This window comes from Salinibacillus kushneri (assembly GCF_900111405.1).
GTDB classification, from domain to species: domain Bacteria; phylum Bacillota; class Bacilli; order Bacillales; family Alkalibacillaceae; genus Salinibacillus; species Salinibacillus kushneri.
This window is the reverse complement of sequence record NZ_FOHJ01000011.1, coordinates 1-57,671: the sequence shown is the minus strand read 5'-3', so window position 1 is coordinate 57,671 and position 57,671 is coordinate 1. Positions and strand designations below refer to the sequence as shown.

The 57,671-nt window shown below is 36.7% G+C and carries 61 protein-coding genes and 2 pseudogenes (1 of these 63 running past the window's edge); 43 read left to right on the top strand and 20 right to left on the bottom strand.

Annotated features, from left to right (window positions below):
- The 3 genes and pseudogenes from BMX63_RS14340 to BMX63_RS14330 form a co-directional block, all read left to right on the top strand.
- Positions 1–234, top strand: partial view of an MFS transporter gene (locus BMX63_RS14340; protein WP_093136888.1) — the final stretch only. Its footprint begins 1,002 nt before the window's first position; 234 of the gene's 1,236 nt are visible here — the last part of the coding sequence; its start codon lies off the left edge, out of view; its stop codon occupies positions 232–234.
- 572 nt (positions 235–806) lie between these two features.
- On the top strand, positions 807–1,235 hold the full coding sequence (locus tag BMX63_RS14335) for a DUF4181 domain-containing protein (RefSeq protein ID WP_093136887.1): 429 nt from the start codon (positions 807–809) through the stop codon (positions 1,233–1,235).
- 111 nt (positions 1,236–1,346) lie between these two features.
- A pseudogene (locus BMX63_RS14330) lies at positions 1,347–2,197 on the top strand (alpha/beta fold hydrolase).
- Positions 2,198–2,473: 276 nt separating this feature from the next.
- Here the strand turns inward: BMX63_RS14330 and BMX63_RS14325 are convergent.
- Positions 2,474–3,790: a SpoIID/LytB domain-containing protein gene (locus BMX63_RS14325; protein ID WP_245732842.1), complete on the bottom strand. Its 1,317-nt coding sequence runs from the start codon at positions 3,788–3,790 to the stop codon at positions 2,474–2,476.
- 108 nt (positions 3,791–3,898) lie between these two features.
- On the opposite strand from BMX63_RS14325, the gene BMX63_RS14320 reads away from it, so the two are divergent.
- From BMX63_RS14320 to BMX63_RS14290, 7 genes are all read left to right on the top strand, one after another.
- A complete protein-coding gene (locus BMX63_RS14320; protein ID WP_177167329.1) occupies positions 3,899–5,710 on the top strand; it encodes a MotA/TolQ/ExbB proton channel family protein in 1,812 nt (603 codons plus the stop codon).
- The gene (locus BMX63_RS14315; protein ID WP_093136883.1) at positions 5,707–6,426 is read left to right on the top strand and encodes an OmpA family protein; all 720 of its coding nucleotides are present in this window, start codon (positions 5,707–5,709) and stop codon (positions 6,424–6,426) included. Before BMX63_RS14320 ends, BMX63_RS14315 begins: the two co-directional genes overlap by 4 nt.
- A gap of 243 nt (positions 6,427–6,669) precedes the next feature.
- Positions 6,670–7,755 carry an AI-2E family transporter gene (locus tag BMX63_RS14310; RefSeq protein ID WP_093136882.1) on the top strand — a complete coding sequence of 362 codons (1,086 nt, stop codon included), beginning with the start codon at positions 6,670–6,672 and terminating at the stop codon, positions 7,753–7,755.
- Between the two features lie 559 nt (positions 7,756–8,314).
- Positions 8,315–9,439 (top strand): CapA family protein, encoded by a 1,125-nt coding sequence (locus BMX63_RS14305; RefSeq protein WP_093136880.1) that lies wholly within the window; start codon positions 8,315–8,317, stop codon positions 9,437–9,439.
- Positions 9,440–9,633: 194 nt separating this feature from the next.
- Positions 9,634–10,368 (top strand): YwaF family protein, encoded by a 735-nt coding sequence (locus tag BMX63_RS14300; protein WP_093136879.1) that lies wholly within the window; start codon positions 9,634–9,636, stop codon positions 10,366–10,368.
- Positions 10,369–10,405: 37 nt separating this feature from the next.
- The gene (locus BMX63_RS14295; protein WP_220083836.1) at positions 10,406–10,576 is read left to right on the top strand and encodes a hypothetical protein; all 171 of its coding nucleotides are present in this window, start codon (positions 10,406–10,408) and stop codon (positions 10,574–10,576) included.
- 129 nt (positions 10,577–10,705) lie between these two features.
- Positions 10,706–11,284: a hypothetical protein gene (locus tag BMX63_RS14290; RefSeq protein ID WP_093136876.1), complete on the top strand. Its 579-nt coding sequence runs from the start codon at positions 10,706–10,708 to the stop codon at positions 11,282–11,284.
- A gap of 159 nt (positions 11,285–11,443) precedes the next feature.
- Here BMX63_RS14290 and BMX63_RS14285 read toward each other — a convergent pair whose 3' ends face one another.
- A complete protein-coding gene (locus BMX63_RS14285) occupies positions 11,444–12,013 on the bottom strand; it encodes an FAD-dependent oxidoreductase (RefSeq protein WP_093136953.1) in 570 nt (189 codons plus the stop codon).
- Positions 12,014–12,235: 222 nt separating this feature from the next.
- Between BMX63_RS14285 and BMX63_RS14280 the strand changes: the two genes are divergently transcribed.
- The 3 genes from BMX63_RS14280 to BMX63_RS14270 all read left to right on the top strand — a co-directional run bounded on the left by BMX63_RS14280 (position 12,236) and on the right by BMX63_RS14270 (position 16,252).
- Positions 12,236–12,655, top strand: coding sequence for a YwpF-like family protein (locus BMX63_RS14280; RefSeq protein WP_093136874.1), 420 nt, complete (start codon positions 12,236–12,238; stop codon positions 12,653–12,655).
- 246 nt (positions 12,656–12,901) lie between these two features.
- Entirely contained in the window at positions 12,902–14,266 is a 1,365-nt protein-coding gene (locus BMX63_RS14275) for a TrkH family potassium uptake protein (protein WP_093136873.1), read from the top strand.
- Positions 14,267–14,293: 27 nt separating this feature from the next.
- Entirely contained in the window at positions 14,294–16,252 is a 1,959-nt protein-coding gene (locus BMX63_RS14270) for a sensor domain-containing protein (protein WP_093136871.1), read from the top strand.
- A gap of 93 nt (positions 16,253–16,345) precedes the next feature.
- Here BMX63_RS14270 and BMX63_RS14265 read toward each other — a convergent pair whose 3' ends face one another.
- The 3 genes from BMX63_RS14265 to BMX63_RS14255 form a co-directional block, all read right to left on the bottom strand.
- Positions 16,346–17,224 (bottom strand): putative RNA methyltransferase, encoded by an 879-nt coding sequence (locus tag BMX63_RS14265; protein ID WP_093136870.1) that lies wholly within the window; start codon positions 17,222–17,224, stop codon positions 16,346–16,348.
- Positions 17,225–17,302: 78 nt separating this feature from the next.
- Positions 17,303–18,517 carry a S1C family serine protease gene (locus BMX63_RS14260; protein WP_093136868.1) on the bottom strand — a complete coding sequence of 405 codons (1,215 nt, stop codon included), beginning with the start codon at positions 18,515–18,517 and terminating at the stop codon, positions 17,303–17,305.
- 15 nt (positions 18,518–18,532) lie between these two features.
- On the bottom strand, positions 18,533–19,690 hold the full coding sequence (locus BMX63_RS14255) for an FxLYD domain-containing protein (RefSeq protein WP_093136866.1): 1,158 nt from the start codon (positions 19,688–19,690) through the stop codon (positions 18,533–18,535).
- A 706-nt stretch (positions 19,691–20,396) separates the two neighbouring features.
- Between BMX63_RS14255 and BMX63_RS14250 the strand changes: the two genes are divergently transcribed.
- From BMX63_RS14250 to BMX63_RS14240, 3 genes are all read left to right on the top strand, one after another.
- The gene (locus BMX63_RS14250; protein WP_093136864.1) at positions 20,397–20,615 is read left to right on the top strand and encodes a DUF1659 domain-containing protein; all 219 of its coding nucleotides are present in this window, start codon (positions 20,397–20,399) and stop codon (positions 20,613–20,615) included.
- 37 nt (positions 20,616–20,652) lie between these two features.
- Complete coding sequence (locus BMX63_RS14245) at positions 20,653–20,868, top strand: DUF2922 domain-containing protein (RefSeq protein WP_093136862.1); 216 nt, start codon at positions 20,653–20,655, stop codon at positions 20,866–20,868.
- An 81-nt stretch (positions 20,869–20,949) separates the two neighbouring features.
- Positions 20,950–21,084, top strand: coding sequence for a YvrJ family protein (locus tag BMX63_RS14240; protein ID WP_093136952.1), 135 nt, complete (start codon positions 20,950–20,952; stop codon positions 21,082–21,084).
- A gap of 327 nt (positions 21,085–21,411) precedes the next feature.
- On the opposite strand, the gene lepB is transcribed toward BMX63_RS14240, so the two are convergent.
- On the bottom strand, positions 21,412–21,921 hold the full coding sequence (gene lepB, locus BMX63_RS14235; RefSeq protein ID WP_093136860.1) for a signal peptidase I: 510 nt from the start codon (positions 21,919–21,921) through the stop codon (positions 21,412–21,414).
- Positions 21,922–22,231: 310 nt separating this feature from the next.
- Between lepB and BMX63_RS14230 the strand changes: the two genes are divergently transcribed.
- A complete protein-coding gene (locus tag BMX63_RS14230) occupies positions 22,232–22,432 on the top strand; it encodes an aspartyl-phosphate phosphatase Spo0E family protein (RefSeq protein WP_093136859.1) in 201 nt (66 codons plus the stop codon).
- Positions 22,433–22,506: 74 nt separating this feature from the next.
- Positions 22,507–22,683, top strand: coding sequence for an aspartyl-phosphate phosphatase Spo0E family protein (locus BMX63_RS14225; protein WP_093136857.1), 177 nt, complete (start codon positions 22,507–22,509; stop codon positions 22,681–22,683).
- Positions 22,684–22,778: 95 nt separating this feature from the next.
- On the opposite strand, the gene BMX63_RS14220 is transcribed toward BMX63_RS14225, so the two are convergent.
- Complete coding sequence (locus BMX63_RS14220; RefSeq protein WP_093136856.1) at positions 22,779–23,924, bottom strand: aminotransferase A; 1,146 nt, start codon at positions 23,922–23,924, stop codon at positions 22,779–22,781.
- Positions 23,925–24,036: 112 nt separating this feature from the next.
- Between BMX63_RS14220 and BMX63_RS14215 the strand changes: the two genes are divergently transcribed.
- Together BMX63_RS14215 and BMX63_RS18305 are read left to right on the top strand one after the other, a co-directional pair.
- Positions 24,037–24,225 carry an FbpB family small basic protein gene (locus BMX63_RS14215; RefSeq protein ID WP_093136854.1) on the top strand — a complete coding sequence of 63 codons (189 nt, stop codon included), beginning with the start codon at positions 24,037–24,039 and terminating at the stop codon, positions 24,223–24,225.
- Between the two features lie 156 nt (positions 24,226–24,381).
- Entirely contained in the window at positions 24,382–24,522 is a 141-nt protein-coding gene (locus tag BMX63_RS18305; protein WP_220083835.1) for a hypothetical protein, read from the top strand.
- Here BMX63_RS18305 and BMX63_RS14205 read toward each other — a convergent pair.
- The gene (locus BMX63_RS14205; protein ID WP_093136851.1) at positions 24,519–25,421 is read right to left on the bottom strand and encodes a DMT family transporter; all 903 of its coding nucleotides are present in this window, start codon (positions 25,419–25,421) and stop codon (positions 24,519–24,521) included. The genes BMX63_RS18305 and BMX63_RS14205 overlap by 4 nt on opposite strands.
- A 231-nt stretch (positions 25,422–25,652) precedes the next feature.
- On the opposite strand from BMX63_RS14205, the gene BMX63_RS14200 reads away from it, so the two are divergent.
- The 3 genes from BMX63_RS14200 to BMX63_RS14190 all read left to right on the top strand — a co-directional run bounded on the left by BMX63_RS14200 (position 25,653) and on the right by BMX63_RS14190 (position 26,787).
- Positions 25,653–26,048, top strand: a complete 396-nt coding sequence (locus BMX63_RS14200; RefSeq protein ID WP_093136849.1) for a hypothetical protein — start codon at positions 25,653–25,655, stop codon at positions 26,046–26,048.
- Positions 26,049–26,232: 184 nt separating this feature from the next.
- Entirely contained in the window at positions 26,233–26,433 is a 201-nt protein-coding gene (locus tag BMX63_RS14195) for a PLDc N-terminal domain-containing protein (protein ID WP_245732841.1), read from the top strand.
- Between the two features lie 39 nt (positions 26,434–26,472).
- Positions 26,473–26,787 carry a YbjQ family protein gene (locus BMX63_RS14190; protein WP_093136845.1) on the top strand — a complete coding sequence of 105 codons (315 nt, stop codon included), beginning with the start codon at positions 26,473–26,475 and terminating at the stop codon, positions 26,785–26,787.
- 73 nt (positions 26,788–26,860) lie between these two features.
- On the opposite strand, the gene BMX63_RS14185 is transcribed toward BMX63_RS14190, so the two are convergent.
- The 4 genes from BMX63_RS14185 to trhA form a co-directional block, all read right to left on the bottom strand.
- The gene (locus tag BMX63_RS14185) at positions 26,861–27,334 is read right to left on the bottom strand and encodes a YkyB family protein (RefSeq protein ID WP_093136844.1); all 474 of its coding nucleotides are present in this window, start codon (positions 27,332–27,334) and stop codon (positions 26,861–26,863) included.
- 88 nt (positions 27,335–27,422) lie between these two features.
- Entirely contained in the window at positions 27,423–28,022 is a 600-nt protein-coding gene (locus tag BMX63_RS14180) for an SCO family protein (RefSeq protein WP_093136842.1), read from the bottom strand.
- 98 nt (positions 28,023–28,120) lie between these two features.
- Entirely contained in the window at positions 28,121–29,002 is an 882-nt protein-coding gene (locus tag BMX63_RS14175) for a metallophosphoesterase (RefSeq protein ID WP_245732840.1), read from the bottom strand.
- Positions 29,003–29,196: 194 nt separating this feature from the next.
- Positions 29,197–29,829: a PAQR family membrane homeostasis protein TrhA gene (gene trhA / locus BMX63_RS14170; protein ID WP_342733203.1), complete on the bottom strand. Its 633-nt coding sequence runs from the start codon at positions 29,827–29,829 to the stop codon at positions 29,197–29,199.
- A 186-nt stretch (positions 29,830–30,015) separates the two neighbouring features.
- Here trhA and BMX63_RS14165 point away from each other — a divergent pair, with 186 nt between their 5' ends.
- The 6 genes from BMX63_RS14165 to BMX63_RS14140 all read left to right on the top strand — a co-directional run bounded on the left by BMX63_RS14165 (position 30,016) and on the right by BMX63_RS14140 (position 34,255).
- Positions 30,016–30,240: a hypothetical protein gene (locus BMX63_RS14165; protein ID WP_093136839.1), complete on the top strand. Its 225-nt coding sequence runs from the start codon at positions 30,016–30,018 to the stop codon at positions 30,238–30,240.
- Between the two features lie 296 nt (positions 30,241–30,536).
- The gene (cbpB, locus tag BMX63_RS14160) at positions 30,537–30,995 is read left to right on the top strand and encodes a cyclic-di-AMP-binding protein CbpB (protein ID WP_093136838.1); all 459 of its coding nucleotides are present in this window, start codon (positions 30,537–30,539) and stop codon (positions 30,993–30,995) included.
- Between the two features lie 220 nt (positions 30,996–31,215).
- Complete coding sequence (dapD, locus tag BMX63_RS14155; protein WP_177167326.1) at positions 31,216–31,935, top strand: 2,3,4,5-tetrahydropyridine-2,6-dicarboxylate N-acetyltransferase; 720 nt, start codon at positions 31,216–31,218, stop codon at positions 31,933–31,935.
- Positions 31,936–31,994: 59 nt separating this feature from the next.
- Positions 31,995–33,113: an N-acetyldiaminopimelate deacetylase gene (locus BMX63_RS14150; protein WP_093136836.1), complete on the top strand. Its 1,119-nt coding sequence runs from the start codon at positions 31,995–31,997 to the stop codon at positions 33,111–33,113.
- Positions 33,114–33,254: 141 nt separating this feature from the next.
- On the top strand, positions 33,255–33,509 hold the full coding sequence (locus BMX63_RS14145; protein WP_093136834.1) for a YkuS family protein: 255 nt from the start codon (positions 33,255–33,257) through the stop codon (positions 33,507–33,509).
- A gap of 242 nt (positions 33,510–33,751) precedes the next feature.
- Positions 33,752–34,255: a GNAT family N-acetyltransferase gene (locus BMX63_RS14140; RefSeq protein WP_093136833.1), complete on the top strand. Its 504-nt coding sequence runs from the start codon at positions 33,752–33,754 to the stop codon at positions 34,253–34,255.
- A 257-nt stretch (positions 34,256–34,512) separates the two neighbouring features.
- On the opposite strand, the gene map is transcribed toward BMX63_RS14140, so the two are convergent.
- Together map and BMX63_RS14130 are read right to left on the bottom strand one after the other, a co-directional pair.
- Positions 34,513–35,262 (bottom strand): type I methionyl aminopeptidase, encoded by a 750-nt coding sequence (gene map, locus BMX63_RS14135; protein ID WP_093136831.1) that lies wholly within the window; start codon positions 35,260–35,262, stop codon positions 34,513–34,515.
- Between the two features lie 77 nt (positions 35,263–35,339).
- A complete protein-coding gene (locus BMX63_RS14130; RefSeq protein ID WP_093136830.1) occupies positions 35,340–36,167 on the bottom strand; it encodes a mechanosensitive ion channel family protein in 828 nt (275 codons plus the stop codon).
- A 201-nt stretch (positions 36,168–36,368) separates the two neighbouring features.
- On the opposite strand from BMX63_RS14130, the gene BMX63_RS14125 reads away from it, so the two are divergent.
- The 5 genes from BMX63_RS14125 (at position 36,369) to BMX63_RS14105 (ending at position 42,236) form a co-directional block, all read left to right on the top strand.
- Entirely contained in the window at positions 36,369–36,917 is a 549-nt protein-coding gene (locus tag BMX63_RS14125; protein WP_093136947.1) for a peroxiredoxin, read from the top strand.
- A gap of 97 nt (positions 36,918–37,014) precedes the next feature.
- Positions 37,015–37,461, top strand: coding sequence for a TlpA family protein disulfide reductase (locus BMX63_RS14120; protein ID WP_093136828.1), 447 nt, complete (start codon positions 37,015–37,017; stop codon positions 37,459–37,461).
- Positions 37,462–37,604: 143 nt separating this feature from the next.
- Positions 37,605–38,228, top strand: a complete 624-nt coding sequence (locus tag BMX63_RS14115) for a spore coat protein (protein ID WP_093136945.1) — start codon at positions 37,605–37,607, stop codon at positions 38,226–38,228.
- A gap of 415 nt (positions 38,229–38,643) precedes the next feature.
- A complete protein-coding gene (locus tag BMX63_RS14110) occupies positions 38,644–40,398 on the top strand; it encodes an ABC transporter ATP-binding protein (protein ID WP_093136827.1) in 1,755 nt (584 codons plus the stop codon).
- Positions 40,399–40,409: 11 nt separating this feature from the next.
- Positions 40,410–42,236, top strand: a complete 1,827-nt coding sequence (locus tag BMX63_RS14105; protein ID WP_093136825.1) for an ABC transporter ATP-binding protein — start codon at positions 40,410–40,412, stop codon at positions 42,234–42,236.
- A 44-nt stretch (positions 42,237–42,280) separates the two neighbouring features.
- On the opposite strand, the gene BMX63_RS14100 is transcribed toward BMX63_RS14105, so the two are convergent.
- The gene (locus tag BMX63_RS14100; RefSeq protein WP_093136824.1) at positions 42,281–42,760 is read right to left on the bottom strand and encodes a divergent PAP2 family protein; all 480 of its coding nucleotides are present in this window, start codon (positions 42,758–42,760) and stop codon (positions 42,281–42,283) included.
- 170 nt (positions 42,761–42,930) lie between these two features.
- Here BMX63_RS14100 and BMX63_RS14095 point away from each other — a divergent pair, with 170 nt between their 5' ends.
- Positions 42,931–43,602: a potassium channel family protein gene (locus BMX63_RS14095; protein ID WP_093136822.1), complete on the top strand. Its 672-nt coding sequence runs from the start codon at positions 42,931–42,933 to the stop codon at positions 43,600–43,602.
- A 305-nt stretch (positions 43,603–43,907) separates the two neighbouring features.
- On the opposite strand, the gene rnjA is transcribed toward BMX63_RS14095, so the two are convergent.
- The 3 genes from rnjA to def all read right to left on the bottom strand — a co-directional run bounded on the left by rnjA (position 43,908) and on the right by def (position 46,776).
- Positions 43,908–45,575 carry a ribonuclease J1 gene (gene rnjA / locus BMX63_RS14090; RefSeq protein WP_093136821.1) on the bottom strand — a complete coding sequence of 556 codons (1,668 nt, stop codon included), beginning with the start codon at positions 45,573–45,575 and terminating at the stop codon, positions 43,908–43,910.
- Positions 45,576–45,785 carry a DNA-dependent RNA polymerase subunit epsilon gene (locus BMX63_RS14085; RefSeq protein WP_093136819.1) on the bottom strand — a complete coding sequence of 70 codons (210 nt, stop codon included), beginning with the start codon at positions 45,783–45,785 and terminating at the stop codon, positions 45,576–45,578.
- A 433-nt stretch (positions 45,786–46,218) separates the two neighbouring features.
- Positions 46,219–46,776 carry a peptide deformylase gene (def, locus tag BMX63_RS14080; protein ID WP_093136817.1) on the bottom strand — a complete coding sequence of 186 codons (558 nt, stop codon included), beginning with the start codon at positions 46,774–46,776 and terminating at the stop codon, positions 46,219–46,221.
- 164 nt (positions 46,777–46,940) lie between these two features.
- On the opposite strand from def, the gene BMX63_RS14075 reads away from it, so the two are divergent.
- From BMX63_RS14075 to lpdA, 5 genes are all read left to right on the top strand, one after another.
- The gene (locus BMX63_RS14075) at positions 46,941–47,717 is read left to right on the top strand and encodes a YkyA family protein (protein WP_093136816.1); all 777 of its coding nucleotides are present in this window, start codon (positions 46,941–46,943) and stop codon (positions 47,715–47,717) included.
- A gap of 477 nt (positions 47,718–48,194) precedes the next feature.
- Positions 48,195–49,277 carry a pyruvate dehydrogenase (acetyl-transferring) E1 component subunit alpha gene (gene pdhA / locus BMX63_RS14070; RefSeq protein ID WP_093136814.1) on the top strand — a complete coding sequence of 361 codons (1,083 nt, stop codon included), beginning with the start codon at positions 48,195–48,197 and terminating at the stop codon, positions 49,275–49,277.
- A gap of 3 nt (positions 49,278–49,280) precedes the next feature.
- Positions 49,281–50,258 (top strand): alpha-ketoacid dehydrogenase subunit beta, encoded by a 978-nt coding sequence (locus tag BMX63_RS14065; protein ID WP_093136813.1) that lies wholly within the window; start codon positions 49,281–49,283, stop codon positions 50,256–50,258.
- Between the two features lie 24 nt (positions 50,259–50,282).
- A complete protein-coding gene (locus BMX63_RS14060) occupies positions 50,283–51,545 on the top strand; it encodes a dihydrolipoamide acetyltransferase family protein (protein WP_093136811.1) in 1,263 nt (420 codons plus the stop codon).
- Between the two features lie 4 nt (positions 51,546–51,549).
- Positions 51,550–52,959, top strand: a complete 1,410-nt coding sequence (gene lpdA / locus BMX63_RS14055) for a dihydrolipoyl dehydrogenase (RefSeq protein ID WP_093136809.1) — start codon at positions 51,550–51,552, stop codon at positions 52,957–52,959.
- A gap of 645 nt (positions 52,960–53,604) precedes the next feature.
- Here lpdA and BMX63_RS14045 read toward each other — a convergent pair.
- Together BMX63_RS14045 and BMX63_RS14040 are read right to left on the bottom strand one after the other, a co-directional pair.
- On the bottom strand, positions 53,605–55,149 hold the full coding sequence (locus tag BMX63_RS14045) for a glycine betaine uptake BCCT transporter (protein WP_093136805.1): 1,545 nt from the start codon (positions 55,147–55,149) through the stop codon (positions 53,605–53,607).
- 28 nt (positions 55,150–55,177) lie between these two features.
- Complete coding sequence (locus tag BMX63_RS14040; RefSeq protein WP_093136803.1) at positions 55,178–56,233, bottom strand: FUSC family protein; 1,056 nt, start codon at positions 56,231–56,233, stop codon at positions 55,178–55,180.
- Positions 56,234–56,389: 156 nt separating this feature from the next.
- Between BMX63_RS14040 and BMX63_RS18780 the strand changes: the two genes are divergently transcribed.
- From BMX63_RS18780 to BMX63_RS14030, 3 genes and pseudogenes are all read left to right on the top strand, one after another.
- Positions 56,390–56,731, top strand: a complete 342-nt coding sequence (locus BMX63_RS18780) for a hypothetical protein (RefSeq protein WP_342733168.1) — start codon at positions 56,390–56,392, stop codon at positions 56,729–56,731.
- An 18-nt stretch (positions 56,732–56,749) separates the two neighbouring features.
- Positions 56,750–57,271: pseudogene (locus tag BMX63_RS18775) on the top strand (polysaccharide deacetylase family protein); the annotation flags it as partial.
- Between the two features lie 85 nt (positions 57,272–57,356).
- On the top strand, positions 57,357–57,671 hold a 315-nt coding region (locus BMX63_RS14030; RefSeq protein WP_143060169.1), incomplete at its 3' end, for a helix-turn-helix domain-containing protein.

The window sequence follows — 57,671 nt, the reverse complement described above, 5'->3', positions numbered from 1 at the left end:
AAAAAGGATATACGAGGAACGATTACATCTTTGTATAGCAGTATGCGATTTATTGGGGTAGCTTTGGGACCACCAATTATTGCCATTATGCTTAAGTCTCTATCAACGTATATTTATTTACTTTTAGGAGGATTAAGTATGATTGCAGCTATTATCACTTTTTTATGGATTCGGCCTGATTCGAAAACCCAAAGTGAAAAGGGGATGGAAAAAGGAGTGAAGAGCACCACCTAGCAGCAATTATAAAAGAACATCATGGATGAATTTTTGATTACTCGTATAAAAAAGGATTAGAGGACAAAGACTCTAATCCTTTTTTATTTTCAGGAGACCCCCTAGGCGTATTTCGAGGTGGATCCCAATCAGCACACGGAAAGTAAGCGTACTGAAGCAGAAATCACTTATATTTACCAAAGTCTTTGTATGTATATGAGCATCAATACCAGGAAAAATGGGACCAGGATGATACTTAAAGTAATTCGGTTTTGGATTACAAAATGCAATTTGTAACCTTATGAACGACTATTTATATATGAAATAGGATCTGAATTCTAGGGATCATTACAATTAAAATCGTACAACTGATTGTGAAAATTAACGGGTTGTTGGAAATTTTATGGTAAAATAGAACAATATATATCATCAAAGACACAAAGGCTATTTAATAAGTTTACTATTCGTTCCAATCCTTCCCATCTTTATCCAATTAAGCGATAAAGATGAGCCATTACGTAATCACTCTTCAAGTAACAGGGATGTTCATTTAAGCAAAGATTGGTTTTTAATAGAATAAGGGGGGGAGATTTATGTATGGTTTAGGACCCAATTTTTGGCTCAAGTTAGTGTTAATATTAACTATTATATTATTACTGTTAGCTTTATTTCATACGGTAATGAGAAAATGGCTAAAAGTTGAGAGAAAGAAACTTTTTTCATATAACCATGTTCATGAGAAACATTCAAAAATAGATTGGACGATTAGGATTACGTTCATAGCCCTCCTAACTATCGGCTATTTTGTTAATGTCTCTAGATTTCCTATGAATTCCATTTGGTTTTTTGAACCATGGTTTTTGATGTTTTTACTTATTATTGGGACTGAAGTAGCTAGAGCAATTATGGAGTGGAAATATGCTGAAAACCGAAATGCCTACAAATTAACAGTTAGTCAATTAGCATTTATTTTTATATTATTTTTCACATTATTTGGGACTCATTTTTTCGGATTAGGATAAACAAAAGAAAAGGATTCTTACTTAACGATCTGGTCTATTCTTCAAGAAGGAGTCAGCTCTTTTATAATAAAGTAAAGAAGCAGAATTGTTTAATAAGAAAGGGAAGATTTGATGGAAAAATGGGGAAGGAAATTACTTAAAACATCACGTGGGGTATTCGAAGTATTTGAGAAGGGTGAAGGAGAACCACTTTGTGTTACCCATCATTATTCAGAATTTAACCAAACAGGGGATTATTTTGCAGAGACATTTATAAAGTATTTTTGATAAATTTAAGAGAAGCAGGTCATTCAGAGAAAGCCAAAGAACCTTATCAGCTAAGTTTTTTGGAGACAATATTTGATATAGAAGCTATTCGAGAAGAATTAGGGTTTGAAAGGTGGGGATTTGCTGGTCATTCAACTGGAGGGATGTTAGGCATAATCTATGGAATATACTTTTCGAATTCTCTAAATTTCAATGTGATTGTCGGGGCTGCTGCAAGAGAATATATGACATTCTCAAAAGATTGTATTTATAATCCTAAACATTCTGAATTTACCAGAATGCAAGAACTGAACGAAACCTTAAAACGTTTAGACATACATTCAAAAAGAAGAATAGAACTAAAAGTTGAAAGGACGAAACTGTCATTATTTGATCCCGAAAAATATGATGAACTTTTTTCTGAAAACATAAGTAAAGGAATGTCAGCCATTCGTATGGACTTTTTCAGCCGAGAATTGCAGGTATATGATGTAACGAAAAAGCTGGAGTTTATATCAACTCCCACTTTAATACTTTGTGGTAGATATGATGTCCAGTGTCCAGTAAAATACTCCATCGAAATGGAGGAAGGAATACCTAACTCAAAGTTAGTTATCTTTGAGAAAAGTAACCATTACCCTTTCTTAGAAGAAGCAGAACAATTTACTAAAGAATATAATTTGTTTATAAAGAAACATCAATCCTTATTAAGCTAACCATCCCTTTTTCAATAAAGAATTTGTTCTATTTTGTAGCGCCATATCACATTGGATTTTGCTCGTGGTTTTGCAGTTGTATAATCATAATTTTAGATTTGCAAATTTGGTTACATTTTAGTGCGTAAAAAAACTGTCCTAATTACAAAGGATATTGATTTAACAATGAAAAAAAGAGCATCAAATTCAAATTGCGTTGTAATTCAATGCTCAATTTATATTGTATTTTTAATGTTCGTACTCCAAAACTGAACGACCCTTTTTGGATTAGTTGACTTACTTCTTATACACCTGCGTAATATCTGTACCAGGAAAATAAAACTCAATAATCTCCTTATAGTTTTTACCAGCTTCAGCCATCTTTTGTGCTCCCCATTGACTCATTCCAACTCCATGTCCATATCCTTTTCCTTTGATAATATAGGCGTTTTCCGTTGATTTTGTTGAGGTGATTAAATAGCTCTTAAAAATAGATCCACCTATCATCGGACGAATTTTTGACAGGGGAACATCCTCTAATGAAATTTCATCTACCATCATCATCCCTAAGATACGATGCATAAAGGAAATCGTAATGGAGCCTTTCACAGAACGGTTAGATTCATTCCTTTTTTCCGCTATAGAAAAATGGGGAATGGCAAGAATTTTTACGTCCTGATAGCCTTTTTTTTCTATCCATTTCTCCATGGTTTTCGTGATTTCTTCGTCCTTTGCTTGTAAGTGGGACCAAATGTCGGGTGAATACCAAGCCCAAAAAAAGCTGTTGTTTGGCAGTTGTTCTTTGTTTAAAGTAAATTTCCAAGGTCGCTCCGGGTCATATGGATCACTTTTGACAGGGTAATAGTTAATTGCTTCTCCGCCCCACACATTAGCATTGGATTCTGTATATCCACCATTGCTTGCTGAATAAAAAGCAGTAATCGGATTCCCATTATGGGTAATTATTTCTCCTTTTGTTTCTTCAACTGCCTGGTTGGTTTTTGAAAAGGTAGAATATCCGCCATAAACTTGAAATTGAATGGTATCATTCATCTGTTTTTCTCCATTCAGATGCATTAATGCATAGGTTCTCGCAGCCAGGCTTTGCGCTTTCAGGGCTTCCAGATTCCAGGTAGAGAATACTTCAAATGGGACGACTCCTTTTAAGTAATCTTCTAATAAAAGTTGATTTACAGGTCGAATATATTTTCCTTTTTCAATGGAAAACTCCATTGCTCCCTGATAAGGGCGATCGTTTATATATATTAGGTTATTTTCATAGGATTTGGGAATGAGTGTAATGGATTTTGGGAGCCTATGTTTTCCGTGATCATCTATAAGAAATAATTTCCCCTTTTTAACGAGAAGTGTATATTTCCCTCCTTTTTCAAGACTAATCAAGGGAGTTAATGTTGTATAATCCCCTTGTAAATGGATTTCAAGTTTAGCAGAGTCCTGGATAAAATTAACCAATTTTACGGACACCATTTCTTCCTCAGCAAGAGCGTTAATTGGTAAAAGAAGAATGAGCCAAAACATACTTATAGACCATAATTTTTTCATATCCTTATTTTCTAAAATAGACTTGTCATTATGCTTGGTAAGTGGTGCCAAAGAGATCATGAGCTGTAAATCTCATGTTTCCTGTTCTAAACTTGTACAGCTTTTAATAAGTTGAATAAAGAAAACTCTTCGATGTTTCAGCTATAAGGGGGGATGTACTTGTTTGACTTTTTACCAGCTAGTAACGATTTTGCACGAATGATTATTGTCATTACCTTCGTATTTTTGACAGTTGTGACTGTTCGAGTGATTTGGCAGAATCGAACCATTTTTACTTTTTTAAAAAGCCAATTAGATGCAGCTGATCAAAAAGGAGAGGACAGTGAATTCTGGCAAGGTTTAAAACAACAATATGACAGGGCCAACCAAAAAGAGGATAATCATATCGATGTGCAGGCTTTTGTAGAAGCGTATATGTCCAGGTTTACGACCCCATACCATTCTTCGAGTATTTTAAGTCGGATTAAACGAATTCAGTCTTCGGGGTCTACAGTAATTTTAATTGGTGTCTTTGGAACCTTTGTTGGACTGATTAGTGCCTTATCCGGGCTTGATATAAATGGAGCGAACATGCAATCTTCAATTCAAAATGTATTAGATGGAATCTATACAGCCTTTTATACAAGTGTTTGCGGAATAGCAGCTTCATTACTTATTACCTTTGTCCATCGAAATTGGGATGCTGAACATTTAATGCTCCAGTTAACCTTAAAGGCGGAAAATCTACTCCAGTCTTATGGAAAGCATACATGGGAAAGCCGGATGGTCGATTCCTTATCACAGGTAAAAGATGCCATTACCGACATGCATCAGAGCCTTGATGAACTGGATGAATTTTCTAATACAATGGAGCGGGCTTCCAATAATATGCGGGACTACAACGAAAAATTCTCGGAAAGCACTGAGACGTTGTATCGGATTTTTGATAACTTAGAAGCAGCATCTGATTCGTTTAATTCACGTATGGACCATATTAATAATCAGTTCACTCAATTCTTACAGCAGCTTGAGAATCAGGAAACCTCGATTAAAAGCATAGATGAAAGTGTAAGAGGTTTATCAGGGGATGTTTCCTCGTTTGTGAAGGATACAAGTGCCCATATCCAGCAATTAACATCAGACAGCAAAGACTATATGGAACACGTCGATGAAAAAATGGGGCAGACCTATCAGAAAATGGCTGATTTCTACAACTTAAACGTTAATCAATTGGAAAAGGTTGCTTATAGTATGGAACAGCTGGAAGCAAAAAATCAAAATTACATTACGAATGTGGGTAAGGCAACCGAAACCATTAAAAATGTCTTACAGGATCGTTCCTTTGATCAATTGCTGCAGGTGACAAAAAAGTTTGCTGAAAATGTTATGATCTTAGAGAGTCATTTTGAGCGTCTGCAAAATCAATATACCCAGTTAGATCAAGAAAAGCAGGAGTTTATGAAATTTTATCAGAGTCAAAAAGAGGAATTAAATCGACTACGGGATGAGATTCAGTCCTTTTCCTCACATAATGAAGGGCTTCGAAGACAATTTGAAGATATGAAATTTGGCTTTGAGCAAGCGGATAAATCCAATCGTGAATTTATTCAGCAGTCTTATCAGCTTATCCGTGATGTGAAGGATGGATTAAAGCAGAGCAATCAGGACCAAGTGAATCAATTGAAACAAGTGATGAATGAATTTAACAATCAAATGAATGATGCATTTCGTAATTTAGACACTATTTTAACAAAAAATCTTGATAATAGTATCCAAAAATTTGAGCAATTTGTATCGAACACCAATCAAGCTATTGAGCGTCAATTTTCAGCTGTAAACCATTATGTTAACAACCACATTGAGTCGAGCCAAAACGCTAATCGTGAGGTCATTCATGCTGTTGGTGACATTCGAAATCGTATAGATGACTGGGATCAGCGGATGAGACAATCCGTTCGTACCATTGGAACCAGGGAGAATGGTCAGCCATGAATTCCAAATATAATCGTTTATTTAAAGCAAGTACGCGAGAAGGGAATTTTTGGCCAGCTTTTACGGATATTTTAGCAACTATTTTGCTGGTGATTTTATTGATTTTAATTACGCTTATGTTTACAAAACAGCAGCAAATTGAGGGAAAAGAAAAAGAAGTACAGGAAAAAGAAGAAATAATTGATTCACTGGTTGGATATGAGCGGGGGATGATTGAACAGCTATCAAAAGCTTTTCAGCAGGAAGGTGTAGATGTAGAAATCGACCAGGAGTCAGGCTCAATAAAATTTGATAGTGATTTACTATTTGACTATGATGAAGCGATTTTAAAATCCCAGTTTAAACAGCAGCTGCAGGAAATTATTCCTGTTTATACATCTGTTTTGTTAAATGAAGAAAATCAGGATAAAGTTGACTCTATATTAATAGAAGGACATACGGATTCTGATGGAAGCTACATGTATAATTTAGAGCTCTCACAGGCTCGTGCGTTGAGTATTGTGAGTTATATCCTGAGTGATGATTTTGGTGATTTTCCTCATAAGGATGTCTTACGGGAAAAAATTTCTGCTATTGGTAAATCGGAAAGCCATCCAATACTGGTAGATGGAAAGGAAGATATGGATCAATCAAGAAGGGTTGAACTCAAATTTAGACTGGCGATGAATGAACAGATGCAGGGAGTTTTAGACGATTTAAACGTTGAACAAGAATAATATATTCCACGTAAGACCAGATCTCTAAGGGTTCTGGTCTTTTTGTTTCATCGTTTATGAAAAAGTATCCCATTCGTTTTTGTTTACATTTTGATACCTGTTTTGTTATACGTATAGAAGGGAATAACATTATGGATTCGAACAATTTTTTTGTGAAATTTTTTAAGAATATATAATGAAAAATATAGCAATAATGATAAGATAATAGATAAGAAAATTTTGTAATAGGAATGGTAGGTTACTATGGAACTAACAAAAACAAAATGGTTTCGCATTAGTGTTGGTATAATCTTATTTTTAACGATTATCTGGCTGATTAATGAAGTACAGTTTATTTTTACGCCTCTGGTGGTTTTCTTTCAAACGTTATTTGCGCCGTTTTTACTGGGTGGTATTCTCTTTTATTTATTCCGTCCATTTATTCGTTTGTTAGAAAGAATGAAGGTACCAAGAAAAATAGGGATTATTCTCCTTTATCTAATTTTTGTTGGCTTTTTAACCTTCATTATCTCTGTGATTGCACCAGTCGTACATCAACAATTTTCAAACCTGATTGATAATATACCTGAGATGGTCGATGTAGTGGAACAAGGAATTACCTATTGGCAAACCAATCAGGATTTGCTGCCTCAATATGCGAAGAATGCGATTGATTACGTAAGCAACCGTCTCGAAGATATTCTGATGTCAACAGGTACTTATCTTGGTGAGGTATTAGGTAACGTTGTGGGCTTCATCGTCTCATTAGTTATTGTTCCATTTATTTTATTCTATTTACTTAGTGATCAGGAAAAATTTGTTCCGAATGTGACCCGTTATTTTTCTAAATCACAAGCGCACCAAATCAAGGAAGTATTTCGTGATATGGATAAAGCCATCGCCAGTTATATTCAAGGGCAGTTAATCGTCAGTTCATTTGTTGGAATCGTGCTTTTTATCGGTTATTTAATCATTGGATTAGACTACTCGTTACTCCTTGCTTTATTTGGCATGGTTACAAATGTTATACCATTTTTAGGTCCATTTATTGCTGCTATCCCTGCTGTTATTGCGGGGTGGTTCCAGGATCCAATGATGTCTGTGTATGTCATTATTGTAATGGTTGTTGCCCAACAGGCTGAAAGTAATTTAATTTCACCACTGGTGATGGGTAAGTCGTTAAATGTACACCCACTAACCATCATTTTATTAGTGTTAGTCGGGGGCAATTTAGCTGGCGTACTTGGTATGATTTTAATTATCCCGTTTTATGCTGTAGGAAAGGTGATTGTGCAGCATATTTATCGTTTGTGGAATATCCATAAACAAACAAAGGATAAACAGGCTTAAAATGAAGGCTCTGTTAAACATAGGTATTGATTTCCGCTCCAGTGCACTCGCTTTCTGCGTGCGATCCGGGGGTTCCCTAGGATAGCATAGGCCAGCGCTGTTTCCTGTATATGGCTCTTCCCGGAGGAGTTTTGTGCACTTCCGTTCCAACCAACTTGGCAAAAAATCAACAATAAGCTTTAACACAGCCAAAATGAAAAGATTTGAAGGATGAAATGGTAAGTATTTCATCCTTTTTTAAGTGTTTAACATGATAAAGTGGGAACTCTGTGTTTGAAATTTCAGGAAGGCTATGTTCAGCTTCACATCCCAGCTACCTCTGAACAAAGTCAATATCGATTTGACTCTGTTCATCGTGTTTCTTTATATATTCTATAGATCCTACAGTTTAGTTGATACGTTATATCGGTAAACAGGCCCCGCTTCTTTTTCGTATACGCCATTTACATAACCTTTTATGGTGACTTCTATGAATCTTCCTTTCTGCATATATCAGAAATAAGAAAAACTCAGGGGAATGATCCTTTAAGTTGGATTTGTCCTGGAAAGGAAGCTCCTTATGAAGAGGTTATGGATTTTAGGTATTGGCTTTGTCTTTATCTTTGTTACACTGTTTATTTGGTGTATTCTTGTGCTGAAACAGGAAGTGAGCATGAAAACTTACGCTTTTCATAGTACTCAGGAACTTGATATCTCCCCAATGTCATCCCCCGATGCTCCATTACGTTTAGTTCCTCAGGATTCTATCTATATTACTTTTGCTGGTGATACCATGTTTGATGGCTCTGTAAGAACCGCTATTCAGCAGCATGGTTACGATTATCCTTTCCGATATGTAAGGAAGGAAGTGGGGAAAGTTGACTATGCTATCCTTAATCTAGAAACAGCTGTCACTACGGAAAAGGAAAAAGACACCGTTCAACTCTATAACTTTAAAGCAGCTCCCCAAGCATTAGCGGGTATAAAAAATGCTGGTTTTGATATGGTCACCTTGGCTAATAATCATGCGATGGATTATAAAGATGATGGATTTATAGATACCCTCAATTATTTGAAGCATTATGAATTAAATTATTTTGGGGCTGGAATGAATAAAGAGAAAGCTTATCAGGCACAAAAGGTTAAAATAAAAGGAAGAACGATAAAATTTTTAGGTTTTTCTCGCTTCTTACCAGCTGTACGCTGGTATGAGGGAGAAGGTCCTGTAATAGCGAGTGCATACCAACAGGACCGGGTCTTAAATACGATTCAACGTGAAAGCAAAAATACAGATTATTTATTTGTGTATATCCATTGGGGTGTTGAGGGGAATGTACGTCCAGAAGCTTGGCAGCGAGAATTTGCTAGGAAAATGATTGATAAAGGGGCTGATGGAATAATTGGGTCACATCCTCATGTATTACAAGGATTTGAATATTATCAAAATAAGCCTATCGCTTATTCGTTAGGAAACTTTTTATTCCCGGATTATATCCAGGGAAAAACGGCTGAAACAGGCTTACTTACTCTCAAAATAGAAGGGGATGTATTAACGATGAAGTTTAGTCCCTACTACATTCGTTCGAATCAAATCCATTCCATAAGTAGTAAAGAAGAAATAAGGATTTTGCAAAAACTGGAGAAGTTGTCTTATCAAGTCACGCGAGAAGGACATTACTTATTTTCCTCTCAACCTGATTCCTAGTAGTCTCTCTAAATAAATTCCCTTTTCAAAAACAGCCTAACAGGCCTAACTGAAATGGACCGCCTTTATTACTAAAAAGATAGACGAATATCTTATGATATGTCATACTTTTTGAGTAGAAAGAAACTAGTAATTTTACAATCCTATACCCATACAATAAATGAAGTAAATGGTAAAGACGTGGAGGCATTCATATGTTCCAGGGCTATTTTTCCTACGAAAATACAGGAGATCCTTTCACATTATTTTCTGCATCCCACTTGTTTATGCTCTTGATAGGAGCTTTGTTAGGCTGTCTCTTGGTTGTATTTCGTCATCGTATACGAAGTCATCCGGTTATGGATAAATGGCTGTGCAATCTACTCATTATGGTTTTAGTTTTAAGTGAAGGTTCTTTAAATCTTTGGTATATTATCGTAGGCAACTGGGATATAAGGGAAACTTTACCCTTACAGCTGTGTTCAATATCTTTATTAATGAGTATTATCATGCTTATTACACGTTCAACGAAATGGTTTGAAATGGTGTATTTCTTAGGAATTGGCGGTGCACTTCAGGCCCTGATAACTCCTGAAATATTTTATGATTTTCCCCATTATCGTTATTTTCACTTCTTTATTGCCCATATCTTTATCATTTTATCTTCTCTATATATGATTGTAATTGAAGGAAAAAAGGTTACGCTTAAATCAGTATGGAAAACCATGCTGGTATTAAACGGTATTGCTTTTGTGATATTCTTCTTGAATCAGTGGATAAATGCAAACTACATGTTTTTGGCTCATAAGCCGGTAAATCCCAGCATATTGGACTATTTACCAGAATTTCCTTGGTATATTTTCTGGCTGGAGATTTTTGCTTTACTAATGTTTTTCTTATTATATCTTCCTTTTGTATTGATGAAAATAAAAGGGGAAGAAGATGAATGACTTCTATGAAAGGGGAAGAGAGATGTCTCTGTTGAAAATGATAATCATCTCTATTGTTCTGGGTATTGCAGTTGGCTATGGATCGGGTTATCTCCTGGATGGTCGCTTTCAGCCGGATTTCTTTGTCTTATTTACAATCATTACTTTTATTACGCTTCTTGTAAGGGAAATTAAAAAAGATAAACGAAAGAATACAGATAGAGAGTAAATGGTCATAAGACTAGCGATTTGAATAACCTACTCCTCAAGACTTAAAATTAGAAAAAATTGCAAAAAATAGTAGCCATCATTTCAGGAATAAGGTATAGTTTTAAAAGGGAGAGGAGAGTTCTTAGAAATGGCTAACGTATACATATTATTAACAAAGACTGGAACGTTTTTTTCACAGGCCATTGGACTATATACAAAGGAACCTTATAACCATGTATCCATTTCAATAGATAAAGAGTTAACAGAACTATATAGCTTTGGCAGGAAAAAAACGTGTAATCCACTACGAGCTGGTTTTGTAAAAGAAAATATACAAGATGGGGTTTATGCTAAATTTCCGGATACTACATGTGAAGTATATGCGCTTCAAGTAAGTAAAAGACAAAAGGAGAAAATTGAGCGTACGATTCGTCATTTTAAGCAGAATAAAAACGATTACCGATATAATCTACTGGGAATTGCTGCAGTTCCGTTCGGCAAATCTTTGGAACGAAAATATGCTTACTTCTGTTCCCAATTTGTGGCGACGGTTTTAAAAATGGCAGGAATAGAACTGTGGGATAAGCCTTTAGGTCTTATAACACCTGGTGAATATCGATCAACTCGTTTACTACAAAAGGTATATGAAGGACCTTTGAGTACATATATAGCAACTTTAACAGAAGAGAAGCCTGTTTCGATTCAGCAGAAAATGATTCAAGTATAATGATATGTATCTATTATACTCATAATACATGGATAAAAAAGCCTTATTCACGAAGGAACTGTGAATAAGGCTTTTTTATGCAGTCGGTTCCTTTTTGTTACGTTATATGAAATAAAGCGATAATAGGGAATTTAACAATCTTTTAGAAAACAGCCTCTATTAATCTTTACTTTGGATAATGTCATGGTCTACGTAGCGCTGGCCATTTAATTCACTAATGATGTTAATCGCTACTTTTGCACCGTGACCGGATGTAATGATGGTATGTACACTCTCACCAGCAACAGTACCAGCTGCCCATACGTTCTTTTTATTGGTTTTCCCCTCATGATCTACTTTAATGTTTCGTGCAATGCGAGGTTCTTGTCCATCTACAATCTTCAGCCCCATATCTTCTGCTAAATCAACAGACAATCCGGTTGCCAGTAAAATATGCTTGGCTTCATATTGATGCTGTCCCATATGAACAAGAAAATTTTTTCCATGATTTTCGATTTTGGTTACTTTCTCTGTTTTTAATTCAGCCCCCACTGCTTTCGCTTGCTGCATCCCAATTTCGAGTAAATCAGGACCCTCAATGTCTTTAACACCATAATGGTTTTTGACCCATGCTTTTTTAGTAATACTTTTCCCCGAATCTGTTAATAAGGTTTTCTTTCCTGCCTTGGCTGAAAAGATGGCTGCACTTGCACCAGCGGGCCCTGCTCCAATAATGGCAATATCATACATCATTTTATCCACTCCTTTATTACTATTTTTCGATACAAGTTCATTCACAATACAATATGAATTATGTAAGCTTATTATCACGTACTATAATTAATATAGCCATTATCAAATCGGATAAAACATCATATTGCATAATTGCAGCAAATCACATATTTAAAAAGACAGGATTCTATTTGAATTTACCAGGATAAGATATATAATAGGGGCACAAAGGTGGTGCATATGAAAACATTTAAATTAATATCTTTAGATGTTTTAGAAAAGCGAGGCGATGAATTAACAAACAAGCCCATAGATTTAAAAGATGGTTTAATTATTAATCGGGAGGATGAGCAGAACCATTGGCTGGTTGAAGCTTATATGAATGATTCATATAAACCATTTTTTCAACAAATGATGGATGAAAAGCGAGAATATGTTTTACAGGTAAAAATATCTAAAGAGTCTAATGAACCAGCGACAATAATGGTCAAAATGGTAGGCATAAACAAAATTGGTGAGTCCATGAATGTTCTTTTTAAGGGTACGTTACTGAATCGCAAACAGGAAAAAGTAGAGGAGATGCTGCAGGGGCTCATTCAAGAAGGATTTCAAGGGGCAGAACTGCTGGAAAAGTTTAAAGAACGAAGCAAGCAGTTTTGACACCATTCCTCCCTAATTAAGAGTATTGACCCCTCTTGGGTAAAGGCGGGGTCATTTTTTAGACTCTGTTAAACATAGGTGTTGATTTCCGCTCTACGATCAAGTAGACATAACCTTCTACTTTCAGTGACAAAATCCGATTATTTGAATAGCGTTTGAGAGTCGATTTTACATTTCTATACTTGATAAATATCAAAAATATTGTCATGATAAGAAGGATTTTAGTGAATAAAGGGAGAAAATGTAATGCTAGGAAGAAATAAATTTTCAGAATGGTTAAATAAGCGTTCGCCTGCGCAGCTCATTATGATTTTTTACATCATAGCGGTTACTGTATCCTGCATGTTACTAGGCATGCCCATTGCTCATAAAGATGGAATTAATCTAACCTTTATGGAAGTGCTTTTTACATCTGTTAGCGCTGTGAGTGTAACAGGCTTATCTGTTGTATCAATTGTAGATACCTTTAACTCATTTGGTGTTATCTTGTTGGCCATTGTGCTCCAGTTTGGTGGAGTAGGGGTGATGACTCTTGGAACCCTTATCTGGATTGTGGTAGGGAAGAAAATTGGTTTAAAAGAACGGCGCTTAATCATGGCTGACCATAACCAGTATTCATTTAAAGGAATCGTTAAGTTAATGAAAGGGATTTTCAAACTCATATTATGGATTGAGCTAATAGGTTTCCTTGTTCTTGGCACTTATTATTTAACTTACTTTCCTAACTGGCAGGAAGCCTATTTTCATGGTTTTTTCGCCTCAATCAGTGCAACGACCAATGGAGGATTTGATATAACAGGGCAATCCCTAATTCCATTTAAAGATGATTATTTTGTTCAAACCATTCACATTGCACTTATCATATTTGGATCGATAGGTTTTCCGGTATTAATTGAGGTTAAGGATTATTTATTCTCTTCACAAGAAGAACGAAAATTTATGCGTTTTTCTTTATTTACAAAGGTCACAACTTTTACATATGCTTGCTTATTAATATTCGGATTTCTTATTATAATTTTATTAGAATGGAATCATTTCTTTGCTGATAAATCATGGCATGAAATGATCTTTTACAGCTTATTTCAATCTACGACAAGCAGAAGTGGGGGGCTATCCACGCTAGATATGAATGTACTAACGGAACAGTCCCAGTTTGTGACTTCTGCATTGATGTTTGTGGGTGCTTCCCCAAGTAGTGTAGGTGGAGGTATCCGGACTACGACTTTTGCATTAGTTATTATATTTATTATTACCTTTGCCAGAGGAAAACGTACAGTAGCTTTCTTTCGAAGGGAAGTTCATGAAGAAGACTTATATAAAGCAGTTGTGGTCATTTTAATGGCGGTTCTTCTTTGTTTTACCGCTGTGACGATTCTCACAGTTTTGGAAGACTCATCACTTATGGCAATCATTTTTGAAGTTAGCTCTGCCTTTGGTACAACTGGTTTATCTATGGGAATTACAGAAGAGCTTTCACCCGTAAGTAAGGTTATCCTGATGATTCTTATGTTTATTGGACGAATTGGCATTTTAACTCTGCTCTTTTCTTTTAACAATGAGAGAAAGAAGAGTGAATTTCATTATCCAAAAGAAAAAATCATCATTGGCTAGTAAGTCATACATTTAGGGGGAATTACTTTGAAGAAAGGATCTCGTAACACCGAACTTATGACACCGGCTTGGGTGCTGGAAGAGGTAAATGATGCAATTGTCATTATGAAAGCAGAAGGAGAGATCCTATTCGCAAATCATGCAGCTAATGAGTTGTTAAATGATGAAGCGCTTATAGGCCAGTCAATTGATCATTTTTTTACGATAGAAGACGTGGCTGAGACGAAAAAAAAACCAGTTTTAGTTGAACTGGATTTCGTAAATACAAAAATGGTTCAAATTAAAAGCTGGAAGCTTACTGACAGCCATATATGTTTATTTATTCAACCTGTCCGTTTTAAAGATCAAAAAGAGTACCATATGTATGAACTAAAATACCAAATGAGTCAGCCTTATGAGGGCTTGGTTTTACATCAAGCTGGCCGGATAATTGATTGTGATGATTCTTTAGCAGAACTATTTGGCTACACAAAATCAGAACTCATCAATCAATCCATTTACTCCTTCATCGACTCGCGTTATACCAATCTTATAAAGAATAATATGAATAAACATCTTGATACTCCCTATTTAGTAAAGGCGTATAAGAAATCGGGTTTTCCCCTTTATGTAGATGTATTACCCCATCCATATCCTGATAAAGATGGGGATTTGCGTATCGCAGTGTTACGTGATGTTACGGATCGTGTGCAGAGTGAAAAACAAATTCAATTTATGGCCTACTATGATGAACTAACCGATCTTCCCAATCGTAACTTTTTTATGAAAACATTGGAAGAAGCCATTGCAGAAATCCAAAATAAGGATTGCCAAATGGCCGTACACTTTGTAGATATTGATTATTTTAAGCAAATAAACGATACACTAGGTTACCAATTTGGTGATGCCTTATTACAGTCATGTGCTAAACGTCTAAAACAGTTGTTAAATACGAAAAATTTCATTGCTCGTATGAGTGGAGATGAATTTTTGATTTTACAACGTGATATTAAATCAAAAGCCGAAGCAGAAGCTTTTGCGAAAAAAGTGATTAATGCTTTTCAGACGCCTATTAAGGTTCAGGACTTTGAAATTTTTACGACCGTAAGTATTGGTATTAGTATATATCCGGAAAACGCAGATAAGCCAAATGAGCTGGTTAAGCAGGCTGATTCAGCTATGTATGTCATTAAGGAAAATCAACGTAATCATTATAAATTATTTGAATCTTCAATAACAAAAGATTTTAAAGAGATGCTTACGATTGAAAATGAAATGAGACGAGCGATTAAACAAAAGCAATTTGAAGTTCATTACCAGCCACAAGTAGATATTTCCAATGATCAGGTTATTGGATTTGAAGCTTTACTTCGGTGGAAGCATCCTTCAAGAGGTTATATTTCTCCTGGTATGTTTATTCCTTTAGCAGAAAAAACTGGACTAATAATTGAAATAGGGGACTGGGTACTTCGTGAGGCGTGCAGGCAAAATAAAAAGTGGCATGAAAAAGGGTATGGTCCTACTAAAGTGAGTGTAAACTTATCGGTTAAACAATTTCTTCAAAAGGATTTAGTCAATAAGGTCAAGCAAATACTGCTGGAAACAAAACTGGATTCGGCCTTTTTAGAGCTTGAGATTACAGAGAGTATGTCGATGTCTAATGAAGCTTATATTATGGAAACTTTAAAGGGTTTAAAGGAACTGGGGGTTAATGTATCAATAGATGACTTTGGAACAGGTTATTCCTCTATGAAATATTTAAGCCAGTTTCCTCTTAGTAAGCTAAAAATTGATCAATTATTTATTAGAGGAGATAAGGAACAAAATCAGGCAATTGTGAAATCCATTATCCATTTGTCCCATTCGTTGGATATGAAAGTAATTGCTGAAGGTGTGGAAACAAAGGAACAACTGGAATTTCTTAAGAGCCAAAAATGCGATGAAATACAAGGGTTTTATTTTAGTAAACCTGTTGCTCCAAAGATAGCAGAACGTTTTTTTGCATGAAAATCGTGTAAGTATGTTAAGTAAATCCTGGATACACAATCTTACTAAGAAAGAAGAGGGCAGTCTCAAATAGGAGAGAATACCCTCTTCTTTTTACTTTACACCGACTAAAATCTCAAGGTCCACGGTAATGGAGGATAAGGAATGCTGCTCTAGAACAGATTGAACGTGAGTTTCTGGTATTGACCATGTTAGAGGTGTCATTTGAATTAATGAGTGAACAGAAGCTGAATCTAAATCCACCTTGTATTTCACCTCCATACGATCCTTTAATTGGAAATGACGAGTAAAAAGTTCAACCGTCTCTTCGTTGGAATAAGATTGTTTACTCGTATCTTCAAAAAAGACTTCTCTTAATTCCTTTAAATAGTCACGTTGCGGTACCACTTTTATTACAAAACCATCTTCCTTTAACAGCCTTTTAAATTCTGCGTAATTGGATGGTGATAAAATGTTTAATAGGATGTGGAAGGATTGATCTTGAAAAGGGGAGTGAGCAAGATCAGCAACGGCCCAAATATTTTCCGTATAATTTTTACTAGCTACCATGATTCCTTCCTTTGATAAATCAATTCCTATTCCAGTTACATCTTTTTTAAACTCAGATTGCAGCTTTCCAGAAAGGCAGGAAAGGTGAGAACCTTCTCCACAGCCTGTGTCTAAGAGATAAAGAGTATCCTTTTGTGAAAAGTTCCTTTGAATCCATTCGGAAATTTGCTGAAGCACGGGCTCAAATAATTTGTGCTCTACCATTAATTCTCTACGTGATTCAAATAAATCTGTGTTGTATTTCGTCTTGGCAGGACGGGTTGTAAGATTTAAGTATCCTTTCCTGGTAAAATCAAAAGTGTGATGATTTTGACAAATGAAGCTTTTAGTTTCATGAACACGCATAAATGTATGGCAAATGGGGCATTGAAAGAGACTTTGATGCGCTTCAACTTGTCTTATGCTTTTTAATTTTTTGTTCATAAATATAGCTTTCCTCCTTAATCACAGATAAACCGATGAAAAATCCTCTATACAGGAAAAATGTATAGAGGATTTAAATTAAGATTGGGATTCATCTTTATTTTCTTCCTGGGTATCTTCAGCAGGGGATGACTCCTGCTCAGTAGTAGAAAGTAATTCCTGATTTTTCTCCAGTATTTTTAATTGATCATTTTCATAACCAATGATAAAGGTGCTTTCATAATGCTCAGTAATCTTGACTTGATGTTCATCCCTTGAAACATGATCAGCATTTAAAGTAATCTTAACACGCTGATTGGGTTGTACTTCAGGACTGATATTAGTAATACTTAAATCGTGAATGTGAACATATTCATTACGAAAATCCTGATAGCTTGTTTGTCTTTGCCCATTCATTCCTAATAACTTATAGGCATTTAAATAATCTCGCATCTCAATATTTTCATAAAAATAATTGACGATATAAGTTGCATCCTGTATAAATTGATCTTCATCAGGTGTATCTTGAGCCTTAATAGCTCCATCATACTGTAATTCCTCATCGTCCGCTTTGTCAGACCACATTTTTACCTGGTCTATAACCTGGTGGATGGGGAGACTGAAGCCAATTTGTCCTTCATTTGAACCTGCAGAATTTATAGCAATAATTTCACCAGATTGGCGGTGAATTAATGGTCCACCGCTATTTCCATTCGTAATCGGGGCAGAAATTTGGTATAGCCCTTGATAATTATATTGCTCATCAACTGAAAAGCTGCGATTTTTTCCCGAAATTATTCCGGTTGTTACCGTGTTTTGGAAACCTAATGGACTTCCAACTGCGATAATTTCATCCCCAATTTCAGGTTCAAAGTTCGGATTTAGTGATAATGTTTTCCCGTCAACCAACTGGGGAACACGAAGTACCGCAACATCTTCCTCTGATCCTAGGCCGATAATGGCAGCAGGATAGGTTCTGGCATCAGACGTCTTGACATAAACGGAATCAGCATTTTCGACTACGTGCGCATTGGTCATAATATCTCCTTTATTATTATAAACAAAACCGGAACCAATATTTTTTCCCGATTCACTTTCAGCCTCAATTTGGACGACCGATTTTTGCGCCTCATGAATAATCGTTTTTAGCGTCGTTTTACTTTCTTCATCTGCACGTACTAAACTGGCTACTTTATTTTCGTGCTCAATGGATTCTTCATCCCAATTTTGATAATAAAGATACATAAGGATAGTAACACAAAGGGTAATGGTAACAGTTATAATAATGGGCCAAAATAGGTGCTTATTTTTCATCCAAGTCACTCCTCATTACGGTGAGTCAAGGAACCATTTGACTTGATCGACTTCCGCTTTTAGTTCTTCTTTAACCTCATAGTGGGTAAATTCAAAATGACCCTCTTCGTCTGGATAAAGTGTATCTGGATACACATAAACTTCGTTGGACTCAACAACTTCTCCATCTCCGTTTAACAAGTTATAGGATACAGAAACGGAGTAAATGGGAACCGTAGCCACACTTTTTAGAGTCCCTGTAACCACTAAATCACCAAATTCATCTTTCTTTGATTTAATGGAAACCATTTCGATGGCATCGTTTTTATTTAACTCATGTTCCTGTTCAGCTGCACTGATGGCTTGTTCAATCCGTTTTTGCTGCTCTGTTTCAAATGCTACTTTTTCTTTTTCGATGGTTGTTTTCAGACTTTGCAATTTTTCGTTTTCAGGGGCATAGCGTAACCCGTCTTCTATAATGGCCATTGCATCTGAGAATTGTTTTAACTTTAAGCTTTCATTTGCTGTGGAATACGTAAAATCCACTAATCTGGTTCGGATTTCCTTTGCCATGGATTTTGCCTCATCCGTCTGAATGCTTTCTGCCTGCCAAAGAAGAAGTTTTAAATCATCAATAGCTGGATCCTGACTTAATTTGTTTTTTAATTCTGCCGTTTTGATTTCATTTCGGGTCTTTACGAGTTGTTCTAATAATTTATCGACGACCTCACCATTGTAATTCTGTAGGTCCTCTTCAGCCTGTTTTGTAATTTTAAGTCCTTGCTGGTAGGCCTTTTCATCCATCAATTTATTCGCAGATTGTATTTGGTTTTGAATGGATAATGCAATGTCCATAAACTGAGCATTTTGTACAGCTGCAGGAAAATAAGATTTATGCTCTTTTGCCTCTTTAAAGAGGTTTTTTGCTTGTTGAAAATTCCCTTCTACAGCTATTTTTTCGGCTTTTTCATAAGCTTCTACAGCCTGATTTTCCTGATAGGATAAGAAAAAATAAAAGCCAATAAAGACAATAATTGCAAGGAATAATCCACTAATTGGCACAAACCACCATTTATTAAAACCTTGATTCTTTGACATTCTCTCATTTAAATCATTCGGTAATGGTTTACCGCAATTAATACAGTACTCCTCTTCTTGTTTCACCTCTGTTCCACAGAAAGGGCAATGGGCCATCAAAATCACCTGCTTAAGCTTATATTTACCACGTCTACGGCCGGTATTTTTCTTTAATCATGAGTTGCTGTAAACAGTTGGTAAAATCCAAATATTTCAACTTACAATTAAATGGTTGATTAATCCACAATTGAAGTCTTATTCTATATTAAGTTCATCATAAATTTTAACATAGAATTTAAAAAATTAGGCTTAAAAGTAGGTATTTTTTGATAAAATAAAAAATGATAGATTTGATTCAACGACCATTTATTTCTAAATGAAGAGGAAGGAATTTTATTATTTCTGTCATAATAGTATGTATGGGAGGTGTACCTCAGTATGATTGAAACGATAATGGGTATTGTATGTGTAGCGATACTTCTCTTATATATGGGCTTTTGCATCTTTGACAATGCCTGACTAAACACGTATCAGTATACTTACTTTCTTTAAACCTTGTCACTCGAGTGACAAGGTTTTTTTATATAGGAAAATCATAAGACGGGAGGTCACGGGATAAAAATCCAGGAATGGCCACAGCACCCCAGTGAGATTTCCTCCGCCTCCGTACATCGCTAAGGGAGCCCTTCAAAGCTTTTGTTCTTTAGGGGGATAGGGGATGTATTTTTATTCTGAGTGGGTAAATCCAAACAATCCCCCTTCATCAAAAAGACACTTTTCTCTGACTCCTTGCGATTATAAAAGTGAAAGGAGGTGAAAGGGGATGGCGACATCACAAACCGTTCGTTCACAGTTACAGCTTGTATTTGAGACAGGAACAGATGAAAACGGAGAAATCACCTATAAAAATAAGAACTTCAACAATGTTAAAACTGGTGCAACTCCTGATCAGCTAATGGCGGTTACCAATGCTCTTGTCCCTTTGCAAGAGCGGACATTATATTCTGTTGAGCGAAATGATGCATCTATATTATTTAACTAATGCTTAAAACAGAATGAGGAAGAAAGGAGGGGAGACAATGGCAAAAAAATTGGAACTCAAATTCGCTAATGAAGAGGGCAAAACTGTAACATTTTCCTTAGACGAGCCCGTAGAACCAGTTGATACGGATCTGATTAATCAAGCTATGGATGAGATTGTTACACAAAACGCTTTCACTTCTTCAGGTGGCGATATCATTGAGAAGAAAAGTGCCAGAATTGTAGAAAGAAATGTACAGGAAATTGAAATTTAAAGGTGAAAGGGGGCGATAAAAGGTTCGCTCCCTTTTAATTTAAAAACAAAGAAGAACTATTAAGGAGGTGGGTTATTAATGATGGAAAACTGGGCCAATTGGATTCCTGAAATCGGCTTTCCGGTTGTGGTTACGTTTTACTTGCTACACCGCATTGAGAGTAAGCTCGATATTCTTATAGAATCTATTACGGCTTTACCTGAAAAGATGAGATAAAGAAAGCACTTCAAACGTAAAATGCGTTTGAAGTGCTTTTTAAGGCTTAAGCTGCCGGACCTATTCAGTCGCCTTCGCTTTTCTAATGTCCAGCTACGGCTCCTAGGCCATGTCGGACATAAGCCAAAGCCATTCTGTGGCTAAATACGTGCCACTTCATGTCTTCGTCTTATCCCGCCAGACCTACGCAGTCGCCTTCGCTTTTTAATGTCCAGCTACGGCTCCTAGGTCCAAGCAGACATAAGCATAATCCACTGCGTGGCGAAAATCGTGCCACTTCGTGTCTTCTGCTTAAGCTGTCGGACCTTCGCAGTCGCCTTCGCTTTTCTACCTAGTTAATGAGAATTCGTTGAAGGGGTAGATGATGAGTTCGCTTCTTCCGATGATTTCGTTTTCTTTAATTAGTCCTAAACCGTTTCTACTGTCTTTACTGATGGAGCGATTGTCTCCCATAACAAAGTATTGCCCTTCAGGAACTGTAATAGGCTCAAAATCAGAGGTGGATTGGATAGCATCTTCATCCAAATAAGTTTGTGTTTGTTTTTCGCCATTAATGTATAAGGAATGATTTTTCACTTCAATTACATCATTAGGTAAACCAATGACCCGTTTTACATAATTTTTGGTTGGTTTTTGAATAATCACGATGTCACCCCGATCAGGTTCACTTACGAAATAGATTGCTTTGTTAAAAACAACTCTTTCCCCATTTTCCAGGGTAGGATACATGCTTGCCCCTTCAACGATAGATGTAGCAAAAATAAATGAACGAATAAAAAAAGCAAGAATGATTGCAATAATAATAGCCTTTCCCCATTCCCAAATTTCTTTTGCCAAAATAACTCGTCCCTTCTCAAAAAATCATAAGTATAATTATTACCTTTACCATGTTACCACAAGTATAATCAAAAGATGACTAATTTATATCATATTATAATATTCTTTTGTGAAGATTTAAAACCGGTAAAAGACCTACTTCTGTAATTCCCTATAAAGAGGCTCAATTTATGTCGAAAAATATCCGATAATATGTTATATATCAATCCTTTTCGAAAAAGATTGTCTAATTTTGCGATACTATTTACTTTCTCTATTACATTTGACATAATCATAAACGTTTAAAAAATACATAGAAAGGGAATTGGATATGGGGAATAGTGTACAAGAAAAAGAAGTTCTTTATGAAGAAATTTTAGAAAAGAGAGAAAAAATGCTTGAGATTGCAGATGATCATGGTATCTCAAGTAAAAAAACTCTGACGGTTAGCCAGGAACTTGATAAACTACTGAATCGCTATATAAAGAGTAAACTGAAAGAAAAAAAGGTATGGAATTTGTCAAAAAGTTAAAACATTTCCCTGAAATCATCAGGTTCTATTATGGTATAATAGAATCGAGGTAGTTATTTTAGGGGGCTCCATAAGTGGTGGTGTCAACAGAAGATGCAGTAAAACTAAAAGAAGAAATTGAGTTAGTTCGATTTAAGTTGGTCGAAGTTGCCACGTGGTATGGGTTTACTAGTAAAGAATCCATTGAGGTTAGCCAGGAACTTGATATATTGTTAAATATGTATCAAATTGTCAAGCAGAGCCGATATTAACACCTTACAAATCATCATATGTCTTTCAAATTTCATTTTAAAAAAATCAGCGGTTTGGGGCCGCTGATTTTTTAGTTCCCTATTTTAATTAAGGGTTATAAATAATCTCTTAGACGTTTCATTCCTTCTTTGAGAGTTTCCATATCGTACGCATACGAAATCCTCATATAACCCTCGCCTAGTGGAGAGAATGCGTCCCCCGGGACTAATGCTAGCCCGGCTTTGTTCACTAAGTCCAATCCTAATTCAAATGATGACCCTTCCCTAATCGGAAACTTCGGAAATAAGTAAAAGGCTCCATCAGGCAGAACGGTATCTAATCCCATTTTTTGCAATTCCTGATAAACATAATCACGTCGCTTTTTATATTCCTGCCGCATTGGGTCTGCATCTGATTTACCCTCTGTCAATGCCTCTAATGCCGCATATTGACTGATACTGGTTGGACAAGAGACATTGTATTGATGAACCTTAAGTAGATGTTTGGCAATTTTTTCAGAAGCAAGTACATATCCAATCCGCCAGCCTGTCATAGAATGGGACTTAGATAACCCCTGAATAATAATCATTTGGTCACGAATTTCAGTAAAGCGTCCTATGGAGTAGTGTGGTTTTTCATAGGTTAGTTCTGCATAAATTTCATCTGCTAATAGGAATATGGATTTACCCTTAATAAGCTCTGCAATCTCCTGTAATTCATCCTTCGTTAAGCTTACACCAGTAGGATTCGACGGATAAGGGAGAACAATACATTTGGTTTGATTGGTTATATATCGTTCAAGCACATCAGCAGTTAGTTTAAAGTCATTAGTCCTCGTATCGGCAATAACAGGTTTAGCCCCGGCTAACTGGATAAGGGGTTCATATCCAGGATATACAGGTCCAGGTAAGATGACTTCATCATCAGGAGATAAAATCGTTCTAAAAGTGATATCAATGGCCTGAGAAGCCCCAACTGTTGCAATCACTTCATGGTTTGGATTATAGTTTAAGTCATATTTCTCATTTACATAGGCAGCAATCGCTTCTCTTAACTGAAGCATGCCTGCATTATGTGTATAGGTTGTATGATTTTGATCAATGGAAAGCTTACCTGCCTCTTTTACATGTTCAGGGGTATAAAAATCGGGTTGTCCTATCGTTAAAGAAACGATGTCCGACTTTCCTGATACAAGGTTGAAAAATTTCCGGATACCGGATATCTCGATATTTTTTACATTATCGTTAATTAAATGTTCCATTCCCATTCCTCCAAAAATGTTACAAAATGTTCATAAAATTTCAGCTTTTTCAGAATATTCTTTGTTACAATTTAATTGTAAGAAAATCTAAGGTATCGAAAGGGGTCGTCCTATGAGACCAAAATTACCAGGATTTCAAGAATTAGTAAATGAATATAAAGAAGAACTAATGCGTGATACACAAGTTATGAAAGAAATCGATATGAAAATTGAAAATAAATATACAACAAGAAAAGTATCTGGTGAAAAGAAGATAAATGATAGAATTTCAAGTCAATCATATCATTCCATGCCAAATTGAAAAAGTATATCCCAAAAAAAGAGGTTGGGACTAACTGTCTCAAAGAAAAATCTGAACGAAATAGAAATTATGGTTGCTGTTAAACCCGCTCCGGCAATATACTTTGTTATGTTCCAGCCTCTTACTTTTGAATAGGAAACGAAAAAATTGAGATTTATGGATAAAACTTCAGGAATGGCCACGTACAGCTCCAGTGCAAATCTACTAGCAAAACTCCCTTCACCTCCGGATGTCACGAAACGGCCCCTTCCAGCTATTGTTCATTTAATACAAAATGAAGTCGCTTCAAATGTTTAATGAGATACATTCATCATGGTTGATGCTTTCTTTTCGGGCCATTTTTCAAGGATAATAACCGAAGTAATGATACAAACCATTCCAAGTGCTTGAATAAAAGAAAAGGCTTCGTTAAATAGGATAACTCCAATTATGGTAGCAACAACGGGCTCAATTGTTGAAAATATTGCTGCTTTTGAAGCTTCCACATCTTTTAATCCAATCGTATAAATGATATAGGCGAGAGCGGTAGGGAACAATCCTAATCCAATCGCATAAAAAAAAGCTTCCGGCTGTATAAGAATTTGAATTTTATCAAATGGGAAAAAGGGCATTAAGCCAACTGTGGCCACTATAAACGTATATAGAGTAATCGTTTTACTATGATATTTTTCCAAGGCGTATTTACTGAATATACTGTACAATGCGTAACCCAAACCAGATCCTAAGCCAAATAATAAAGCTAAATATTGAAAGGACTGACTACTAAAGGGGATAACTTCCACAATCAGTAATATTCCCGTCATAGAAGCGATAAGGGCGATGAATTTTTTTTGCGTAAAAGCTTCCTGAAAAAGAACACGTGACAAAATGGCTACGATTATTGGTGCTGTATATAATAGAGCAGTAGCAACAGGAAGGGTAGATAGATTCATTGTTGTAAACAGACAATAATTAAAAAAGACTATACTGAATATTCCGGTACCGATAAAATATTTAACATCCTTAATCGTTTGCAATTTGAAGATTCTTTTTTCCATCATTCCGAAGTAAAACACTAATAGAATGGAAGTACTTGATACACGTATTGTTATAACCTCCAGAGGTGAAAAACCCAAATCATACAGATGGTTAACATACCAGCCGATTGTTCCCCACAATGCAGCTCCCATTATAATAAGAATAAGTGCACGCCTCATTATGTCATTACGCCTCCTTCATTACGCCAATTATACGTTATCGGCAAAAAAATATAAACATTCAGAAAATACTTGTTCCCATGTATATCTCTATTAAATAGTAGCAAGACTTAGAGTAAAGTGTATTTCGTTGGATCCCCATTGATTACAATGATGTGTTAATTTTATCAGGTTTTACTGTAGTTATTCTCACATGGGGGTCCGGTTAAGCGTAGAGAAGGAGGGGAATCAATGAATGATTTAAATGAGTGGGCTGTTGATCCCGCAAAGCTGTATCCATTAGGGTTTACTGATGTTCATATTCATTTTGGATTAGGTTTTATAGGAATTCTTTGCTTATATTTATTCTTTCGTCCTATTATTCGCTGGTTTATGTATTTGGACTGGAGAAAAGCTTTAACGTTTTTAGTTGTTAGTTTTATTTATTTATTTTTCTCAACATGGGTTGAACTCTATCAGGTGGTAAAGGGATCGGGGGAAATGGAATGGAGTGACTTAGCCCATTCTACATTGGCCATCATTTTGTTTGGAATCTTTCTGTTTATCAGTCACTTAATTTCGTCTATGATAAACTATTTCAAGACAAGAAAAAAGAAACATATACCGCAACAAAATGCCAAGATATAAAGGGTGTGGAAAATTCGGTTATAAAACAATTCACCCTGTTTTTTGATTCTCGAGCCAGGCGCCTTCGGGTTGACATTCAATTGAATCATAAAATGATGATCCTTACCTAAAAGAGTAAGGATCTTTTTATTTTCCTGAAACCTTTGGGAAGACTAAAACGTAATGGATACTGGAGGTGAACATTTTGGAGGCATTATTGATTCTTCCAATTCTTTTCTTTTTTTTACTTATACTATTTATTTTAAATATATTCACCAGTATTTGGGCTTACCGTGATTCGATTCGTAAAGGTAATAGCAAGGAATATGCTATTGTTGTTTTAATTGGGACGTTATTCTTCCCTATAGTTGGACTTATTGTGTATTTAATCATTCGTAATGATTAAATGATTATAGATTACAACTCTAAAGAAAGGATGGATAGAATGATTGTGACAACAACAAGCACATTACAAAATAAGGAAATAGAGGAATATATTGATGTAGTCTATGGCGAAGCTATCATGGGTGCCAATGTAGTTAGAGACTTTTTAGCTGGAATTTCTGATATTGTTGGAGGAAGAAGCGGTACCTATGAAGGAAAACTGTCTGAAGGTCGTGATATTGCTGTTCGTGAAATGAAGGAAAAAGCATCCAAATTAGGTGCTGATGGTGTCATTGGAATCGATTTGGATTTTGAAACATTACGTGATGGGATGATGATGGTTGTTGCTTCAGGCACAGCAGTACGATTAAAATAAAAGAAGCGAGCGAGCAGAGTACCCTTCTGCTCGCTCGCTTTTATATGGTATAGGAAAAATCCTATTCAGTCATTTACCGGTCAAAATAACTTCTTGAAGTCTTTCTTCTCCCGTTGCCAAGCCAGGTAGAGGCCTTTTGCTGATAGGCTGGATAGCGATGTTTGGCAGGCTCAGGTTTCCAGCCTAAATAGGAGTACAAAATTTTCTTCGCTTTTCTCAGATTAAGATTGGGCTTAGGGTTTCGATAGGACTCATCAAGAGCCCCAAGGTGCTTGTATTGCTTGAAATCGTCTCTTTTAGGAGGTATATGAAAATAATAGTTGTCAACTTGGATTAAGAGAGTGGAATGCTGTTGACTAAACTTGGGGTGATTGGAATAGTGGAGCCCAATTTTTTTGGCTTTATTTTCTGCAAAAAGTTTCTGAATCGCTTTTTGTTTTAAAGTGTACAATTGTCGCGGATCGGGCGCAGCCTTTGCGTGCCGATTCACAACGGCCAGGGCTTCTGCAATTTGTCTGGTAGTTATAGGTTGATCGTCCTGTTTCATTTAAATATCTCCTTTTAAACTATTTCTATTTTACTAGAAGTTTATCATATTATTCAGGGTATTTGGGGAAAATCAGTAAGATAAGCTCTTACTGATTTTGATAACGTTTCATATCACTTACGAGGTTTTCTACGCCCTCTGGCTTTAATCCATTATATTTATTAATGACATGTCCATTTGGGGCAACTAAATAAAATGATGTACCGTGGGTTACCTGGTCGTCAACTTTTGAAACAAGCGTCTTAAATGAATCCGCAGCAAATGACTCAATGTCCTTCTGGGAGTATCCTGTAAGAAAGTCCCAAGTGGAAAAATCAGCATCATAGTTTTGTCCATATTTCTTCAAAATCTCAGGAGTATCAACAGACGGATCTACACTGAAAGAAACAAAACGTGTGTCTAATCCTTCATCATTTACCATATTTTGCAGTTTTGCCATGTTTGGAGTCATGGTAAGACATACATCAGGACACTGTGTGTAAATAAAATCTGCTACCCAAAACGTCCCCTTAAGGTCTTCTAAATTCATTTCTTTGTTGTCTTGATTTGTAGCAGTAAAGTCCTGTACTTCAATATCTAAGCTACCTTCATAGTCTTGGGAGGACTTGTTCTCTTCATCTGCACCACAGGCACTTAGAATGAAAAGAAAAGCCGTTAGCAAGACAAATAATGTCGTTTTCGTTTTCATGTTTTTTCCTCCATTGTGATTTTCAGATTCATTATAACATGGAAACTTTTAAATAATCCTTTTTCCCATTGTGACAATATTTAAAACATTTCACATTATTATATAGTCTCTTGACTTTGCAGATAATAGATATTCATCTCTGGTCTGCATAAAAAACGAAGGGGTAATCTTGTCGTACCTATTCCCCGACTAACATATAATTGAAGGGGGTGTTCTCCGAGCTTAAAATATCCTTCTACATATTTATTCGCATAAGGCGGAGTAATTAAATGGCCAATAAAGGGAATTTGAATTTGTCCGCCATGACTATGTGCAGATAGCTGTACATCAACCGGATATTGAACCGTTTGATCTGCATAATCAGGCTCGTGACACATTAATAATGTGAAAGAATCCGGATCAGTATCCTTCAGAGTCTCATCTAAATCTGGAAGGCCAAGCATAACATCATCCAGCCCTGCCAGTTGTATAGTAGAGCCATCCATTGAGATGGTAGTAGATTGATTTTTTAATAGCTCAAATCCACCTGATTCCATTACTGCATTAATTTTTTCCGTCCCATACCCTCCATGGTCATGGTTTCCATAAATCCAATATTTGCCATGTGGAGCGTGGATGCTTGATAGGATGGAAACACAAGATTCAAACTTAGGTGAAGGATAACTATTCGGATCATCAGCTAAATCACCAGTAAATAACACTAAATCCGGTTTTTGATTATTGATTTTTTTCACTAAATCACGTAATTGATCTAAATTATAGTGAAAACCAAGATGAGTATCACCAAATTGCAGAATTTTAAACTGATTGAAGGGTTTTGGAAGCTTTGGAGATTGGATGGTTTTCTCTGTAATCGTCAGCATAGATGGTTCAATATGTTTCGAATAAAAATAAGTTCCACCACTCAAACCGAGAGTACCAAGAATTCCGTATGTAAATCGTTTTAGAAATGATCGTCTTGTCAGTTTTTGGTTTCTCATAGTTTTCTCCCTTTACAGAAATCAATTAGTTGTATTATAGCACGTTGCCCCAAATTTTTGATAGTTAAAAGAGAGCAATATTTTGATGTAAAAAGGAGTTTATCTTTTCATAAAGAAGAATGTTAGGGAGAGAAGAAGGCACCAAAAAAGTCGGCATCAGAAGCCGACTATTTAAGACAATCTTATGTTCTTAATTAGACCACAATATAATAAAATATAGAAAAGAAGTGGAACCCGCTGCCTAGTAAGACAAGGATGTGCCAAATCGCATGATGATAGGGAAATCCTCTCCACAAGTAAAAACAAGTACCAATGGAATAACAGAGTCCACCAACAATTAATAGGAGAAGTCCATTATAGGCCATTTTGGATGCTAAAGGCTCCCATGCTATAACCACAAACCATCCAAGCAGCATATAAAGAGATGTTGTAAGGAAGGTAAACTTACGGATGAAGATTATTTTAAAGATGATCCCGAAAAGTGCCATTCCCCATACTGCAAAGAATAAGGTCCATCCGATGGTTCCTTTTAACAAAAGTAAGGTAATAGGTGTATAGCTTCCGGCAATAAACAAAAAGATGGAGCTGTGATCCAAAATCAAGAAAAAATCCTTAAGGTTGCCTTTAGGTAATAAGTGGACAAATGTCGAAGAGAAATACATGAAAAACATAGACAAGCCGTAAATTGAAACAGAAAACAGACGCCAGAAGCTGCCTGATTCTGTAGCATAGATTAACAAAAATGTAAGCGCAACCAAACTGAGTATAGCACCGATTCCATGGGTGATTCCGTTCACGATCTCTTCTTTTTTGGTATAGGAATACATGTACATCACCCTTTTCGTTGATAGGTTAACGTGTAAAATTCTAAATGAGGTATAAGATTTGTATATCCTTATTATAAAGGATTTATTTTTCTATACACGTGTTATCATTTTCCAATTTAACAGATACATACGTAAAAAATAGTAAGTTTTAGGGTGTATCCATCCTATGTATACGCCCAAAAAAGTGTGTTTGCTTTAAATGAAACGATGGTCCGAACCTCATTTTTGGTCATTACATATTATATACAAAAAGTTGAAGTGGGTGATATTATGTACTTTTACTGTTTAGAATGCTGTTCCATGACAGAGGATGAACATTTTTGTCCAGAATGTGGAAGTATGACGATTCAACCCATCGAAATTAACGTGCATGACCAATATCAAAAATATGAAGATTCTAATGAAGATTAATATTCCTCCAGTATAGTTTTATGGGATTTTGCCCATTGATGCAAAACACGTTTCAAACTAAAATATTCCCTAAATAGTTACTCGAGCTATATTAAAAAATAGGATTTTATAGGTAAATATGTTAAAATATAAGTGGTTTTTATTGATGTTTCCTCGAGGCGCCAGAAACCGAATGTAAAAATAATCTTCTAAATATACCCGCAGGACCGAGGTTTTAATTGGCGCTTTCCTTCTCCAAACCATTCAACAGGTCTTATTTTGCATGTTATCTCCTGTGCGTAAAGGAGTGAACGGAGATGTTAAGCATAGAAAGCACAGAAATCCAACAAACAAAAGTAAAAGATTTAATGATACCAGCTGAAAAAGTAGCACATGTACAAAATCAAAATCCTTTAGAACATGCTTTATTAGTTCTAGTGAAAACAGGTTATTCAGCCGTTCCAGTATTAGATTCGAATTTTCATCTTGAAGGCGTTATTAGTAAAACGATGATTATTGAGAGTATTTTAGGTATTGAGCGGATAGAAGTGGAAAAGCTTTCAAATCTGCGCGTCAAATCGGTAATGGGGAAGGATTTTCCTACTTTAAAAAAGAATGATGGGTTTATGGAGGGACTTAAAGTATCAGTCGACCATCCATTTGTGTGTGTTGTAGATGAAGACGGTTATTTTGACGGCATCTTAACAAGAAGAGTCATTTTGAAAAGATTAAATCAATACTTACACGAAAATTTTTACCAAAATACGAATAACTAAAGATAATCATGTACTCGATTACTTAGTTGGCACCGACATTTGTCTTTTGTCGGTGCTTTTTTAGAAGTGCTGAAAAGGGTAAACATGGAATGAGTAAAATGGTTTCTAAGACCAATCTTCGAGTCCAATTAGGGCCCTTCTAGCTCTTCTTTACCCTTGCGATGGTTTGGGTGTTTTGGTAAAGTAAGAGGAAACTAGAATAGATGAGGTGTAAAAGTTTATGAAAATGATGGACGCAAATGAAATTATCCAATTTATTTCAGATAGTAAAAAATCGACGCCTGTGAAAGTTTATGTGAAGGGCGGAGGTTTAAATAATCTTGAATTTGGCGAGACTATTCAAGCTTTTGTTGAAGATACAACAGGTGTTTTATTCGGTGAGTGGAAAGATATTAAAGCATTTATAGATATACATAAAGAGGAAATAGCTGATTATAAAATCGAAAATGATCGTCGTAATTCAGCGATTCCATTGCTTGATCTTAAAGAGGTTAATGCGCGTATTGAACCGGGGGCAATTATTCGTGACCAGGTTGAAATTGGTGATGGTGCTGTCATTATGATGGGGGCAAGCATTAACATTGGCTCTGTTGTGGGAGAAGGTACGATGATTGATATGAATGTTGTACTTGGTGGACGAGCCACAGTAGGGAAGAACTGCCATATTGGAGCTGGTTCCGTGCTAGCAGGTGTTATTGAGCCACCATCTGCTCAACCAGTCGTTATTGAAGATGAGGTTGTTCTAGGAGCAAACGTAGTCGTATTAGAAGGTGTTACTGTTGGAAAAGGGGCTGTTGTAGCAGCAGGCGCTGTTGTTACAGAAGATGTGCCTCCAAATACAGTAGTGGCTGGAACGCCTGCTAAGGTAATCAAAGAAATTGATGAACAAACAAAAGGTAAAACAGAAATTAAACAAGAGCTTCGAAAATTAGATCAGTAAAAGGAGTGTAGCAGGAGGATAAAATCTCCTGCTTTTCCTTTTGAAAAGGGGATGTATGAATGGATTTAGAGAAAATGATTAAGATTCGACGGGAGCTGCATCAAATCCCTGAGCTTGGGTTTCAAGAAGTGAAAACCCAAAAGTATTTATTGGACTTTATTCACGATTTACCACAGGATCACTTAAAAGTGGAAACGTGGAAAACTGGCATATTCGTAAAAGTTGAGGGAACAGTTGGAGATAAAACAATCGGTTATCGTACGGATATGGATGGACTTCCAATAACTGAGGATACAGGATTTGATTATCAATCAAAGCATAAAGGGAATATGCATGCCTGTGGACATGATATACATATGACGATTGCATTGGGGATTTTAGCGGAATTAGTCGAAAATAGACCAAAGCATCATGTATTGATGATATTTCAACCTGCAGAAGAAGGACCAGGGGGTGCAGCCCCTATGTTAGAATCAGAGCCTATGAAAAAGTGGTGGCCAGATTCTATATTTGCCTTGCATATTGCTCCAGAATTACCAACAGGAACAGTTTCTTCTAAAGAGGGACTTTTGTTTGCCAATACGAGTGAATTATTTATTAATCTAAAAGGAAAAGGTGGACACGCTGCTTATCCTCATCAATCAAGGGATATGGTAGTTGGTGCAAGTGCAATGGTAACAGATTTACAGCAAATTGTTTCCCGGATGGTTGATCCATTGGATGCTGCTGTCATTTCAATAGGAAAAATTAACGGGGGAACCGTACAAAATATTATTGCGGAAGAAGCAAAATTAGAAGGTACCATTCGAACCCTTAATGCCAAAACCATGGATTTTATCAAATCAAGAATTGAGAAAATTTCAGAGGCGATCGAGCTTCGATTTGACTGTGAAGTGACAATTGATTATGGCTCAAATTATTATCAAGTATGGAATCAAAAAAAATATGTAGATCAATTTGAACGAGAAATGTCCCTTATTGAAGTGCCTTATCAGCAGGCTAATCAAGCTATGACAGGGGAAGACTTCGGTTATATGCTAAAAGAAATTCCAGGCTTTATGTACTGGCTCGGAGTTGATTCTCCTTATGGTTTACATCATGCCAAACTAAATCCTGATGAAGAAGCAATAGAGACGGGAATTAAAGCTGGAGTACACATGCTCAAACACATAGAGTAATGTTTTGTATACTTTTCCATCAAATGGAGAAACTACTAGGGACAAAACATACGTGGTTATCGCTTTTAAGTGAAAAGGCTGAGAGGCCATAAGTCCACGATGCTACAACTTCCATAATATTATTTCATTTTAGGAGGATTAATCATGAATCGGGTTGGAGTAGAAGAGTCCCTTACAGATGTAAAAAGTGCTTTACAGGAAAAAGGCTATGATGTTGTTGATTTACACACAATGGATGATGCTGCTAATTGTGATTGCTGTGTTGTAACCGGGCAGGATCAAAATGTTATGGGAATGACATCAGATGTTCCTGATGCATCTGTTATTCAAGCAAAAGGTATGACTGCAGATGATGTCCTGCATGAAGTAGAGGAACGATTAAATCGTACCTCATAATAAACTGTAACTAATAAATGCTTGGATCTGATGATTCAAGCATTTTTTTATGCAAAAAAGCTATTCTGACGCTTTAAAATTTGATGCGCTGATTATATAAAAGTAAAGGATAATTGTAATTTTGTGTTAAAATTACATATGGTACTTTTGAGACAGTTGTTTAAGAGGGAGATTCCACTTGCGATTAGCAGCGGGGCTGAATGTTGAAAAGTTATGAATTTTTTCAAGGATGGGGGAGCAGAATGATTGAAGTCAAAAGGGGATTGCCAGAGCATGTGGAAAGAATTTCAAAGGTATGTATAGAAGGAAGGCAGGCTGCAATTGGGCATATCAAAAGTCCGGAAAACTTAAGAAGATATAACAAAATATTTTATAATTATGATCGTATCCATCGTGAATTAGATGAAGCAAATGGCTGGGATGGTTATTTCGTAGCACTTGACAATGGACAAGTCGTAGGAGCCATTGGTGGAGGGATGATAGATAAGGATAAAAGTGAAGTCTATGTCTTATATTTGGACCCCAAACGACGGAGGGAAGGGATAGGAACTAGACTTTTAAATCATTTAACAGATATACAGCGCAATAAGGGAGCTAAGGAACAATGGGTGTCTGTACTTAAAGGAAATGATAAAGGTATCCCTTTTTATGAAGCCAAAGGATTTCATTTTGTACGTGAAAAAGATGCCTATGGCAATATTGAAGGAGAAGATTACATATCTCTTAGATACCGTCGGGAAATATAAAAGTAAACTTTATTAAATAAACAGGAGTGTTGTTTCAAAAGGATAATGCTCCTTTATTATGGCATTTATTATACAAACGAAACGAACTATCTGCTGCTATAGTCTAAGAGAACATGATCATAAAAAACGCCTGGATATTAACATCCAGGCGTAGTTGCATGCAATTTGAGGTGCTAAACATACTGTGTTTTAATATACTTTTTAAAATTTCTCAACCGTATCAGAACTACTTGACTTTCATGATTATTCTTGTTTCTTTATTCTTGCTCCGTTAAAATTTTTGGTCCTTCTTTTGTAATTGCAATCGTATGCTCGTATTGGGCTGACAGTTCTCCATCAATGGTTCGTGCAGTCCAGCCATTATCATCCATCTTTGATTGCCATGCCCCACCGTTAACCATAGGTTCAATTGTAATGACCATACCTTCTTTTAAGCGAGGCCCTTTACCAGGTAGACCGTAGTGTAGAATAGATGGTTCTTCATGCATAGATTCCCCAATTCCGTGTCCGGTAAATTCCCGGACGACCGAGAAGCTTTCCCCTTCTACGTAGGATTGAATAGCATGACCGATATCTCCAACACGATTTCCGGGAACAGCCTGTTCAATCCCTTTATAAAGCGAAGTTTTCGTTACATTTAGTAATCGCTGTTTTTCATCATCTATTTCACCTACAGCATAAGACCAGGCTGAATCAGCTAATGCACCATTTAATTTAACAACCATATCGATGGTAACGATATCGCCCTCTTCAAGGGGTTCATTTCTTGGAAAACCATGACAGATTTCATCATTTATAGAAGCACAAGTAGCGTAGGGATACCCTTGATAACCCTTCTGTTCTGCTGTAGCACCATGCTTTGCTAAATACTTTTCAACAAATTGATCAATTTCCATGGTCGTAATACCAGGTTTCATCATTTTTGCAATTTCTTTGTGAGTAGAGGCAAGCAGCTTGCCTGCTTCATGCATTAATGTTATTTCACGTTCACTTTTTCGACTAATCATAAGTTGATTCTCTCCTGACTTTTTGTTTCTTCCTTACTATTATACACAAAGAAGTTGCTGGTTTGAACTTATCCATATTAAGATTTTGAAATATTAACCTGATGAGGGTAAGGGATTTCGATGTTTGCTTCATTTAATGCCTGTTTGATTTCTTTTCTAAGCTCTCGCTCAACGGCCCATTGCTCCATGTTCTCAGTTTGAGCAATGATTCGTAATACAACGTCTGAGGATCCAAAGCTTTGAACACCAACAACATCCGGACCTTCTTTTACGCGTTCGTCTTTAGCCGCAAATTGATCACATACATCTTGAAGAACTTTCACTACTTCATCAATATTTTCATCATAAGAAATCCCTATATCAACTAATGCTCGCATATTGCCTCGTGAATGGTTGTTGACGTTTGAGATGTTACGGTTTGGTATAAAATGAAGTGTTCCATCAAATCCTCGCATCTGAGTGGTCCTTAATCCTACTTCCTCAACGATACCGGATTCTCCTCCGAGCGAGACATAATCATCTACATCAATTTGCTTTTCTAAAAGAATGAAAAATCCCGTGACGACATCACTCACAAGTCCTTGTGCTCCAAAACCTATAGCCAGTCCAACTACACCGGCTCCAGCCAATAGCGGCGCAACTGGAATTCCAAAGATTTTAAGTACTGTAATAATCAAAATAAAGATCAGTACATATCCATAAATATTCTTCAGTAACTTTTCTAAAGTTGTAGCTCTACTTTCACTTAATCGTTGTTTTTCACTTGATTTTGACATCATAGAAGAGATAAGTCGTTTTCCAATTGGTGAAAAGATAGCATAAGCGATAAGCGCAAGTATAATTTTCAATGCACCAGAAACGATGCTTTGTATTAAGGGATGAAATTCAAAATCCAAAAACCCCATATTCTTCATCTCTCCAATCATTTTTAGTGTCTTAATATATTTACCATTAATATTATACTTTCAAACCAATATAATGTAAAAAAGAATCGAATGATGAGGTAATTTTGGGCCTTTTGGTTTAATTTGTGATGAATTGGAGATAATAATTGAATGGATGAATGGACCTATTTTCGAGTAATTTTTATTGTGGAGGGATTACATATGGCAGAACGTATGATAGGGAAACAAGCGCCACGTTTTGAAATGGATGCTGTTCTTCCTGACAAAGAATTTGGGAAAGTGTCCCTGGAAGAAAATATGAAGCATGAAAAGTGGACCGTTTTGTTTTTCTACCCGATGGATTTCACCTTCGTATGTCCAACTGAAATCACAGCCATTTCTGATCGATATGAAGAATTTGAGGACTTGGATGCGGAGGTTATTGGTGCTTCTACAGATACGATTCATACGCATTTAGCGTGGATAAAAACATCAAGAGAGGATAACGGACTTGGGGATGTCAAATATCCGTTAGCAGCCGATACCAATCATGTTGTATCACGTGAATACGGTATCTTAATTGAGGAGGAAGGTGTAGCGTTAAGAGGATTATTTATCATTAATCCCCAAGGTGAACTGATGTATCAAACCGTTAATCACAATAATATTGGACGTAGTGTAGATGAAACCTTAAGAGTTTTACAAGCCCTGCAGACAGGAGGATTGTGTCCGGTCAATTGGAAACCAGGTCAGGAAACCTTAGAAGTATAAAGTGTAACAAGTTGCATGAAAATCACATTTAATGGATTAAAAAGGTCTAACATTTGGTTAGGCCTTTTTAAGTGAATAAATAAGGGGAGGAACATACATGAGACTGAGACAGGAAATGCCTGAATTATCCAGTGCGACAACATGGCTGAATGGCCGAATATCCAAAGGAACATTAATTGGGGCTGATGATCCTTCACTCATTCATTTTTGGTCAGTCAGTTGTAAAACCTGTAAAAAAGCAATGCCTAAAATTCATAAGATTCGTGATCATTATGCCGATTATCTAAACGTTATAGCTATTCATATGCCGCGTTCCCAGCAGGATATGGATGTGAATCTGGTCAAGGAGAAGGCAAGAGAGCACCATATAACTGAACCGATTTTAATTGATAATGATTTAACGTTATCCAATGCGTTTGGGGTGAAAGAGGTACCTGCCTATTTTCTTTTTGATAAAGATGGAAAGCTGAGGCATTCTCAAGTCGGTGGAAACGGACTTGGAATGCTTACAAAACGAATCCAACGTGTTTTAACAAAAAGATAAGTAGACAGCCGGTTCCAATAAGAATCGGCTTTTTTAAATCCTAACCAAAACCGGTACTATTTTCAATGGTTTGGCTGGGTCATCTGAATCCATACTAAAGTTGTATCCTTATAAAGGAGTGATTTAGATTGGCCAACCAGCAAATGAATCAGCCATCCATGAATCCGCAAATGCCAGGTGGGAATATCACCTTTAACCATGGTGGTCATGAAGTGCTTGATCTTCATGAAGTACTATCTGGATTAATGGGGCAAATGGAGCAGTATATGCTTTATCAAGAGCATATACAGGATCAGGAACTCATGAACATCTGCCAAAATCAGTCACAATTTATGAATTCCCAATATAACATTATGGTCGAGGCTTTTTCCACAGGGAATGATCCATCCATGCCCACTTCAAGCTATAAAATGAATCAAAGTAATGATGTCACCTATGGACTTACACCATCACAACCATCTAAACCTAAACAATCTGTTAATGAGCTTGATGACAAATGTATTTCAAGCTTTATGATCGGACTTGCCAAAGCTAATGCTACGGCTCTGACAACGGCATCACTGGAAAGTACAAACCCGGTTGTACGTCGAGTATTAGCTGATAGCATTCCTAACTTTATTGAAATGGCTTATGAGCTGTTTCTTTATCAGAATAAAAACGGCTATTATCAAGTTCCCCAATTAGCACAGCAGGATATGCAGCAAATTTTAAATTCATTTGCGAAATCACCAATGATAGAGCAGACTGGTCAAAATAACCTCCAATAATGGTTTTTCTCAGGGAGCCTTTCTTATAGAGGGGCTCTCTCTTTCTTTTTCTAAAAGCGCAAGGGAATATTTAGAAAGGAAAAGACGTATACAACCCCTTTTTTACCTATTAAAATGTCGTACGCTGAAAGGCCTTTTTGTCTCTGTTAACCATAGGTGTTTCTTTCATCTCCAGTGTGCTCGCTTTCCGCGTCCGGAGCCCTCCTCGGCATACCCTTTCCACAGGAGATTGGAGCACTTCCGCTTCAATCAGCTTGGTGGAAAATCAACAATAAGCTTTAACAGAGCCTCCTTTTTAAAAGTAGACCGATTATAAAAATTTAAAAAATTTTGGAAAAGGGGTAGATATTTATTTCGGAACTCGATATATTTATATATACGCGATTTTTAAAAAAGAAGAAAGGGAGGGACAACGTTGGATACTTTTAAAAAACTAAAATCATTTTTTTGGCCTTACAAGCGTTTACTATTTATTTCTTTACTTGCTCTGTTATTCGTTACAGGAATTACAGTGGTTTATCCAATCGTCCTTCAAATTACCATTGATGAAGTGGTATTAGGAGAGAGATACCCATTAATACCTTTTCTAGCTTTCGGTTTTATAGTGATTATGGCTGTAAAAGGGCTGGCTACATATTTTCATCAGTATTTAGGTGAATTATTTGGAATTAAATCTGTTTATGATTTACGCAATGCTTTGTATAAAAAGCTTCAGAAATTATCCTTTAAATACTACGATAATGCAAAGACAGGGGATTTAATGTCACGTTTGACTTCAGATGTAGAAAGCTTTCGAGCCTTTTTGTCATTTGGATTTTCATCTGTAGTTCGAATCACTTTAATCATTCTTATCAGTTTAGGGGTTATGTTTTATTATTCTGTTCCACTTGCTTTGGTAACGATGGCTTCCATGCCTTTTCTAGTAGTGGTCACAGCTCGTTTTGATAAACAGGTACATCCAGCTTTTCGTGGTGTTCGTAAATCTCTAGGGCGATTAAATACAAGAGTGCAGGAAAATGTAAGTGGTATTCATACAGTAAAATCATTGTCTAGAGAAGATTTTGAAATTGGTCGATTCGCAAATTCCAATCAAAATTATCGGGATCATTATTTACACACAGCAAGCATTTGGGCAAAATTTTTCCCTTTAATGGAACTTTTAGGGAATATTAGTGTTGTGGTCTTACTTGGATATGGAGGTCATTTAGTTATCCAAGGTGACCTTCAGCCAGGAGAATTAGTGGCCTTTTTTAGTTTAGTCTGGTATATTGTCTGGCCATTAACAGACTTTGGATTTGTTATTAACCAGTTTTCACAAGCAAAGGCCTCTGGGGAACGTTTACTGGAGATATTAGAACAAAGGGAGGATATTCAGGAAATAACAAATGCTAAAAAACAGACTCAAATCAAAGGACATGTAACCTTTGAAGATGTCACACTTACTTATGTTGAGGAGGATGATGCTGCGTTAAAAAGTATTTCCTTTGATGCTCCTCCAGGAAAGGTTATCGGTTTAATAGGAGCAACTGGAGCTGGGAAAACCAGTATCACACAACTCATTACCCGTTTTTATGAACCAGAACAAGGTAGCGTTCTTATTGACGGACATCCCGTACAACAATACGGTTTAAAAACACTCCGACGAAATATTGGATTTGTTTTGCAGGAGGCTTTTTTATTTTCAACGACCATTTTGGAAAATATTCGTTATGGAAATCCTGATGCGACAATGGATGAGGTTATGGATGCCGCCAAGCGTGCTCAGGCTCATGATTTTATTATAGATATGCCAAATGGATATGAAACCTTACTTGGAGAACGTGGAATGGGTTTATCTGGTGGGCAAAAACAACGAATCGCCATTGCCCGGGCTATTTTAATTAATCCCCGGATTTTAGTTTTGGATGATGCAACTTCAGCAGTTGATATGGAGACCGAATTTAAAATTCAAAAAGCACTTCGAGAGGTAATGAAGGGCAGGACAACATTTATCATTGCTCATCGCATTTCTGCACTTAAGCATGCTGATGAAATACTTGTTTTAGAAGATGGAAAAGTCGTGGAACGAGGTGTACACGAAAATCTCCTTAAAAACGGAGGTACTTATCAACGAATATATGACATTCAATATCAGGATCAGGATACAGTATTGGAAAAACATCCAGGATAGGAGGGAGAAAGATGAGTCAAAAAAGCACGGCATCAGAAAGTAAACATTTAAAACGTTTTTACTACACGATTGATACGGCTGTAGATAAACCGTTTAATTGGAAACAAACGGTTCGCTTATTTAAATATATGAAGCCTTATGCGAAAACGTTATTGCCGGCTGCTATAATTGCCATGCTGATTTCAACGGCTGTTCGTTTAATTGTCCCGATTATCATTGGTCGATATACCATTGATAAGGCATTGGCAAATCAGGATGTAAACTTATTAATACAATTTGTTATTTTAATCGGTTTTTTGTATGTATTTAACTACGTTGCTAATACACTTCGTATACGCTGGGTTAATCAACTCGGGCAAAATGTAATTTATGACTTAAGAGATGGATTATTTGCACATGTTCAACGGCTTTCGCACCGGTTTTTTGATTCAAGATCAGCAGGATCCATTCTTGTACGTATTTTAAATGATGTAAACTCTTTACAGGAGCTTTTCACCAATGGAATTATAAACCTTTTAACAGATGTTATCACATTACTTGGTATTGTTATCATAATGTTTATGTTGAGTCCGAAACTTGCGCTTGCCGTTATGATCATCCTGCCGATTATGTTTTTTATCTCTACAAAGCTCAGGAAAAACATTCGAAGGTCCTGGCAGCAGGTGCGGATTCAACAATCCCGATTAAATTCTCATTTAAATGAAAGTATTCAGGGAATTCGCATTACCCAGTCTTTTTCTCAGGAGAAGGAAAATACAGAGTTCTTTAATGGCGTAAACACAGATAACTATGAGAAGTGGAGAATCGCAACGAAAAAAAGTGCGATGTTTAGACCTCTGGTGGAAATGTGTAATGCGATTGGAACGGCTATTTTAATCTCGTATGGAGCTTATTTAATTTTAAATAATCCTTATGTCACAACCGGTATATTTGTTTCCTTTGCCTTTTATTTAGGGATGTTTTGGGATCCGATTTCCCGTTTAGGCCAGAGCTACAATCAATTATTAATGGCCATGTCTTCATCGGAACGTATCTTTGAATTTCTGGATGAAAGACCAAATGTCAAAGAAAAATCAAATGCGATTTCGTTTGAAGATATGAAAGGAAATATTGAATTTGATCATGTGAAATTTTCTTATGACGATGATCGTGTAGCTCTTCATGAAATTTCATTGGAAATGAAGCAGGGGCAAACTGTAGCCTTAGTTGGTCATACAGGATCCGGAAAGTCAACCATTGCTAACCTTATTAGTCGTTTTTATGATCCGACAGAAGGGGCTGTGAAAATAGATGGGATAGACTTACGTGATGTAACTCTTGATAGCTTGCGCCAAAATATAAGTGTCGTTCTACAGGATACTTTTATTTTTTCCGGAACGATTATGGATAATATTCGATTTGGACGTCCAAATGCTACTGATGAAGAAGTCATGGAGGCTGCAAAAGTCGTAGGAGCTGATGATTTCATCCGGCGTCTGGCTGATGGATATGAGACAGAAGTAGAGGAAAGAGGTAATATTCTGTCTGTAGGTGAACGACAGCTCCTTTCATTTGCCCGGGCTTTACTTGCCAATCCTAAAATTATTATCCTAGATGAAGCAACGGCAAGCATTGATACGGAAACAGAACAAAAAATACAAAAGGCATTAAAGAGATTACTGCAGGGACGTACATCCATATTGATTGCTCACAGACTATCGACGATTCGTGAAGCAGATCACATCATTGTATTAGAAAATGGTCATATTTTGGAACAAGGAAATCATGATGAGTTAATGAGTGGGAAAGGGGAATATTACCATCTTGTTAAAGCACAATTTCAAATGTTAGGCGCCTAATACAAAGAAAAGCTCTTATCTCAAGCGGGAGATAAGGGCTTTTCTTATAGTCTGTGAAACGGGTAAAAATTATATAGAACTATGGCAACGATAATTCCAAATAAGGCTCCAAAAAAAACTTCTAAAGGTTTATGACCTAGAAGTTCTTTCAGTTGTTCTCTCTTTTCATAATTGTTCATTTTATGGTGTTTAAGTGTGTTAACGAGCCTATGGAAATCTTGTGCCATTTGATTTAAAACAACAGCATGTCGTCCCGCCTGTCGTCTTACTCCTGTAGCATCATGCATCACAATAATGGTTAGAATAAGACTAATAGCAAATGAATTAGACTGAATCCCTTCCATTAAGGCCATTGCAGTCGTGAGTGACACCACGGTTGCTGTATGTGAACTTGGCATTCCGCCGGTACTAAATAGGAGCTCCAGCTTCCACTTTCGATTCTTTACGTAATATAAAGGGATTTTTATTACTTGTGCGAGAAGAGGGGCAAGTAATGCTGCCAGGATTGGGTATGAAATGAACATGGAGTACCTCCTGTTGAATCTGTTATTTGAAGCATTATACTACAAATTACTTATTTTAAAGGAAGTATAAATCATATTCAAGTTTCACCACTTTGTAGTCTTCCTTATTTCTATAATCTTATGATAGACTTAAGCCATGTACAAATTCAGTGCAGTAGGGAGAGTTTAAGATGAAAAAGAAGGAATATGCAGTCATTGGACTTGGACGCTTTGGTGGTAGTATTTGTGTTGAATTAAGTAAAGAAGGAATGGATGTAATGGCAATAGATGTTGATCCTGATCGGGTCAATGACTACAAAGATATTGCAACTCATTCAGTGATTGCAGATACAACGGATGAAAAAGTCTTAAAAGAAATTGGTATTCATAATATTGACCATGTTATTGTGGCTATTGGTGACAATATTCAATCGAGTATTTTAACTACATTAATGTTAAAAGAACTGGGCATAAAAAGGATAACCGTAAAAGCTCAAAATGATTATCATGAAAAAGTGTTAAACAAAATAGGGGCTGATTATGTCGTCCATCCAGAACGTGATATGGGAAGACGAATAGCCCATAACATTATATCAAGCAATGTATTAGACTACCTGGAACTTTCGGATGAACATAGTGTTGTTGAAGTAAAAGCGGGCGATAAAATGAGCGGGAAAACGCTTGTTGATTTGGATATTCGGGCTGAATATGGCTGTAATATTGTAGCCATCAAAAGAGATAAAGAGGTTTTAGTGTCTCCACTGGCAACTGAAGAAATCCGGAAAAACGATATTTTAATTGTCATAGGTGCAGATCGAGACATCTCCCGTTTTGAGAAAAATCTAGTAGTGGATGATGACTAGTAAAGATGTTTCAAAAGAACTGCAAGGACTGCGGTATTGTGTATGGGTGGGAAACAAAAAGTGCGAGAGCAGGCATTACTGACAACCGCCTGTCAGAACAAGAATAAGACTCTCCTGCACTTCGCTCGGATAAGCTAGTGCAGGAGAGTCTTATTCTTGTGTTTAATTTGATGATGATACATTTTCAACTGCGGCGGCTTAGCATTAAACGAAAGGAATAATGAAAAAAGCTTGTAGGAAACCAGGGGTTTCTCTACAAGCTAAAGCTGTCCCAATATGAGACAGCTTTACTATAATCCTGCCAATTATACTTCCATGATAATAGGCAGAATCATTGGCTTCCTTTTTGTTTTTTCATAAAGGAAGGGTGCAATGGTATCTGTAATTTCATTTTTGATTTCTGACCATTGGCTAGTACGTCGTTCCATTACTTTATCCAAGTGTTTGGAAACGAGCTTTTGTGCTTCTTTAATCAAATCTTCAGACTCTCTCATATATACAAATCCCCGAGAGATAATATCTGGACCTGAAGCAATCTTAAATTCCTTCATATTAATGCTTACCACAATAATTACTAGTCCTTCTTCTGATAGGATTCTGCGATCTCGAAGGACAATGTTTCCAATGTCTCCAATTCCACTACCATCGACATAAATCGAACCAGAAGGAATTTTACCGGCAAATGATGCATTGTCTTTTCCTAGTGCAAGTACATCACCATTATCTAAAATAAAGGAATCTTTTGGATCAACTCCACAATCACTCGCAAGCTTCATATGCTCAACTAACATACGGTATTCACCGTGTATTGGCATGAAGTATTTTGGCTTTAATAAACGAAGCATTAACTTTTGTTCTTCCTGGGATCCGTGTCCCGAGGTATGAATGTTGTTTAATGAGCCATGAATAACATCTGCTCCGGCACGGTATAACATGTTAATCATACGACTTACGCTGATTGTATTACCTGGGATTGGTGATGAGGAAAATACAACTGTATCACCAGGCTGAATTTGGATTTGTCTGTGAGAACCATTGGCAATGCGGGAAAGGGCTGCCATAGGTTCCCCTTGTGATCCTGTACATAGTATTGCCACTTCATTACTTGGGAGACGGTTAATTTGGGATGCCTCAATAAAGGTATCATCCGGTGCGTTAATGTACCCTAAATTTTTACCTACTTCAATATTTTTTTCCATACTACGTCCAAATACCGCAATTTTTCGATTATTTTCGATTGCTGCTTCTACAGCTTGTTGTAAGCGGTGGATATTGGAAGCAAAGGTTGCGAAAATAATTCTTCCTTCCACATTACTGAAAATTTCACGAATGCTCTGTCCAACAACGCGCTCAGATAGTGTAAAACCAGGAACTTCACTATTTGTACTATCTGATAGTAAACACAGAACTCCATCTTTTCCGATTTCTGCCATTTTTGTTAAATTAGCAGGTTCCCCAACAGGGGTAAAATCAAACTTAAAATCTCCTGTGTGTACAATGTTTCCTGGAGGGGTTTTGACAACAACGCCATAAGAATCAGGAATACTGTGTGTTGTTCGGAAAAAGGATACAGATGTTTTACGGAATTTAATCACATCGTCCTCATGAATGGTATGAAGTTTTGCATTCCGTAATAATCCATGTTCTTCTAATTTACTTTTTACTAAACCGATCGCAAGTTTACCCCCATAAATAGGGATATTTATTTCACGCAACAAATAAGGAATTCCACCAATGTGGTCCTCATGCCCGTGGGTGAGGAACAATCCCTTGATTTTATCCTGGTTTTGTACTAGGTAAGTATAATCTGGGATGACATAGTCAATTCCTAAGAGCTCATCTTCAGGGAATTTAATTCCTGCATCAACAAGAATGATTTCATCCTGGAACTGAATGCCATACGTGTTTTTACCGATTTCACCGAGACCACCTAGTGCAAATACCGCTGCTTGATCATTTTTGACGAATTTCATTTAGAGGTTCTCCACTTCAAAATCTTTTGAGCGTTTTTCATATTCTAAATGGTTTTCGGACAGTAGAATAATATGCTCGATATGCACATTGCGATAGGATAACTTTTTACGAATTTTACGTTCACTTTCTGCTTCCACATACATGGCTTGGGTCCGTTCTCTTACAGGAACTTCCTCCGGGTTTTCTTGATAAAGTACTTTGTAAATCATGTCGATCTCTCCTTACTAGATAAAAATTCATATCCTTGTTCCATTCAATCGTTGTTTTGGACATACGTGTATTCAATACTATTTAAGGTAATTTGGTACGGAGGAATACTATGCATATTTTTTTCGACCCAAAAGATCCTTCCAACGTCTTTTTAGCTTTTCTCTTAAACGTTTCAGTCTCATATCGAAGCTCCTTTCGTAAGTTTTGAAAAGCTAAGAAAAAACGCTATCTATTTTTTGCCGACCCTTTCCCAAGTACTTTTAGTATAATATGGTTTGCTTAAGAATGAAATAGATAAACATTAAAGTTTAAAAATTTTATTTTTATCTCACATTCCTTACACCTTTATCCTAACCAATAATACTAAGAAACATGAGTAAGAATTAGAAAAGCGAAGACGACTTGTTCGCCTTCGCTTTTCTTGCTCTTCCACTATTCCTGATCTACAGCCTTAGCATTCTCAGGAACATAAAATGGATTTTCTTTGTTAATGTGATCATAGAACATTACACCGTTTAAATGATCAATTTCGTGCTGAATAACAATAGCTGGATAACCCTTTAATCTTAATTTTACTTCATTTCCCTCCAGGTCAAATGCTTTTACGGTCACACGTGCGTGACGCGGAACAATACCTGGTACTTCCCGATCAACGCTTAAACATCCTTCGCCTCCTGAAAGGTAGCCTCCTTCAACAGAATGACTTACGATTCTAGGATTGAATAATCCGTAGCTGTATAATCTTCCTTTTAAGTCTTCCACGTGAATAGCAAGCATTCTTTTGTCTAATCCAAGCTGTGGTGCTGCTAGTCCAACACCAGGACGTAAATTATATTTTTGAGCCAGTTCTTCATCCTGACTATTCTTGATAAATTGAAGCATTTCTTTTAGTGTCTCCTGATCTTCTTTCGTTGGAGGAATAGGGACCTCTTTTGTTACGGTTCTAAGCATTGGATGGCCTTCACGAACTATATCATCCATTGTAATCATTGTTGACACTCCTCTATATTTCATTGTATCTATATTGTATATTATCACATTATAATCTGAAAATGTTTAAGAATAGAATACCTATTTTCATTCTAAAAATCATATTATAGAAAAAATAAGTATGGTATACTTATAATGAAGTAGCCATAAGGAGGAAGGGAAAGTTGCGAAAAGGAAAAGGAATTTTAGCAATGGTTTTCGTAATGTTCTTAATGGCCTCGTGTCAACAAAATCCTTCTGCTTCTGAACAAATGTACAATCATTTAGAAAAAGCAGTCGAGTTGGAAGATAACTTCGGGGAACAGCAAGAACAATTGGTTTCATTACAAAATGAAGAAAAAGCTCTATATGAACAAATTTTGGAATTGCCGGAAAGTAAAATGGAAAAAATAAAAGAGCTTTCAGATGAAGCTATTTCGATTTTGCAACAGCGAAAAGAGATTATTCAGTCTGAAAAGGAAAGTATTGATGAGGCAAAAAAAGAATTTGATAAGATGGAAGATGTGATTGAAGACTTGGAAACGGAAGAATTAACTTCTAAGGCAAACGAAATGAAAGAAGCTATGAACAACCGTTACAGTGCCCACGAAGAATTACATAAGACCTACCAGGAAGCCCTTCAACTTGATGAACAGTTATATAACATGTTAAAAGAAGAAGATTTAAAGATGGAGGACCTGGAAGCACAAGTGGAAAAAATTAATAAGAGCTACGAAAAATACACGGTAGCTAGGGAAGAATTTAATAAAGCCACTGAAAAATATAATGATTTAAAAGTTACGTTTTACAAAGCAACGGATTTAAATATTGTTTTTGAAGATGAGGGTAATCAAGAACAAAAGACAGATGAGAATTCTGAAGAGAAAAATCAGAACCAGGATAATGAAGAAAAAGAAAACACAGAGAAAAATCAGGAAGGCTCAAATCAGGATAAAAACTAACAAAACACCTAATCCTTTTGATGGGATTAGGTGTTTTGTTGTATACGGGGATTAATCTAAGGGGGAGGACATACAAAATATCTTTCTTAAAAATTTGAGAGAAATTAAAACAACAATAAATAGGTGAAAGTTTGCTCTATCGTTTTAAAATATAACAGATTGATCTCGAAACTAATACAGTTCAGCCTGATGTTAGTACAGTACAAGTGAAATAACCAGTTGTTATAAAACACTTCAAAGGTGCTATTTGGATTGTGCATAGGAGAATAAATTAAATATTTGACGTATACGATCGTTTGAGCTAAACTCAAATTGTACTAATGAAAAACACCTTTCATTATGTAACAGTTAATGACTGATTAATTCTCAAATGATTGAGAACGGAAAATACAAAAATCCTGAGTACTTCTCATCAGTTTTTGGGAAACCTACTAATGGAGATGATTTTTCTAAGGAAAGGATAGGTGACTGCAGTTGTTGAAAAATTCAATTGAAGACATCGAAAATCAATTTGAAATCATTCAGATTTTGAATGAAGAAGGCGAAATTGTAAATAAAGAGGAAATGCCTGATTTATCAGATGATGATTTGAAAGAACTAATGCGCCGTATGGTATATACACGAGTGCTTGATCAGCGTTCCATTGCTTTAAACCGTCAAGGACGACTAGGTTTCTATGCGCCAACAGCTGGACAAGAAGCTTCACAACTTGGGAGCCAATTTGCAATTGAAAAAGAAGATTACCTGTTACCAGCTTATCGTGATGTACCACAATTAATTTGGCAGGGTCTACCGCTTTCGAAAGCCTTTTTATTCTCACGTGGCCATTTCAAAGGAAATCAAATGCCAGAGGGTGTAAACGCCATGAGCCCGCAAATTATTATTGGTGCTCAATACATCCAGGCTGCCGGTGTAGGATTAGGCTTGAAAAAGCGTGGAGAAAAAGCCATTGCAATTACATATACAGGTGATGGCGGAGCTTCCCAGGGTGACTTCTATGAAGGAATAAACTTTGCAGGAGCTTATAAAGCAAATAATGTGTTTGTCGTACAAAACAACCAATTTGCGATTTCAGTTCCAGTAGAGAAGCAATCCGCTGCAAACACAGTAGCTCAAAAATCAGTTGCAGCTGGAATTCCAGGTGTACGTGTAGACGGCATGGATGTATTAGCTGTTTATAAAGCTGTTCGTGATGCAAGAGAACGTGCTATTAATGGTGAAGGTCCATCCCTAATTGAAACAGTAACTTATCGTTACGGTCCACATACTATGGCAGGGGACGACCCAACACGTTATCGTACGGAAGAATTAGATGATGAATGGGAGAAGAAAGATCCTTTAATCCGCTTCCGTAAGTACTTAGAAGCTAAGGGACTTTGGTCCGAAGAAGAAGAGAATAAAACGATTGAAACGGCTAAAGAGGAGATTAAAGCCGCTATTAAAGAAGCTGATGGAGTAGAAAAACAAAAAGTTACAGACCTTATTTCCATCATGCATGAAGAACTTCCGGCTAACTTAAAAGAGCAAATGGAAGAATATAAAGAGAAGGAGTCGAAGTAATCAATGGCACAAATGACGATGATTCAAGCGATTACTGATGCTATGCGTACGGAATTAAAAAATGACGAAAATGTATTAGTTTTCGGTGAAGACGTCGGTCAAAACGGCGGTGTGTTCCGTGCGACTGAAGGTTTACAAAAAGAATATGGCGAAGATCGTGTATTTGATACGCCACTTGCAGAGTCAGGTATTATTGGGTTATCTGTTGGTTTATCTACTCAAGGTTTTCGTCCTGTGCCTGAGATTCAATTCTTTGGCTTCGTTTATGAAGCAATGGATGCGATTAATGGTCAGGCAGCTCGTATGCGTTACCGCAGTGGAGGTACCAAAAATATACCCATAACAATCCGTTCTCCATTTGGTGGCGGTGTACACACTCCTGAATTACACGCAGACAGTTTAGAAGGTTTAATTGCACAACAACCGGGTGTAAGAGTCGTTATTCCTTCTACGCCATACGATGCAAAAGGATTATTAATTTCTTCTATTCGTAACAACGATCCTGTTGTTTACTTAGAACATATGAAGCTTTATCGTTCTTTCCGTGGTGAGGTTCCTGAGGAGGAATATACAGTAGACTTAGATAAAGCAGATATAAAACGTGAAGGTTCAGATATTACATTGATTGCATATGGTGCCATGGTACACTCTGCATTAAAGGCTGCAGACGAACTTGAAAAGGAAGGTATTAATGCTGAGGTTATTGACCTTCGTACAGTAAGCCCGGTAGATTACGATACCATCATTGAATCTGTTAAGAAAACCAATCGTGTCGTAATGATTCAAGAGGCTCAACGCCAAGCGGGAATTGGTGGACAAGTGATGTCAGAAATTCAAGAGCGTGCAATCTTACACTTAGAAGCTCCTGTATTAAGAGTAACGGCTCCAGATACCGTTTATCCTTTTACAGCTGCAGAAGAGGTATGGTTACCAGATCATCAGGATATTATTGAAAAGGCTAAACAAGCGATTAACTTTTAATAGATTATATAGGAGGGAAATCTAGTGGCCTTTAATTTTAAACTACCAGATATTGGTGAAGGTATACACGAAGGTGAAATTGTTAAATGGTTTTATAAACCTGGAGATGAAGTAAAAGAAGATGATGTACTATGTGAGGTACAAAATGATAAATCAGTAGTGGAAATTCCATCTCCAGTTGATGGTACCGTAACAGATATAAAAGTAAACGAAGGCGAAGTTGCAACTGTAGGTGAAACTCTAATTGTCTTTGATGCAGAAGGCTATGACGAAGAACCAGATACAGGTGCCGATGAACCAAATGATGAAGAACAACCACAAGAGGAAGCAAAAGAAGAACCAGCCCAAAAAGAAGAGGGAGAAGCTACAACAGGCGGACGTGTAATTGCAATGCCATCTGTACGTAAATATGCTCGTGACAAAGGTGTTACTATTCAAGAGGTTACGGGCTCTGGTAAAAACAATCGAGTTCTAAAAGAAGATATTGATCGTTACCTAAGCGGTGACCAGGCTGATACAGCACAAGATGCTGAGGAAGCTGAATCAGCAGCAGTAGGTACACAGCCTGTTACAACGGAAGGTCAATATCCAGAAACTCGCGAAAAAATGAGCGGAATCCGTCGTTCTATTGCCAAAGCTATGGTAAAATCAAAACAGACTGCACCGCATGTTACACTTATGGATGATGTGGATGTAACGGAGCTTGTAGCACACCGTAAGAAGTTTAAGCAGGCAGCATTAGATCAAGATATCAAGCTTACTTATCTTCCATATGTAGTAAGGGCACTTGTTTCAACACTTAAGAAATATCCAACATTGAACACATCCGTCGATAATGAAACAGACGAAATTATCCATAAGCATTACTACAACATTGGTATTGCGGCAGACACAGACAAAGGGCTACTTGTTCCTGTCGTAAAAGATGCTGACCGCAAATCTATCTTTGAAATCTCAGGTGAAATTAATGAATTAGCTGGCAAAGCTCGTGATGGTAAGCTTGCACCAGATGAAATGAAAGGTGCATCATGCACAATTACAAACATTGGTTCTGCTGGCGGTCAATGGTTCACTCCCGTTATTAACCAACCAGAAGTTGCTATCTTAGGTATTGGTCGAATCGCTGAAAAACCAGTTGTACGTGATGGAGAAGTAGTTGTTGCTCCAGTGCTTGCTTTATCATTAAGCTTTGACCACCGTATCATTGACGGTGCAACTGCTCAAGAAGCGTTGAACCATGTTAAACGCTTGTTGAATGATCCACAATTAATCATGATGGAGGCGTAATATTATGGTAGTAGGAGATTTTCCAGTTGAAGTAGACACTCTTGTTGTAGGAGCAGGTCCAGGCGGATACGTTGCAGCGATCCGCGCTGCTCAAATGGGGCAAAAGGTTACGATTGCTGACAAAGGAGATCTTGGTGGCGTTTGTTTAAACGTTGGTTGTATTCCATCTAAAGCCTTGATTTCTGCATCACATCGTTACGAAAATGCCAATCATTCTGATGACATGGGAATTACAGCCGAGAATGTATCTGTGGACTTTTCACAAGTTCAAAAATGGAAATCCGGTGTCGTTAACAAGCTTACAACCGGTGTTGAAGGTTTGCTTAAAGCAAATAAAGTAGACATCGTAAAAGGTGAAGTTTATTTCGTCGATGGGAACACGGCTAAAATTATGGATGAGAAAAATTCCCAAACTTATAAGTTTAACAATTGCATTATTGCTACTGGTTCTCGTCCGATTGAGCTTAAACCATTCCCATATTCAGATCGTGTATTAGACTCTACCGGTGCATTAAACCTATCTGAAATCCCTGAGAAGTTAGTTGTCATCGGTGGTGGGTACATTGGTTCTGAATTAGGAACTGCATATGCTAACTTTGGTACAGAAGTAACCGTTCTTGAAGGTACTGATGATATTCTTGGCGGTTTTGATAAGTCCATGACTTCTATTGTGAAGCGCCGTCTTAAGAAAAAAGGTGTTAATGTTATCACAAATGCAATGGCACAAGGTGTTGAAGAAAAGAAAGATGGCGTTACCGTGAAGTACGAAGTAGACGGTAAAGAAGAAACTGTTGATGCAGATTATGTATTAGTTACAGTTGGCCGTCGTCCAAACACTGATGAATTAGGTCTTGAACAAGCAGGTATAGAATTAACAGACAAAGGTCTTATTAAGATTGATAAGCAATGCCGTACGAATGTTTCTAACATCTATGCAATTGGTGATATTGTTGAAGGACCGCCACTTGCACATAAAGCATCTTATGAGGGTAAAATTGCAGCTGAAGCAATCAGTGGCGAATCATCTGAAATCGATTATTTAGGTATTCCAGCTGTTGCCTTTACAGATCCTGAACTCGCAAGCGTGGGATACACTGAAGATGCTGCAAAAGAAGATGGTTATGACGTTAAAGTTGCGAAATTCCCATATGCAGCAAACGGACGTGCGCTTTCTCTTAATGACACAGACGGTTTCGTACAACTTGTAACACGTAAAGATGACGGACTTGTTATTGGTGCACAAGTTGCCGGTGCGAATGCTAGTGATGTTATTGCTGAATTAGGTCTTGCCATTGAAGCAGGAATGACTGCTGAAGACATTTCGCTAACGATCCATGCTCATCCAACATTAGGCGAAATGACGATGGAATCTGCAGAAGTCGCACTAGGCATGCCAGTCCATGTACCAAAATAAAAATTATTTTAAGAAAGGCAATGTTAAAGCCTACTGTTGATTTTATACAAAGATAGTTGAAGCTTAAGTGCGCTAGACCCCTGCGGGAAGAGGGGGATAACGGGAGCCACTATAGGCATATCCCGAAACTCCCGGACCTCCGAGGAAAACGTGGGCACTGGAGCGGAAATCAACATCTATGTTTAACAGAGCCTTAAGAAAAAGCTGTTCCATTTGGAGCAGCTTTTTTTATGTAAACACTGCTGAACACTCTGTAATATAAGAAAAAGAAAGGAATACACGTTTTTCCCATAATTTTTGCTTGTGTTTCATACATATAAACCATACAGACGTTGAATTAGTGAGGAATGGTTAAAATGTATAAATGGACCTTTTTACAACTGCTTTTCATATTATGGAGTGTTTATCTTCTTACAACTTATTTATCAGCAAAAGATCACCCTTTAGTCAATGTTTTGTTTTTTATTTGGTTTTTAGGCTTAGCATTTTATGGGGGAAGATATTTTATATCGAGTGGGAAAGTCCGACTTCTTTATATTGGACTTGCATTTCTTGTGATTTACGGAGGCTATAAGCTTTGGCATGTCCTGACATAAAATTCCCCCTTGTCCTTTTGTGGAGCAAGGGGGCTGTTTATTTCCTACTTTATTCTTGTTTTTGTGCATGCCTTTTTCTTCGTTGAAGAGGATAATGTTTAGCTTCTTCGTCAAACTCTTTTAAGAGTGAGAATATAACTAAGAGTAAAATAAAGGTAAAAGGAAAAGCAGCTATAATGGAGGCGGTTTGTAATGCTCCTAAACCACCTTGCCATAACAGAACTGCAGCTGTTGCAGATTGAATAATCCCCCAGACAAATTTCACCTGTTTCCCGGGGTTTAGTTCCCCATTTGTTGTTTGCATCCCTAAAACAAAGGTAGCAGAGTCAGCTGATGTAATAAAAAAGCAACTGATTAGCAAAATGGCTAAAGTAGATGTAATAACGCTTATTGGAAACTCCTGTAATACGGTAAACAAGGCGATTTCATTACCTTGCTCATTGATAATATCAATGATATTTAACCCTTGGTAATATTCTAAAGAAATACCGGCTCCTCCAAATACCGTAAACCATAAAGCTCCAAAAATAGTTGGTACTAACAATACACCTAAGATAAATTCACGAACAGTTCTCCCGCGGGAAACACGGGCAATAAAGGTCCCTACGAAAGGTGCCCATGCAATCCACCATGCCCAGTAGAAAATTGTCCAGTCCTGAACCCAGGTACTATTTTCATCAAAAGGTGTCATTCGAAAGCTCATAGAAGGAAGATTTTGAACATAACTTCCTAAAGTAGTTGTAAATAGATCCATGATAAAATTTGTCGGGGCTGCAAATAAAAGAAATACCATGAGTAATATTGCAAGCAAAATGTTTGTATTACTCAAAATTCTAATCCCTTTGTTTAAACCTGTCATAGCGGAAAATAAAAATAATACGGTAACAATAGCTATGATGATTAATTGTAATCCCATACTGGTTTCAACATCATGAAATAAGAAACCTATTCCACCATTAATCTGTTGTGCACCTAAACCAAGGGAGGTAGCTACACCAAAAATAGTGGCAAATACTGCAATGAAGTTAACAGCCGTTCCCCAGCCACCTTTCATTCTATCTCCAAATAAGGGTTCTAAAATACTGCTAATTAAGCCTGGGGACTCTTTCCTAAATTGGAAATAAGCAAGCGCTAAGGCGAGAATCGAATAAATTGCCCATGGATGTAATCCCCAGTGGAAGAAGCTGTATCGTAAGGCCAGTTTGGCTGTGTCTTCTTCCTCTAAACCCATTTCAGGAGGGTTATGAAAGTGGGAGATAGGCTCTGCTGCACCCCAGAAAACCAGTCCAATTCCCATACCAGCACTAAATAACATGGCAAACCAGGTGAGATATGAATACTCGGGTTTATCTGTATCTTTTCCTAAAACGATATTTCCATATTTGGATGCTACAAGAAAAATCGCAAAAATTAAAAAGGCTGTAGCTGATAGTAAATAAAACCAACCAAACTTATCAACCAGGAAGCCTTGTACATTTGCCGTAACATTTTCTAAGGTCCAATCTCCAACAATATCATCAGGCATTATACCCCAGATAATAAAGAGTAAAGAGATGACTAAACTGATATAAAACACTTTGGATACTTTACCCATAGCTGATTAACTCCTCTGCTGTTATTTATTACTTATCATCTTCAATTTTTGACTGATTATGTGTCATCTGTTGAAGGTTTTCTAATACTTGGTGTAAAAATAACAGCTCATACAGAACAATAGTCTGGGGTGGCAGGTGTTCAGGAGATTCTATAGTTTGAATATGTTCCTCTTTCCAATGCCAAAATTCATTATTCAAATTTTCAATCCAGTCATAGTGCTCTTTTGAAATGGTGTGGCTGGGATTTTTCAGGATTTCTGCAACAGAAACAAAAATATTATGTAATAGTTTTTTTTCTTCACTACGAAAGGAATTCTCTTTTAAGTGTACAAAACGCAAATTCCCAATATGATCGATAATTTGCTGTAAGAAATTCAACTGCTTTTGCCACATGTGGACCTGACGAAAAGTATCTTTTGAATACTTATGATACCTCCATTCCTCACGTTGAAATGCAATCAGGCGATAAGTATGGTTGATATCCCGATTAATTTGCTGATATAAAAGTTTGTTTTTTTGCTTCTGATTGGTATTATGATCAAGTAAAAGATAACTGATATTTAAGCAAAGATTGGCCGACTTTTGAAAAAGGTTATTAATATTTTTATGAATGACATTTGTGTAGTCAGGAGGGATAAGAAAAAAGTTTACCCCCGTCGAAACGATAATTCCGATTGATGTTGTTGCTAACCGTACGAAGAATGAACCAAATGAATTACCATGAAAGTCAGGAATCATAGCAATCGCCGTAAGGGTCGCCACGACAATTCCTTCGTCTAATTTGAGCTTATGACAAATAGCAATGGTTAACATGGCTGCAAGGGCATAGGTTATGGCTGTTTTACCAAATGCTGTGTAAAAGGAGACGGATAAAAATGCCCCAATTGCTGAAGCAGGAAATCGGACAAAAGCTTTCTTAATGGAATCTGCTGCGGTATGCTCAATTGTAACGATGGCTGTCATGACTGCAAAGATGGCCGGAAAGTTAAAGATTTGACAAATTAGGGCTGTAATAAATACCGAAATTCCTGTTTTAATCGTTCGACCACCAAGCGGAAAATACTTTTTAATCGAGCTATGCATGAGTGTTTCCTCCTATATATCTATCCTACATGTATATAAATTTCTAAAATCAAATATAACATAAACAGAAACAAATTTAATTTCATGCCCCTTCCATTTAGGAATTCTTGTATAATAAAATGAAACGTTTTACAAACAACATAGGGGGAACTGAAGATGAAAAGACGAGCTGTATTGATGTTCTTTCTACTACTGGCTGTAACAGCATGTAGTATGAATGAAAACCAGGAGAATGAGAAAGAATCGGACAACCAGGAAGTAGTGGATGAGAAAGAACAGGCTGAAGCTGATAATCTTGAGCAGAAACATAAATCACAAACGGAAGACGGAGATCAAACGGAAGAATCTTCATCAGAAACCGAAACTTCGGAAAATGAAAAGAACAATAAAGAGCTGGATAAGGCAGAACCCACATATGAAGTTTCGGAAACATGGAATATCAAGCCTTTAGAAGAGGAAGCTAATGAGAAAGTCGTCTTATTAACGTTTGACGATTAACCGGATGAGCATGCAGTTGAAATGGCCAAAACGTTAAAAGAGCTAGATGCTCCAGCGATTTTCTTTGTAAATGGACATTTTATAGATACAAAAGAAGAGCAAAAGAAATTAAAAGAAATAGCAGATATGGGCTTTGCAATTGGAAATCATACGTTTAACCATACAAAATTGGATGATGTTTCCAAACAAAATCAACGGGATGAAATTGTGAAATTGAATGATTTAGTTGAAGAAGTAATAGGGGAAAGACCTAAATTTTTCAGGGCACCTAATGGCGTTAATACGGATTATGCAAGACAGGTTGTTAAAGAAGAAGGAATGACATTAATGAATTGGTCATATGGATATGACTTTATGAAAGACTATATGACAAAAGAAGCGATTGCCGATATTATGGTCAATACTGAACTCTTGTCCAATGGAGCTAATCTTCTCATGCATGATAGAGAATGGACGGCTGCTGCCCTAGAGGAAATTGTTACAGGGCTCCGTGAAAAAGGATATGAAATGGTTGATCCTCGATTGATTAAAACGCCATAGGACCGAATTTATACGAAAAAAAGCCTTCATATGATGAGCACCCCAAAAGTTAGACGAACTAATTCTAACTTTTGGGGTGTTTTTTGTGGTCAAATATGATGAAGGATTTAAGCAAAATGTAGTTAACGCTTATTTAGCTGGAGAAGGTGGATATGCTTCCTTGGCTAAAAGATTTGGAATTCGAAGTAAAACCAATATAAGAAAATGGGTCAGTGCTTTCCGACAGTTTGGGGAACAGGGTTTGACTACTAAAAAAGCATCTACGAATTATCCTGTTCAATTTAAATTAGATGTCATAAACTATAAGGTAAGAACAGGAGATTCCCTTGAAGATGTTGCTAGAAAATTTGGCATTACTGAACCGCCTTTGATTCTTAATTGGTTGAAAAAATGGCAAAAT

What these genes read in the sequence shown, in the direction of transcription:
- BMX63_RS14335 (WP_093136887.1), top strand. Translation starts at nt 807, where the DNA reads ATGTATGGTTTAGGACCCAATTTTTGGCTCAAGTTAGTGTTAATATTA.
- BMX63_RS14315 (WP_093136883.1), top strand. Translation starts at nt 5,707, where the DNA reads ATGAATTCCAAATATAATCGTTTATTTAAAGCAAGTACGCGAGAAGGG.
- BMX63_RS14310 (WP_093136882.1), top strand. Translation starts at nt 6,670, where the DNA reads ATGGAACTAACAAAAACAAAATGGTTTCGCATTAGTGTTGGTATAATC.
- BMX63_RS14305 (WP_093136880.1), top strand. Translation starts at nt 8,315, where the DNA reads ATGAAGAGGTTATGGATTTTAGGTATTGGCTTTGTCTTTATCTTTGTT.
- BMX63_RS14300 (WP_093136879.1), top strand. Translation starts at nt 9,634, where the DNA reads ATGTTCCAGGGCTATTTTTCCTACGAAAATACAGGAGATCCTTTCACA.
- BMX63_RS14295 (WP_220083836.1), top strand. Translation starts at nt 10,406, where the DNA reads ATGATAATCATCTCTATTGTTCTGGGTATTGCAGTTGGCTATGGATCG.
- BMX63_RS14290 (WP_093136876.1), top strand. Translation starts at nt 10,706, where the DNA reads ATGGCTAACGTATACATATTATTAACAAAGACTGGAACGTTTTTTTCA.
- BMX63_RS14285 (WP_093136953.1), bottom strand. Translation starts at nt 12,013, where the DNA reads ATGTATGATATTGCCATTATTGGAGCAGGGCCCGCTGGTGCAAGTGCA.
- BMX63_RS14280 (WP_093136874.1), top strand. Translation starts at nt 12,236, where the DNA reads ATGAAAACATTTAAATTAATATCTTTAGATGTTTTAGAAAAGCGAGGC.
- BMX63_RS14275 (WP_093136873.1), top strand. Translation starts at nt 12,902, where the DNA reads ATGCTAGGAAGAAATAAATTTTCAGAATGGTTAAATAAGCGTTCGCCT.
- BMX63_RS14265 (WP_093136870.1), bottom strand. Translation starts at nt 17,224, where the DNA reads ATGAACAAAAAATTAAAAAGCATAAGACAAGTTGAAGCGCATCAAAGT.
- BMX63_RS14260 (WP_093136868.1), bottom strand. Translation starts at nt 18,517, where the DNA reads ATGAAAAATAAGCACCTATTTTGGCCCATTATTATAACTGTTACCATT.
- BMX63_RS14255 (WP_093136866.1), bottom strand. Translation starts at nt 19,690, where the DNA reads ATGGCCCATTGCCCTTTCTGTGGAACAGAGGTGAAACAAGAAGAGGAG.
- BMX63_RS14250 (WP_093136864.1), top strand. Translation starts at nt 20,397, where the DNA reads ATGGCGACATCACAAACCGTTCGTTCACAGTTACAGCTTGTATTTGAG.
- BMX63_RS14245 (WP_093136862.1), top strand. Translation starts at nt 20,653, where the DNA reads ATGGCAAAAAAATTGGAACTCAAATTCGCTAATGAAGAGGGCAAAACT.
- BMX63_RS14240 (WP_093136952.1), top strand. Translation starts at nt 20,950, where the DNA reads ATGGAAAACTGGGCCAATTGGATTCCTGAAATCGGCTTTCCGGTTGTG.
- BMX63_RS14230 (WP_093136859.1), top strand. Translation starts at nt 22,232, where the DNA reads ATGGGGAATAGTGTACAAGAAAAAGAAGTTCTTTATGAAGAAATTTTA.
- BMX63_RS14220 (WP_093136856.1), bottom strand. Translation starts at nt 23,924, where the DNA reads ATGGAACATTTAATTAACGATAATGTAAAAAATATCGAGATATCCGGT.
- BMX63_RS14215 (WP_093136854.1), top strand. Translation starts at nt 24,037, where the DNA reads ATGAGACCAAAATTACCAGGATTTCAAGAATTAGTAAATGAATATAAA.
- BMX63_RS18305 (WP_220083835.1), top strand. Translation starts at nt 24,382, where the DNA reads ATGGATAAAACTTCAGGAATGGCCACGTACAGCTCCAGTGCAAATCTA.
- BMX63_RS14205 (WP_093136851.1), bottom strand. Translation starts at nt 25,421, where the DNA reads ATGAGGCGTGCACTTATTCTTATTATAATGGGAGCTGCATTGTGGGGA.
- BMX63_RS14200 (WP_093136849.1), top strand. Translation starts at nt 25,653, where the DNA reads ATGAATGATTTAAATGAGTGGGCTGTTGATCCCGCAAAGCTGTATCCA.
- BMX63_RS14190 (WP_093136845.1), top strand. Translation starts at nt 26,473, where the DNA reads ATGATTGTGACAACAACAAGCACATTACAAAATAAGGAAATAGAGGAA.
- BMX63_RS14185 (WP_093136844.1), bottom strand. Translation starts at nt 27,334, where the DNA reads ATGAAACAGGACGATCAACCTATAACTACCAGACAAATTGCAGAAGCC.
- BMX63_RS14180 (WP_093136842.1), bottom strand. Translation starts at nt 28,022, where the DNA reads ATGAAAACGAAAACGACATTATTTGTCTTGCTAACGGCTTTTCTTTTC.
- BMX63_RS14175 (WP_245732840.1), bottom strand. Translation starts at nt 29,002, where the DNA reads ATGAGAAACCAAAAACTGACAAGACGATCATTTCTAAAACGATTTACA.
- trhA (WP_342733203.1), bottom strand. Translation starts at nt 29,829, where the DNA reads ATGTATTCCTATACCAAAAAAGAAGAGATCGTGAACGGAATCACCCAT.
- cbpB (WP_093136838.1), top strand. Translation starts at nt 30,537, where the DNA reads ATGTTAAGCATAGAAAGCACAGAAATCCAACAAACAAAAGTAAAAGAT.
- dapD (WP_177167326.1), top strand. Translation starts at nt 31,216, where the DNA reads ATGAAAATGATGGACGCAAATGAAATTATCCAATTTATTTCAGATAGT.
- BMX63_RS14150 (WP_093136836.1), top strand. Translation starts at nt 31,995, where the DNA reads ATGGATTTAGAGAAAATGATTAAGATTCGACGGGAGCTGCATCAAATC.
- BMX63_RS14140 (WP_093136833.1), top strand. Translation starts at nt 33,752, where the DNA reads ATGATTGAAGTCAAAAGGGGATTGCCAGAGCATGTGGAAAGAATTTCA.
- map (WP_093136831.1), bottom strand. Translation starts at nt 35,262, where the DNA reads ATGATTAGTCGAAAAAGTGAACGTGAAATAACATTAATGCATGAAGCA.
- BMX63_RS14130 (WP_093136830.1), bottom strand. Translation starts at nt 36,167, where the DNA reads ATGGGGTTTTTGGATTTTGAATTTCATCCCTTAATACAAAGCATCGTT.
- BMX63_RS14125 (WP_093136947.1), top strand. Translation starts at nt 36,369, where the DNA reads ATGGCAGAACGTATGATAGGGAAACAAGCGCCACGTTTTGAAATGGAT.
- BMX63_RS14120 (WP_093136828.1), top strand. Translation starts at nt 37,015, where the DNA reads ATGAGACTGAGACAGGAAATGCCTGAATTATCCAGTGCGACAACATGG.
- BMX63_RS14115 (WP_093136945.1), top strand. Translation starts at nt 37,605, where the DNA reads ATGAATCAGCCATCCATGAATCCGCAAATGCCAGGTGGGAATATCACC.
- BMX63_RS14105 (WP_093136825.1), top strand. Translation starts at nt 40,410, where the DNA reads ATGAGTCAAAAAAGCACGGCATCAGAAAGTAAACATTTAAAACGTTTT.
- BMX63_RS14100 (WP_093136824.1), bottom strand. Translation starts at nt 42,760, where the DNA reads ATGTTCATTTCATACCCAATCCTGGCAGCATTACTTGCCCCTCTTCTC.
- BMX63_RS14095 (WP_093136822.1), top strand. Translation starts at nt 42,931, where the DNA reads ATGAAAAAGAAGGAATATGCAGTCATTGGACTTGGACGCTTTGGTGGT.
- rnjA (WP_093136821.1), bottom strand. Translation starts at nt 45,575, where the DNA reads ATGAAATTCGTCAAAAATGATCAAGCAGCGGTATTTGCACTAGGTGGT.
- BMX63_RS14085 (WP_093136819.1), bottom strand. Translation starts at nt 45,785, where the DNA reads ATGATTTACAAAGTACTTTATCAAGAAAACCCGGAGGAAGTTCCTGTA.
- def (WP_093136817.1), bottom strand. Translation starts at nt 46,776, where the DNA reads ATGATTACAATGGATGATATAGTTCGTGAAGGCCATCCAATGCTTAGA.
- BMX63_RS14065 (WP_093136813.1), top strand. Translation starts at nt 49,281, where the DNA reads ATGGCACAAATGACGATGATTCAAGCGATTACTGATGCTATGCGTACG.
- lpdA (WP_093136809.1), top strand. Translation starts at nt 51,550, where the DNA reads ATGGTAGTAGGAGATTTTCCAGTTGAAGTAGACACTCTTGTTGTAGGA.
- BMX63_RS14045 (WP_093136805.1), bottom strand. Translation starts at nt 55,149, where the DNA reads ATGGGTAAAGTATCCAAAGTGTTTTATATCAGTTTAGTCATCTCTTTA.
- BMX63_RS14040 (WP_093136803.1), bottom strand. Translation starts at nt 56,233, where the DNA reads ATGCATAGCTCGATTAAAAAGTATTTTCCGCTTGGTGGTCGAACGATT.
- BMX63_RS18780 (WP_342733168.1), top strand. Translation starts at nt 56,390, where the DNA reads ATGAAAAGACGAGCTGTATTGATGTTCTTTCTACTACTGGCTGTAACA.